Below are 57,671 nucleotides of genomic sequence, written 5' to 3' on the forward strand. Positions count from 1 at the left end.
GACGTGTCGGTCGACTTACTTAGCAAGCTAAGTTGCAAACTGTTGTTTGCGTCGTTGTCCGTGTCAGTGGGTGCGTATAATACATCGTAAAAATTCTAGCGCAAGGGCTTTTTTAAAGTTTCTTAGCTTTTTTTGAAAAGACGCTTTATCAGTGGAAATTGATCCCATCGAACAGCCAGCAAAGGAACCAAAAATACCGTGAACCAAAGCGCTGTTGATGCATCACTTTTTACTTGCCACCATAGATGAGCTATCACGGCTAGCGCAGCCAGATAAATAAAGCGATGTAGTTTTTTCCAATTACGCCCTAACCGACGCATCATTTTTTTAGTACTGGTAATAGCCAATAAGAAGAAGATCAAAAGCGCCAGCACACCAGCATAAATATAAGGTTTATCAATGAGATCTGAGCTAATCCAAGACCAACTTAGCCCCGCAAATAATACGAGATAAATAATTAGGTGTAGCAGCGTATAAAAGAAAGCAGTTAGCCCTACAAAACGACGATAACGAGATAATACCTTTAGCGCTTTGATTTTTACCAATGGCGTCAATGCTAATACTGAGACAACGCACACACCAGCCCAAGAACCGCTTAATGGCATCAGTAATTTTCCAGGATCAGGAAAGTATCGCCCCATCAGCAAGGAAACAAACATCCAAACAAACGGCAACGTAAATACCAAGGCAACAATCGGCTTTTCTTTTCGATCCCAAAAAGTAGTCACGCTAAAAGAACCTCTTCAAATCCATCCCAGAATATAAGCTGGCAACTTCATCTTCATAACCATTGAACATTTGTGTATCGATCACATTAGGAAACAGCAAGCCACCTGGCAAGCGACGCTCTTGACCTTGAGACCAGCGAGGATGATCTACATTCGGATTCACATTTGCATAGAACCCATACTCACTGGCCGCCAACGAACTCCACGTGGTTTGCGGCATAGTTTCAACAAAGCGTATTTTGACAATCGATTTGATACCTTTAAAACCGTATTTCCATGGTAGAACCAATCTTACGGGAGCACCATTTTGATTGGGCAAAACACTTCCGTACATACCTACAGCAAACATTGCTAAGGAGTTCATCGCCTCATCGATCCTTAACCCTTCCCGATAAGGCCAATCTAAACTGCCACCATTTTGTCCTGGCATTTGCGCAGGATCATAAAGAGTTTCGAAATATACATATTTGGCTTTTGAGGTTGGCTTAAAGCGCTTTAACACATCACCCAACGACACTCCAACCCAAGGAATAACCATCGACCATGCTTCAACGCAACGATGTCGATAAATTCGCTCTTCAAGTGCAGAGCTTTTAATGATGTCGTCTAAATCAAACGTTCCGGTATTTTCTGCTTCTCCCTCAACAGTAATTGTCCAAGGTCGAGTCTTAAAGTTACCCGCACGCTCAGCGGGGTCTCCTTTTCCGTAACCAAACTCGTAAAAATTATTATAAGTTGTTGCGACATCGTAAGGCGCTGGAGTTTCATTCTTACCATATGGAGTTTGGATAATTTGACTAAACGCTTCTTTCAGCGGCGCTGGAGGCACTAGAGAATTTCCACTCTGCAGCGCTGCAAATACATTACCAGCGCCTACTCCAAGCGCAACACCACCAGAGACTTTCATAAATTGGCGGCGGTTCAGGTAGATAGATTTAGGGGTGACATCTGATTCCGAACAATCAGATCGTTTCTTATTTTTAATCAACATCGCTAAGCTCCTCTAATAATGAAAAATAGACTTCCCTCTTGTGAACTAGTTCCTAAAAACGCAAAAAGGCCCAGTTTATTGCACAAACTGGACCTTTCGATACGCCGACTAGTAACTAACGGAATCGCTCAGACACAATCCCAAGCAACCCCCAAAGTCCATAAAGGCAAAAGACGCCCATCAGCACAATGGCTGGCTCTAGAGCAACGAAGACTAAAACTAACACAGCAATAAGTAACACAACAAAAGGTACCCGGCCTTTTACGTCTAAATCTTTAAAGCTGCGAAACTTAACATTACTCACCATCAACAAACCGGTGATAGGAACCAATAACGCCATCACAGTAGCAAGACTTGCTCCTGTTACACCACTGTCATTGGCCGCCCAAATAACACTCGCAACAATCGCTGCCGCTGCAGGGCTAGGTAACCCAGTAAAGTAACGCTTGTCTTCAATACCTATCATGGTATTAAAGCGAGCTAAACGTAATGCCGCACCAACGGCGTAAATGAAAGCAGCAATCCAGCCAACTTTACCTAATGGTGCCAAGGCCCAAGTAAAAGCAACTAAGGCAGGCGCGATACCGAAAGACACCATGTCTGCAAGCGAATCGTATTCCGCACCAAATGCACTTTGCGTTCGTGTTAAACGAGCCACTCGTCCATCTAATCCGTCAAACACCATCGAGATAAAAATCGCTACCGCAGCATGAGTAAAATCATCATTCATTGCAGCGATAATAGAATAGAAACCAGAAAATAAGGCTGCTGTCGTAAACAGGTTCGGCAACAAATATACGCCTCGATGTGGCTGTTTTTGCTCACCATCCACCGCGTCATCCATATCCTCGCCCATCCCTTCTATAGGGCTTTTTTCCGTCTCTTCTACGGGCATATCAAATACCTTTTCAATCTTTTTCTTCATTATAGTAACTTTGCGAATGAACGTTTCGCAGCCTCAATAGTAAAGTCGATATCATCTTCTGTATGCGCTTGAGAAACAAAGCCTGCTTCAAAAGCCGCAGGCGCAAAATACACCCCTTCTTTCAACATATGATGGAAAAAAGCACCAAAACGTTCAATATCACACTTTTGCACATCGGCGAAACACGTCACTTTCTCTGCATCCGTAAAGAAGAAACCGAACATCCCCCCTTCATTTACCACACAAAAAGGAACACCGACTTCATCTGCAGCGGCCTTTAAACCAGTCACTAAGCGATTGGCTTTTTCCCCTAGCGTTTTATGAAAGCCTGGCTCACTAATTTTATTCAATACCGCAAGACCGGCCACCATAGCTACCGGATTACCAGACAATGTTCCCGCTTGATACACAGGACCTAAAGGAGAAATATGCGACATAATCTCTCGCTTACCACCAAAGGCACCAACAGGCATGCCTGCACCAATAATTTTCCCTAATGTGGTTAAATCTGGTGTAATGGAAAAGCGTTCTTGAGCACCACCTAGCGCCACTCGAAAGCCTGTCATTACCTCATCAAAGATAAGCACAGCGCCGGATTCATCACAAACCTCTCGAAGTGCCTCCAAGAACCCTGCAACGGGTGGAACACAGTTCATATTGCCGGCAATTGGCTCGACAATAATACAAGCAATTTGATCGCCCAACTCTGCAAAGCACTGCTTCACTTCTTCGATATTATTGTATTGCAAGGTAAGCGTAAGTTTTGCTAAATCGGCTGGCACACCTGGTGAATTTGGCACACCCAAGGTCAATGCGCCTGAGCCAGCTTTTACCAACAAAGAGTCTGAATGACCATGATAACAACCTTCAAATTTGACGATTTTATCGCGACCGGTATAACCACGTGCCAAACGAATCGCACTCATGGTGGCTTCAGTACCTGAGTTCACCATACGAACCATGTCCATAGAAGGAACCAGTTCACAGACCTTTTCAGCCATGGTGATTTCAACTTCTGTTGGCGCACCAAAGCTTAAACCTAGCTCTAATTGCGCGCGCACGGCATCTAGAACATCTGGATGCGAGTGACCTAAAATCATAGGCCCCCATGATCCGACATAATCTATATAGCGCTTTTTATCTTCATCAAAAAGGTAAGCTCCTTCTCCTTTATGAAAAAAGACAGGAGTTCCACCGACACCATTAAATGCTCTTACTGGGGAGTTAACGCCACCAGGAATACGGTGCTGTGCTCTTGCGTATAAATCTTCTGAACGACTCATAATATATCTCGACTCTACAAATCAAAGTTAAAAAGGTTTAACAATCACTAAAATAACAATAGCGATGAGAATGATGACTGGGAATTCGTTAAACCAACGATAAAAAACATGCCCTCGTGTATTTTGATCTGCGGCGAACTTTTTCAACAAACGCCCACAGGCATGATGGTAACCTAATAAAATAATAACTAAGGTGATTTTAGCGTGAAACCATGCCGCTCCCATATAATAAGAGGGATTGTAAGTTACCAACCAAACACCGAAAACAATTGTCGCAACCGCTGCGGGGGTCATAATACCCCGATATAATTTGCGCTCCATGATTTTAAAACGCTCAATACTCGCTTGGTCTGTGCTGCTTGCATGATAAACAAACAACCTAGGAAGATAAAAAAGTGCTGCAAACCAACACACTAAAGAAATCACATGGAACGCTTTTATCCACAACATAATCAACTATCCTTTAATAAAAATTGATCTAACCGACGACGAGATACTAAACATATTTTACCTGCCCTCTTGAGATCCACCAACACATCCGAACTGCCCGATATTTGAAACCAAGCTAACATATCTTCTAATGAGGCAGGCTCAGAAATAAAAGGGGATTGCTCACAATCTAATGCTTTCAACAAATCCATTAATACCCGATCATCATCGACAACTAGCCATGGTGGAGGACCAAAATTAATAGATTGCAGTGCGTCTAACACAGATTCCCGACGCGCTAACAACCAACGATCCTCAGATTGAAAAGCCACGTATTCTACCATACTTGAACCAAGATCCTTTAGTCGCTCCATAGAAGCATGAGCAGGAACAATGGTCACAGGTTCCGCCACGGATTGTACCGTATGATGTCGCAAGTAACGCTGAAAAGGACTTGGTGACGAAGATAACCCAGAAAAACGCAAACGCTGAACAAACGCAGAATCTTGTTTGAATAACCTCATAATCAAACACGACAAAACAATAACTAACATCGCAGGAACAATAACTTCAGAAGTGTGCGTCATTTCAATAATGGCGATCAGAGCAGTCAGTGGCGCCTGAAAACAAACCGCCATCATCGCTGACATACCTAATAAGATAAACAGCGTCATTTCATGTTCATAGGTCAGAGAGCTATTGAAAAGGAAAGCCACCTGAGCGCCAGCCAAGCCACCTATAACAAAGGTAGGTCCAATCATGCCTCCGGGAATACCTAAACCAATAGACGCAGATGTTAGCAGCGTTTTTACAACGATGATTACAAGCAGTGAACTTACAAGCACCTGTCCTGATAAAAGTGAAACAATCGAGTCATAGCCACCACCCAACGCTTCCGGCACATAAATAGCGGCAATAGAAGTAGCCAGCGCAACCAAAGCAAAGCGCCACCATACGGAAAGACTTCCTAGGCTCCACAATACTTTTTGTACTTTCAGAAAAAGAAAAGCAAGCATTACAATGAAGAGAACTAAAGCGAGGCAGGCCAAGAAAAACTCTGGTGTAAATTGCGCCGTTGATAATTTGGCAATATCAAAAACTTCAATACGGCCCAACAAAAACTCACTCACCAGCATGCCAACAACAGAAGACATAACAACCGGCAGTACAATCCCCATACGGTATTCAATAAAAATCACTTCAAAAGCAAACAAAACCCCTGCCAAAGGCGTTTGAAATGCGGCGGCAATCGCACCAGAAACCCCACAGGCCAACAAAGTTTCAACACCGTACTGAGGTAAGCGGGCTTTTTGAGCAAGATAACTTCCGAAAGTAGCCCCAAGATGAACGGCAGGACCTTCTTTACCAATAGACAAACCGCCAACCAAGCTAATCGCAGCAGTAAAGAATTGTGTTACCGCATTTGCAAAAGGCAGCACGCCTTGGTGATAATTCAAACGCTCAACAACAAAAGGAATACCCACATTATTTATTTTAGCGGGCAATACAGTAAAAATGGTCGCAAGAATAAAGCAGGCGACCACAGGGATAGTGGCACGCTGCCACACTGCCAAACTTTCAAATGCTTCACCACCACCAGCCATAAAAAAATGACTTGATGTAACAATCAACCAATACAGCAAAGCCATTACCAAAGCAGCAAGCAAACCACATACAGCACCGAGTATGGCTAAGACAAACAAATCATCATTTGAGCGCCTTTGCTTCAACCATTTTTCCTTTAGATTTAATTCACTCAGAGCGGAACCTCACTTTCAAAACAATAAATTTTCAGGCTATTTAAGATGTTTTATCATCCATTAATAATTATCAAAAGCGCTCGAGTCGAGAGGATAAGCACATATGAGTGACAATCTTTTCTAGATTTGGCCATTGATCCATAGCACCACGAATTTCACTTAATCTAGACATACTAGGCGCATCAACCAGTAACAGTAGATCGACATCACCGCTAATTGAATGGGCAAGTTTTATCTCTGGAACAGCGTTGATATATGGTTGTATTAATTCACAAGATAACGGTCGAAAGGTAACTGCAAAATACGCACTTACTGCCTGCTCAGTGTTATGAGCAATATGGGCATGGTAACCCGTAATATAGCCTTTCTCTTCCATACGTTTTATTCTGTCCGTTACAGCAGATCTAGAAAGGTTCACCTTGCGTGCGATGTCAGAAACAGACTGCCGTGCATCTTCCACTAATAATGCGGCTATTTTTTTATCGTATTTATCCAGTTGCATATTGCCTTCTTAATTACATAAAAGCGCCACAGATTGCGCTTACAACAAGCACTTTGACAGCCTAAAACCTCATTGTGCTAGGTATGCACAACAACAGAATATCGTATTCTATCCAAAATTGGCCCACATTATCAGGATTAACTCAATGGAATACCAGCGTACATTAGGACCTATACAAGGCATAGCAATGACAGTCACTACCTTTGTCGGCACTGGGCTAATGTTACTGCCCGCTTTATCTGTTAGCCAATCCAGTAATTTTGCGATTTATGCCTGGCTCATTACCACCGCCATTATACTCCCAGTAGCGTTTGTCTTTGCACTTTTAGGTAGCCGCTTCCCTTCTGCGGGAGGTGCTTCTCATTACATTGGAAGAGCATTTGGGAAGAGCGCTGAAAAGGCCGTTGGCTGGCTCTTTCTTAGTATTTTATTGGTTGGCCCAGCTGTAGCGGTAAAAATAGCAGCCGCTTATCTTGCTGTTGCGCTTAACCTTTCGCAAAATTATGTTTTTATACTCAGCATAATCACAATTTTAGCGACCGCTTTTTACGCATTAGCTGGAATAAAAAATTCCTCGCACTTTCAATTTATTGTGGTCATTGGGCTAATCGTCGTCATTCTCCTTTTATCATGGAAGGGCAACATTGGTGGAGCAACCGAAAATATCGAAATGCCTACATCATGGACAGAATGGCAAACGACCTTCCTTGCCGTTGGTACTATTTTTTGGTGCTTCATCGGTATTGAAGTAATGGCTCATATGGGCGCTGAATTCAAAAACCCAGCCCGAGATTTCCCCATCGCATTATTGGGCGGCATAAGCATTGTAATTGCTCTGTATCTCGCACTCGTTCTGTTAATTACTCAACATCATACTTATGGTGATGAGATCACTAATAGCCAATCATTAGCTCTTTTAGTTGGAATCATTTTTGGCGAAAATTCAAAAAGACTATTTGCAGTGGGTGCTTTTATACTCGCTTTTGCCAACACTGGAATGTACCTACTCGGTTTTGCACGCATGGTGCAATCCATGTCTTCACACGGCGCATTACCTCAAACCTTTTCAAGACTATCAAAGCATGGAACTCCAGTGCGCGCTGTCTACCTAGTGACAAGTTTGACACTGAGCTCTATTTTACTCGGCCACTTCTCTGGCTGGTCATTACATTGGTTTATAGAAATGACTAACGGTGCTTTTTTACTCATCTATACACTCACCTGTTTCACTTCCCTAAAACTCCTTCCAAACCAACAGAAATGGTTAGGAGCTACCGCCTTTGCAACCTGCTTACTAATGACTATTTTCGTTGGCATGAGCATGCTTTTTGCTTTCTGTATTTTTACTATTGCCCTTTGCTTTGAGTGCTACAAGAATAAGAAAAACCTCATTCCGAAACATGAAATTCATGTACAATGAGCCGATTAATTCATATATAAAAGACGTTAACGCTTTTATAGTACAAGGAGACAACAGATGCCATTACTAGACAGTTTTCGAGTTGACCACACACGCATGGACGCACCAGCCGTTCGTGTTGCAAAATCCATGGCGACACCAAAAGGCGATACTATCACCGTATTTGACCTTCGTTTCTGCGTCCCTAACGAAGAGATCCTATCTGAAAAAGGCATTCATACTTTAGAGCATTTATTTGCCGGTTTTATGCGTAACCATTTGAACAGCGATACTGTCGAAGTTATCGACATTTCTCCAATGGGCTGTCGTACTGGCTTTTATATGAGTCTAGTTGGTCAACCTTCTGAAGAAGTGGTGGCAGCGTCCTGGAAAGCAGCAATGGAAGATGTGCTAACAGTAAAAGCAAAAGCCGACATTCCAGAACTAAACGAATACCAATGTGGCACTTATGAAATGCACTCTTTAGAAGAAGCGCAAGCGATTGCAAAAATGATTCTAGACCGTGATGTGAAAGTAAACTCTAACGAAGAGCTTTACCTGAGCGAAGAATTCTTAAAAGAACACAGCTAATGCCAGACTTGCTCAAGCAAGTGGATTATTAGCCTAATAAAAACGGAGCATCATGCTCCGTTTTTTTATTTCTATCTGCTATTAAATTCGAAATTCTGCTGCCAGAAAGGCGCTTAACACCACACACCTTGCCGCGATTTATATACACCCAAGCCTAGCAATGGAATCCCAAAACCTTAGAAACAGACCACTTATTACGCAATCGAATAAAGCAATGTAAAAACAAGATATTACTTTAAAATTCAAAGTAAAAAGGCAAAAAAACCATTCTTTCCTGCTGTTGATAAAAACGTAAGGTCCGTAAAATTCCTCCAGCAAACTAAGATACTAAAGGATAGTTATGTCTATTTCTCATCTGTTTTTATGGACCACTGCAGCAATTTGGGGATTCGCTTTTGTCGCTCAAAGCATCGGAATGCAGAACCTAGGCCCTTATAGCTTTAATGCTGCACGCTTTACTCTAGCCGCGCTGTCGATGCTACCACTGGTTTATATTTTTGACAGGCACAGAGCTTCGGATCTCAGACTCACATTAAAAGCAGGCGCAATGACAGGCTTAGTCTTATTTTGTGGGGCTACATTACAACAGATAGGCCTACTTTATACGACAACAGCCAACGCTGGATTCATCACTACTATGTATATGCTATTTGTCCCCATTATTGGTTTATTTTTAAAACACACCATTAGCCGTAAAACATGGATAGGCATATTATTATCCTTAGTGGGTTTATACACATTAACGGTGGGCCCTAATTTATCCATACAATATGGCGACTCTCTAGAGTTATTAGGCGCTATTTTCTGGGCGGGACACGTGCTTATTGTAGGTTTCTATTCACGAAAGGTTCCTATCGTTAGCTTTTCTGTCGTTCAATTGGTCGTGGTCGCTATATTATCTTGGATAATGTCATTAACGACCGAACAACCCTCCTGGCAAGCGATTGAAAACAGTTGGCTACCCTTGCTTTATGCTGGCATTGCTTCTTCTGCAATCGCTTACACTTTGCAAGCCATTGGTCAGAAAAATGTCGCCCCAAGTTCCGCTGCTCTTATTTTATCCACAGAGGCTGTGTTTGCTGCTCTCGGTGGATGGTTATTTATGGAGGAAACCTTGTCACAAAGAGAGTTAATGGGGTGTGCGCTTATCTTTTTCGGCATGATCATCAGCCAGTGGCCTCGCAAACCTTCAGTAAATAAAGCCACTCCTGTGGCGAGTTAATCCTGCTGGGCGATATTCAATGGCATGGTTCGGTCAACGGGCTGCGACATTATCATCATGGTATTGGTATCGCTCAAATCAATTAAACGCTCAAGTAAAGCATCGAGTTTAGACATAGACTTCACTCCGACTTTTAGCATAAAAGCGTATGGTCCTGTCACGTTATAGCACTCAATCACCTCATCCACTTCCATAATAAGCGCCTTAAACTCCCGCTCCTTGGTTCGATAAACCTGACAACCTATTAAAGCAGTAATTGGAATACCGGCTTTTTCTAAGTTTACCTGTACACCATACCCAGTTATCACCCCCAACTCTTCTAACTTTCGTACACGCTCCGCAACAGCGGGTGCTGAGAGATGCACTAATTTCGCCAGCTCGGCATAAGTCAAACGGCCGTTTTGCGAAAGCAATGTAAGTAATTTCCAATTAATTTTATCCAAACCCATCCCCTTGCCACCATATGTTAATCAGTCTTCCACAAAAAAGGCCACACCTAAGCGCAGCCTTTTTTTATCACTCTATGGCTAACATCACAAAGACAAGGTCTTCTCGCCTCGAGCAACACCAGAAACACCAGTACGAACAACCTCAAGAAGATGAGCACCACCTAACGCTTGAAGGAAGCCATCTAACTTATCGGATTCACCTACAATCTGCACTGTGTAGATAGAAGGCGTCATATCAATGATATTTCCACGGAAAATATCCACTGTACGCTTCACTTCTGCACGTTGAGCACCTGTTGCACGCACTTTAACAAGCATCAATTCACGTTCGATGTGCTGGCCTTCCGTTAAATCAACCAGCTTAATGACATCAATCAGCTTGTTAAGCTGTTTTGTAATTTGCTCTACCACCTGATCAGAACCAAACGTAGTCAAGGTCAAACGAGACAAAGTTGCATCATCGGTTGCCGCTACGTTTAATGACTCGATGTTAAAGTTTCGCTGTGAAAACAAACCTACAACACGTGACAAAGCACCAGGTTCGTTTTCCATTAATACAGAAATAATATGTCTCATGTTAGGTACGCTCCGTTTTACTCAAGAACATATCGCGCATAGAGCCACGAGGCACTTGCATCGGATAAACGTGCTCTTCTGGATCCACATGACAATTAATGAAGACCAATTGATCTTTCATTGCAAAAGCTTCTTCCATCTTGGCATCAAGCTCATCTTTACTGCGAATTTCAACATATTTGTGACGATATGCATCCATCAACAATTTAAAGTCAGGCAAAGATTCCATATAAGAACTAGAGTAACGACCTTCGTAGTTCATGTCTTGCCACTGACGAACCATGCCAAGATAACCGTTATTCAAACACAAGATCTTAACGGGCAAACCGTATTGCAAGCAGGTCGAAAGTTCTTGAATATTCATCTGAATACTACCTTCACCTGTGACACATACAACCGTCTCTTCAGGGAAGCTCAACTTAACACCCATCGCCGCTGGCAAACCAAATCCCATTGTGCCAAGACCACCGGAGTTAACCCAACGGTTAGGCTTATCAAATTTATAGTATTGCGCGGTAAACATTTGATGTTGACCAACATCGGAGGCGACATAAGCATCTCCTTTTGTTGCACGCCAGCACGCTTCAACAGCCGCTTGCGGTTTGATCTTCTCACTAGAAGTGTCGTAATGCCCTGCATGAACAAGACGCCACTCTTCTATTTGTTTCCACCAATTACCTACCGCCTCTACATTAGAACTTGCCCCTTCTATAAGCGACAGCATTTCTTCTAATACTTGATCAACAGGCCCAACAATTGGCACATCAGATCGAATCGTTTTTGAGATAGCGGCTGGATCAATGTCAATATGAACGATTTTTGCACTTGGACAAAATTTATCAGGATCATTCGTTACACGATCATCAAAACGCGCCCCTATCGCTAAAATCAAATCACTATGATGCATTGTCATGTTTGCTTCATAAGCACCGTGCATGCCTAACATACCGACAAATTGACGATCAGTACCAGGGTAAGAACCCAGCCCCATCAAGGTATTAGTCACTGGAAAATTAAGCGACTTAGCCAGTGTTGTCAGCAAATCGGACGCACCACCTAAGATAACACCACCGCCGGCGTATATAACGGGGCGTTTAGCTGCAAGCATTAAATCAACGGCTTTTTTAATTTGGCCGCTATGCCCTTTTGCTGGTGGCGTATAAGAACGTAAAGACACTGATTCAGGGTACTTATACTCAAATTTCTCACTCGGCATCGTCATATTTTTTGGAATATCAACGACGACAGGACCCGGACGACCCGTACTGGCAATGTAATAGGCCTTTTTGAGAACCATTGGAATTTCAGAAGGGTGCTTAATCGTAAAGCTGTGTTTCACAATCGGCCGAGAGACACCAATCATATCGGTTTCTTGGAACGCATCTTCACCAATCAGATAGCTCGGCACCTGACCGCAAATCACGACCATAGGAATAGAGTCCATATACGCCGTTGCAATACCCGTTACCGTGTTCGTCGCACCTGGACCAGAAGTCACAAGAACGGTACCTGCTTTACCTGTTGCACGTGCATAGCCATCGGCCATGTGTGTTGCAGCTTGCTCATGCCTAACCAAGATATGCTTTACATCAGATTGACGATGCAAGGCATCGTAAATATGAAGAACGGCACCACCTGGATAACCATAGATATACTCAACCCCCTCATCTTTGAGAAAGCGGGCGATCATTTCACCACCGGATAATAACTCCACCTTGTTACCCTCTATAGTATTTATCTGTCTGCTAGTTTTGTGCAGTCATTGTAACCGCATACGCTAAGCAGATAAAAGTTGATAGAACGAAGTTTGCAAAACTAATGAGGAAACCTGAAACAAAGGAAAACTCAAACGCAATAAATCGCAGTGTTAACACTGCCCGCGTTTTTTCGCGAGGAAAATACAATACAACGAAAATCTAGTCGTATTCTATCTGTGCTTATCAGAATTAAATCTGACTGGTGGGGCTGATGGCCCACATATAAGGACGTATTCGGCATGGGTAGCGCCGAAAATTACTGATCTAGCATTCTCGCAATCAGACCAAAAACTGTCAACCAAAACTCTCAATTTTGTAGGATAAAACTTGCTCTGATGCACACTTCGTGGTGTTATAACGAGATAATTTGATTAGGAGTTTTACCCATGGCGAATGAGCTCAACCAACAGCGTATTATTGATGAATTTCTACGCTGCTTTCGTAAAATGTTGATGGATCCAGAACTAGCAGGAGAGTTGGTTCGCATCGCAAAAGAAAATATCAGTGAACCCAATGCCTATCAACGCATTGCCGAAGAAGTGTCTAATCAGACTACACTTAAAATCCAAGAAGAGCATACAGAAGCAGATCGCATGTTTATCAAACTGCTAATGGACGTCGTAAAAGGCGATTCTCAACTGTACTGATTTATTCTTCAACTAGGTGCCTGTTACTACAGGTATCTAGTTAGACCATCACTCTGGTAATACTTTTGCTTCCTCCTTCTCTTTCAGATCCTCAGAGCCTAACAGCGCTGGTAAGCGACATAAAATCATGGGCGCTTGATTTTGGCTTTGCGGAAGCGCGCATCGTCGAGCCTGACCTTGAGCAATATCGCGACGACTTCAATAACTGGCTCGCAAAAGACTATCATGCGGGTATGGATTATCTTGCCAACCACGGTGACATCCGCTTTCAGCCTGAAAAACTTCACCCTGGCACCCGTCGAGTCATTTCTTTGCGCATGCATTATTTGCCGCAGTCAGTGGCCACAGTCGAGCGCCTTAAAACCAAAGACAAAGCGTACATCGCACGTTATGCACTGGGTCGTGACTATCACAAACTGATCCGTAAACGCTTAACCCAACTGGCAAAAAAGATAGAAGAACAGGTTGGCGAACATGGCTACCGTGCCTTTGTCGACAGCGCTCCTGTATTAGAACGCCAAGTAGCCGAACAAGCGGGCATGGGTTGGATTGGCAAAAACACCCTACTACTTACGCCAAAAGCCGGCAGCTGGTTTTTATTAGGTGAAATTTTCACCAACTTACCTCTTCCCGTTGATCCACCGACAACGACGCGTCATTGTGGCAGCTGTGATGCTTGCCTGACTCAGTGCCCAACCGATGCGTTTGTCAAGCCTTGGGTGTTAGACGCGGGTAAATGTATTTCGTATCTCACTATTGAACACAAGGGTGCCATTCCTGTTGAACTAAGATCTAAAATGGGGAACCGTATTTTTGGCTGTGATGATTGCCAGCTGGTTTGCCCATGGACAAAGTTTGCTAAACACACCACGGAACAAGACTTTCAACCAAGACATAATCTAGACTCGGAAGATCTCGTTAGTTTATTTTTGTGGGATGAAGCCACTTTTTTAAGCAATACCGAAGGCTCACCTATACGCCGTACAGGGTATGAAAATTGGCGCAGAAACATCGCCGTCGCTCTAGGCAATGCTCCTACAGAAGAGGCTATTATAAAGGCATTGGAAGGTTCTAAAAATTCAACTTCTGAGCTAGTAAACGAACATGTTCGCTGGGCATTAGAGCAACATAATCACTCTAACCCCCTCTAGGATTCGCCATAAACGCGCTAGCAGCACGAAGCGATGCGATTACATTTGAAACAATGTGACTACATTTTTTTGTTATAACGAAGCAATCCTTCTTGCGCAGTAGACGCCACCAGCTCACCAGACAAATTAAATATCTGCCCTCTCACAAAGCCCCGTGAATGGCTTGCTGATGGAGAATCAGCAACGTACAAAAGCCATTCATCTAACCGAAAAGCCCGATGAAACCAGATAGAGTGATCTAAGCTAGCAACATTTAAATAAGGGTTACCAATAGAAATACCATGTGGCATTAATGCCGTTTCTAAAAAACCATAATCTGTCGTATAAGCTAACATAGACTGATGGATCAAAGGTTCATCAGGCAGCACATCAACACTTCGGATCCACATATGTCGCTTCGCAATACCTGGACGAGGTCTGAATGGGTTTTGATTTTCAACAATTCGATATTCTATAGGGCGATCTGCAACGAATAGCTCTCTGACTTTTTGTGGAATCTCTCCAGCATGCTCTTGGTAAAGACTTAACTCTGATTTGAACGACTCAGGCCCCGGCACATTCGGCATCACTTCTTGATGATCAAAACCGCCCTCTTCTATTTGAAAAGAGATAGTCATCACAAGAATACTTTTTCCAAATTGTGAGGCTGTCACGCGACGCACACTAAAACTTCCACCATCACGAACCACCTCTACATCGTATTCAATAGGATGATTAGAATCCCCTGGACGAAGAAAGTAACAATGTAATGAATGTGGGTGTCTTGCCTCAACCGTTTGGGTCGCAGCACTCAAACTTTGACCAACAACTTGACCACCAAATACTTTAGGGAAGCCAATATCTTGACTTCGGCCTATAAATTTAGTGCTTGATAGACGCTCAAGTCTCAAGAGGTCGATTAGGTTGTGTACTACTTTCTTCATTTTTAGGCCTTCTTAAATGTTATATCGACAGTTATGTAAATGAACGATAGACGAATTTAGCTATAATTATGCAGTTATCTAGGAACCTAGTCACTCTATGACTTATAAACTCTCGTAACCCCGTTTAGATTTTGCCAAACGTCCGTTTTTTTGTTTTGATGGACACTCACTCAAAAAGGTAATTTTCTGAGCAATGTCATCTTTAATTGATCCATACGATCGTAAAATCGACTATCTTCGCATTTCTGTTACAGACAAGTGTGACTTTCGTTGCACCTATTGCATGGATGAAGACGTTACCTTTTTACCAAAAAATCAAATTCTGTCTTTAGAAGAAATCGTTCTGGTGGCCAAAACATTCATTTCAATGGGCACCAAGCGAATTAGAATCACTGGTGGTGAACCACTAGTCCGTAAAAATTTGCTATGGGCATTAGAGCAAATTGCAAACGAACCAGGGCTCGAAGAGCTGACTATTACCACGAATGGCTCTCAGCTCTACAAAATGGCAAACGACCTTCTAAACGTAGGTGTCTCTCGAATCAACATCAGCTTAGACACGCTAAAAGCTGACCGATTCTATGCGTTAACTCGACGAGACAAGTTCCAACAAGTCATGGATGGCATTGACAAAGCTGTCGCATTAAATTTTAAAAGACTGAAAATAAACAGTGTTATGCTCAAACATCACAACGATGATGAATTACATCACCTAGCTCAATTTGCACTAGATCGCGAGATGGACATTAGCTTTATTGAAGAAATGCCATTAGGCATAATAACAGACCATGATCGAGCCGCTGCTTATCTTTCAAGCGACGAAGTAATTGAACGCCTTTCATCTACGTTCCTCTTAACTGAAAGCCAACAAGTTACTAGCGGCCCAACTCGTTACTACGATGCACAAGGCTATAGAAATAAAATTGGGGTCATTTCACCTCACAGCCATAATTTTTGCGATACTTGCAATCGAGTGAGATTAACCGCTGAAGGCCGATTACTTCTTTGTCTAGGTAACGAACATTCAAAAGATCTTAAACCTTTTTTACGAGCGCCATTACAGCAGTCATTATCGCTAGAAGAAGGCATTATTGAAGCACTGGCTTTAAAACCTCTTAAGCACCACTTTAATCTTGAAGAAGCACCTCAAATACTTCGCTTCATGAGCGCGACTGGGGGCTAAATAAGGAACACTAATGAGCAAAATTCCAACACCCTTTAGACCCTTACAAATTAGCGTATTGACCGTATCAGATACTCGATCACTCGCAGAAGACACATCAGGTGACGCTCTAGTCACCAAATTAACCACCGCAGGCCATTTTCTTTATGAGCGAGAGTTGGTAAAAGATGATGTTTATGCCATGCGCGCAGTCGTGTCAAAATGGATAGCGGACAATGAAAATCATGTCGTCTTGATCACAGGAGGAACAGGTTTTTACTCTCGTGACAGTACTCCTGAAGCGATGATTCCACTTTTTGATAAGCAAATTGATGGTTTTGGTGAGCTATTTAGACAAATATCCTATGAAGAAATCGGCACCTCCACCATTCAATCTCGAGCGGTAGCTGGACTAGCGAATAACACGTTAATTTTTTGCCTTCCTGGCTCAACAGGTGCTTGCCGTACCGCTTGGAACGGCATATTAAAAGAGCAATTAGATGCCACTCATCGCCCTTGCAACTTCGTCGAACTACTTCTCGGCACGTATGAACCTAAGTTGCACGAGGTATAAAATATGTCTGAATTACTGCCCTTTGAAGACGCTCTAAAAGCCATTGATAATATTCAGGACATCCAAGTTGGCATAGAAGAAATTGCAGTGAACAATGCATTAGGCCGCATTGTCTCAGAAGACATTATTGCGCGCTCTTTTGTCCCTCCACATGACAACAGTGCAATGGATGGCTATGCTTTTTGCCTCGCTGATTGGAGTAAAGACAAAGTATTTCAGATCAGTCAGCGCATTCCTGCAGGCAGTTCACCCGCACCTTTGCAAAAAGGCACTTGTGCTCGCATTTTCACAGGTGCCAACATCCCAAATGACGCCGATACCGTGATTATGCAAGAGGAAGCAACGCTTCATGAAAAAGGCGTTTCTTTTCAAAAAGCCCCCACATTAAAAAGTAATATCCGCCCAAAAGGACAGGACATTACGAATGGGGACGTTATCATTAAAAAAGGCACAAAGATCACGCCAATGCACATTGGATTACTCTCAAGCTTAGGTAATACGCAAGTCAGCGTTTTCAAGCTTCTAAAAGTTGGAATCCTAACCACTGGCGATGAACTAATCCTCCCTGGGAACACATTAGAAGAAGGCCAAATATTCAATTCAAATGGGCCCATGCTTGAAGCTTTAGTTAACCAAGCAGGCTACCAAGTGTCGCAATGTCTTCATGCAAAAGATACTCCTGAAGAAACAGAATATGCTATTAACACCCTCTTAACATGCAGCGATGTTATCGTGTCTTCTGGTGGAGTTTCCGTAGGCGAAGAGGATCATGTAAAGGCTATATTGGAAAAACTTGGCAAAGTACATCTTTGGAAAATTGCGATTAAACCTGGAAAACCCTTAGTTCATGCATCACTTGGCAACACGCCATTCTTAGGACTTCCTGGAAACCCGAGCTCTACCTTGGTGACTTTTCACTGGTTTGCACGTCGCCTACTAGCTCGCTGTGCGGGCCAAGCTAGGTTATTAGATGTGTCTTATCTCGTTGATGCGGGGTTTAGCCGCACTAAAACAATCAAACGAGATGAGTTTTTGCGAGTATCTCTTGGAGCGGATGGTCTTGCATACGCTCATCCTCAGCAAAGCTCTGGGGCTCTTATGGCCGCCTGTGAAAGCCAAGGCTACCTTCGTATCAAAGCGCACAGCACAATTGAATACGGTTGCTCCTACCCTTTCTACCCTTTCACTGGCTTCTAACCATTAGTTTTGCAGAAACTCTTTTCATATAGTCTAGCTAGACACGCTTTTATTCACTTTCTTCCTCAATAAAAGCGTGTCTTAATAACCCTCGAAACCATTGATGCGCAGGGTCATGCTGAAACCTTTCATGCCAAATCATAGAATAATCAAAGGAACGACTAGAGAAAGGCAACTCATAAAGTGCCAGCCCTGAAGCGGTCGCCACCATGTCTTCAGCAAACAATCGTGGCACTGTCAGTAACAAATCACTGTCCATCACGACCCTTGCTGCTGGCACAAACGTCGGTAACTGAACAGTAACATGGCGTTTATGACCCAATTTATCTAGCTCTTTATCTACCGCAAAATAAGCTCGCCGGCCTAATACGACTTGCACATGATTTGATTGTAGATAATTTTCTAATGTAAGCTTACCTTGAATATTAGGGTGATCTTTTCGAGCTAAGCAAACCATATAATCACTTTTCAGGCGCATTGCCCGAATGCCACCCGGCGGTTCTTTAGACAACACCGCCACCGCTAAATCCACATCCATGTGATCTAATTCATTGGCAGTTTCTTCATCCCACGCTTTCACGTCCAGTATCGCGTTTGGCGCGGCTCGCTGAAAACAATCCAACATTTTTGGCAACACGGTTAAGGTGCCAAAATCCGTTGTAGAAAGGACAAAACGCCGCTTACTAGTAAGCGGTTTAAATTCGCTGGGCTGAATTAAACTTTCCAACCCCTTAAGCATATCTATTAATAGCGGCGTTAATGACTGTGTCTTTTTTGTCGGAGATAGACCATGTGACGTACGAACAAATAAAGGATCATCAAAAATATCCCTAAGCCTGGAAAGCGAACGACTGACAGCCGGCTGCGACACGTCAAGCCGGGCCGCGGCTTTTGTTACGTTTAATTCTTCAATAAGAACTCGAAATATATATAATAAGTTCAAGTCTATATCTGACAATCTTATCTCAGACAAATGCCCACTCCAGCTAGTGAATCTAACGACATTACGTCGTAATACAGATTACGCAACGATGTCACGAATTTGTACAGAAGAAAGTCCTAACAAATACAAAATACCATCCAATCCTAAATTATTCATTGGACATGGCGACTTCTCTCTTACTAGTGGCTTAGCATGCAAAGCCACGCCTAGTGCTGCTTTATTAAGCATCAGAAGGTCATTAGCACCATCGCCACAAGCAATTGTTTGCCCCCAACTTACTCCGGTATTAGTCACAATTTCAGACAACAAAAGCTGCTTACGCTCAGCATCCACAATTGGTCCAATATGCTTGCCTGTTAAATGTCCAGATTCAATTTCAAGTACGTTCGCATGCACTTCCGTGATTCCATATTGATCCTGTACACGATCTGCAAAATACGTAAAACCACCAGATAGTATAGCCGTATGCCAGCCAAAGTGATGTAAGACTTTCATCAAAGTTTCGATGCCATCCATGTGGACAATACGCTGGTAAACTCCATCCATTAAATCGCTACTTAGGCCGTCTAATAAAGAAAGTCGCTGAACAAAACTCTCAACAAAATCAATTTCTCCGCGCATTGCGCTTGCAGTTACCGCTGAAATTTGTTCACCAATGCCTGCTTCTACGGCTAATTCATCCATCACTTCAGCTTTAATAAGTGTTGAATCCATATCAAATACAGCGACTCCTTTTTGATACAGGTTTGGAGATGTAGACTGATAAATATGGTCGATTTTTGTTTCATCCGAAAGAACCAAAAGAGCTTTTTTCATCGGCTCTAATTGCTTATCAGAAAATGGTTGACTTAATGTCACCCGAACAACATCGTTAGCATCTAACTCATCTGTCAAAGTTTGAAAAACACCTTCTAAAGAATGGTCATTCAACCACGCCCTAAACTGACTAAGGTATGGCGCACTCAAAGAGCCAATTAAAGTAATGCTGGCAGACATAAAAACTCCTAATACATTGATCGCGCTACTATAGCAAATCACTTTGTAGAAACTAAGTATTGCTTGTACTTTAAAGAATTAAGAAAAACACCGATACGATGTGTATACTTTAGCGATTATTTTACGGGTGAGTCTGAAGGACGTAAATGGAGACGAACATTAAAACCAACAAACTAGCGCTTTTTCTAAAGAAAAAGCTCACGGCATCTATTATAACTATCACGGTTTTTATGACCTTGATGATACTTACTGTCAGCCTTATTTGGTTTACCATGACACAAGCCTTGGGCAACTATTTAAACCAACAAACAGATGTATTAGGCAGTAGCTTAGCCACTCAAGCCGCATTCAATGCGACGCAGTCTATTCTAACTAATGATTTATTAAGCCTTAATGTGCTACTTAACCGCCTTGTGGTTGATGATAATATTTTAAGTGCTCGTGTTTATAACAAGAAAGATGAATTACTCGCTGAAGCCGATAGCGGCAATTCTGATGTATCTAAAACGGTTGACTTAAGGCCCTCAGATAAGCATCGAGTATATAGTTCTAGCATTCGTTTTCGAGATGATGTTGTTGGCCACGTATTGATAACACTTGATCGAACACCGACACAATCAACACTTAAACATCTGAATAATCTATTAATTGGCGTCTCTATCTTTATTTGTGCAGTGACTCTATTGCTCGTTGTCCTTTTAACGCGCTGGCTCTTCTCCCCAATAAATCAAGCAACAGATGTTCTAAAAGACCTAGCCAAAGGACACCTAGACAGTCAGCTTCCAAGCCCTCTATTCAAAGAAGGAAGAAGCCTCTGCCAATCTATTCAAGAGCTTCAAGCGCTTGATTGGCCAAAAATAGAAAAACCACTAATAGAAGAGAAAACGAATCCAGAGATTACAACAAAAACTCAAATAGAAATTGATTTTGATAAGATTTTTGAAGAATCCAATAAGCGCAGCTGCTTATTGTATTTTGACATATTGAATCTAGAGAACTGGCACGACGAAATGACACCGCTGCAGGTTGCTAACTTACTAACACCAATTTATCGCGCTATTTTTCAATCTAGTGAAGCATTCATGGGGCAAGTTCATCAATATGATAACGACTCTGTGGTCATCTTTTTTAGTGCGCGAACCAGTCAAGACAACTTATATATCAATGCCATAAGCGCCGCTCAGCTATTTCTAGGACTTGTAGAGCAGTTATTAGACAATGAGCTTTATCATGACACCCCATCATTAAACTTCCACCTTGGACTGCATAAGGGAGGTCCTGAAATCACAGACATGATGCTCAACAACGAATTTGATATACAACGAATTCAAGCACTATTAGAGCAAGCTTCTCATCTTAGCCAATCACAAAGCCAAAATAAGTTAGTCATTAGTGATGCTATTTTCACATTGAATGATATACAAAACCGCGTCTTTACTAGCCTACCAGAGGTCATCGAAATAGAAGGTGAAGAAATACTTGCCTACGAAGTAAAAGGTATTGCGGATAAATATCAAGATAAAGTAAATCAAAAAATATTAGACATGAGTAAAGGCGACATTTAGTAGTTACTGAATTAGCAATAAGACAAAGACAAAAACAACAAAGCCAGCTGATTGCTGGCTTTGTTGTTTATTGGTCAAAAAAGAGCTAACTATCGAATCGAATCACATCATCTAAAGAAAGACCTTGTCTATCCATCATCATTCTTAACTTACGTAAAGCCTCTACCTGAATTTGCCTAACACGCTCACGAGTTAAACCAATTTCAGCACCAACGCCCTCTAATGTACTAGCTTCATGACCACGCAAACCAAAACGACGTATTATCACTTCACATTGTTTCTCATTGAGCTCACATAGCCAGCCTTCAATACTCTGAAGCACATCACCGTCTTGACGATCTTCTTCTGGACCTTGCTGATGAGTGTCTGCCAGTATTTCCACCAAACTTTTGTCACTATCAGCACCACCGATAGGTGAATCAATCGAGCGAACTCGTTCATTCAAACCCAGCATTTTTTGGACATCTGCTACAGGCCGATCAAGCATCTCTGCAATTTCTTCCGCATTGGGTTCATGATCAAGTTTCTTAGTGAGTTCGCGTGCCGCTCTAAGGTAGACGTTAAGTTCTTTAACGACGTGTATCGGTAAACGAATGGTTCGAGTCTGATTCATAATGGCTCGTTCAATAGTCTGACGAATCCACCATGTGGCGTAAGTTGAGAATCGAAAACCGCGCTCTGGATCAAACTTTTCTACCGCTCGAATTAATCCTAAGTTGCCCTCTTCAATAAGGTCTAACAAAGATAAGCCGCGATTCAAATATCGACGTGAAAACTTCACCACCAATCGTAGATTGCTTTCAATCATTCGTTTACGCGCTTTTTCATCGCCTTTTAATGCAAGCCTAGCAAAATGCACTTCTTCCTGGGCTGAGAGCAAAGGAGAAAAACCAATTTCACTCAAATACAACTGAGTAACATCTAAAACTTTTCCATTGTCTTCTGCGGCGTATCTCGCATGAACAGCAGACTCGAACTCTTCATTAATGGAGTCTTCAATTTCATTGTCATCAACTATATCCAAATCGTAATTTGACGCATCTGGAATTTGCTTTGCTGTATTATTCATATTAATTGCTTTCATATTCCCTCCTTGTCCCCAGCTATTTTTATTATTTTCGGGGGAGCACTTTGAGCGGATCAATTGGTTGGCCATCGCGACGTACTTCAAAATGAAGCAATGACTTCTCACTTCCCTTACCACCGATTACAGCCAATGCATCTCCTGCACGAACTTTTTGCTGCTCCTTAACCAAAATCCTTTGGTTATATGCGTAAGCGCTTAAATAAACATCGTTATGTTTCACTATTACCAAATTACCATAACCAATTAAACCACTACCGGCATAAACAACAGTTCCATCTGCGGCGGCTTTTACTAAATTGCCTTTTTGACCTTTAATGTCTATACCTTTACTACTAACCCCATCGTTTGAAAAGCCCTTCACCACGGGACCATCAATTGGCCAGTGCCAAGATGAGACTTTTTCAGAATTATTTGACGACGATTTCGAAGCAATAACTGGTGAATTTTTTTTCTTTTGAAGCTGTATATCAGAAGCCGTTTTTGAAACAACTTTTACTCTAGGCGTAGGTTTTGAAGCGACTGACCTGACTCTTTTTGTAACAGTTTCCCGCTTATTTTTTAACCAGATTTTTTGCTTCGGATAGATAGTATACGGTGAACTTATTCTATTTAATTTAGCCACTTCTCGATAATCAAGACCATAGCTAAATGCGATAGAAAACAATGTCTCACCTCTTTTAACTCGATGATAACCAGAAGAAGGAACTGAGGAAACACTGGCATTATTAGAGTTGTAGGACTGACCATTTTTGTCTGGAAAGTTAATGACCTGATAAGAACAGCCAGAAATAAAAAGGCACATCGACGCTACCAACATAAAAAGCCATGATGGAGATAGCGGAAATACCTTTTTAAATGCAAATTTATTGATAACCTACAACCTTAAAAGTCACCTGAAAAGTAAAAATCATTATTTGTATATTTTTCGTAAAGAAACGTAAGAAATAAGAAAAACACTAAAAAAACCTAGCAAGATAAACACCAATGGAAGCAATAAATCAGTACTGATTTGATAGCTCATCAACTGCCAAGGAAGAATCAAATGCTCTTCTACTGGTAGCTTTTTATCGCCAATAATGACCCAACTATCCGTCACTTTCCAAGGCCATACTTTGACTAAAGCACCTAGCATGATGCCTGTTAAAGCAGAAAGTGTAACCTGTTTAGCGTGTTTAAGCAGATAATTAAGTACTTTAGAAAAGCTCAACAACCCAATCAAGGCCCCGCAAGCAAAGATAGCTATAATCAAAAGATCAAAGCTTTTAACAGCCCCTAAAATAAAACCGTACATCCCCATCATCAGCAATAAAAAACTGCCTGAAATGCCTGGTAATATCATTGCGCAAATAGCAATCATCCCAGATACAAACACCATGGGATAAGAAGTGTTTAACTGTGTTGGCACAATTAAAGAAATCGCAGCGCCTACGGCTATTCCGACCACAAGACAAGCAAAATGACGAGATGAGAACGCGTGTATTTGGCTAATTAAAAAATACGCTGAGGCTAAAATCAAACCAAAGAAAAAACTCCACAAATACTCAGGATACGTTGCTAACAAATGGGTAATCAGCCCTGCAATTGCAAAAATACTGGTTAAAATGCCCAGTCCAAGTGGTAATAAAAAACGCCCATCAAAATGCCCCCAAAGCCCCTTAAAATCACCTTTTAAAAGCAATTTGATGCTGTCTTTGTTAACGCCACTTAACGCATTAATCAAACGGTCATACAAACCTAAGATAAAAGCAATAGTACCACCAGATACTCCAGGGACAACATCCGCAGCCCCCATCATTACGCCACCCAGATACACTTTTAGCCAATTAGGCATATTCTTTACCTTCTAATAATGGAACAAAGTTCGCAGACGTTGTTCCTAAACATTTCCAATGTTGACCTTTTTTTTGCCAACACCCTATACAAGAGCTAGGCCTATCGATTGGCATAATAAGAATGCCATTTTCTTTAAGACAATCCGTTAACACAACCGGGACTTTACTCGCCATGGCGGTAATGATAACGGCATCCATGTCGATTTTATGTGGCCAACCCATCTGACCATCACCAAAATAGAACTCGACGTTTTTGATATTCATTCTATTAAGTCGGTCTTTGGACAATTGATAGAGAGACTCTTGTCGCTCAATGGTATGAACTTTATTAAAAAAATGAGCAAGAATTGCCGTTTGATAACCAGACCCTGTTCCCACTTCCAATACCCGACCACGGCGCGCATAGTTCAATAGCCATTGCGTCATCCGCGCAACAGTCACTGGCTGACTTATAGTTTGATTTCGTCCGATAGGCAAAGGGGTAGCAGAATAAGCAAGGTGAGAAAAAGCAGGCTCAACAAATTCATGACGAGCAATACTTCCCATAAGAGCCAATAACTCTAGATGATCAATACCCTGCTCTTTAAGTTGAGCAACCATCTGTGCGGCTCTAGGCTCGGTATGTTTAACCAACCATTGCAGATCATATGGGCTCATAATGTCAAAGAAACAACCCAATCTTCCAAAGGTTTCTTGGCTTCATGACTGGTCATATCAGTATGAATTGGCGTAATAGATACATAACCTTCATCCACCGCATGAAAGTCTGTTCCAGGTGATGCATCGTAAGGCTTTGAAAGCGCCCCAATCCAAAAGCTAGGAAGCCCTTTGGGATGCTGCGCACTAATCGCTTCTTGAGCCCGATGCCGATAACCAAGACGCGTGACCTTAATGCCTTTTAACGACTCGTAAGGTACATCAGGTACATTAATGTTTAACAGCACTCCAGGGGCTATAACTAATGAAGGAGAGTCTTGGATTAGTTGCAATATAACCTTAGCTGCCGTTTCAAAATGAATACTTCCCACTAAAGACACTGCCAACGCAGGCCGGCCAAGATGACGAGCCTCCATAGCCGCCGCGACCGTACCAGAATAGATCACGTCATCCCCTAAATTAGCACCATGGTTAATGCCTGAAACCACCATATCAACGTGACCAGCTATCACGCCAGACAATGCCAGATTAACGCAATCGGTCGGAGTACCATCTACGCGATAATGATTATCTGAGATTTTAGTTGGTTGTAATGGTCTAGTTAACGTTAACGAATTACTCGCTCCACTACGATTTCGATCAGGTGCCACCACTAAAATGTCATATTTGGTCGCCAATTGAAGAGCGAGTATGTTAATTCCCTGAGCATCAATACCATCATCATTCGCGATCAATATTCTCATGATATTTCTCTGCTGATTTGTCAATAAAATCTATCATTTCACGCAATATACTGGTCGCAAAACACCCTTTAGAAAGTGAGAACTCTACTATAAGTTGAGCTTTCTCATTTGGTATTTGAAGCAATTCCCAGGCCATATCCATTGGCATTAGTCGCGCCAAGCGACTCTCTCGAGACAAACCAAAATTAACCAAAGCCTCAACAAGCTCATTACTTTGCGACAAACTATTTTTTATTGCTTGTTCTCGCTGCGGACCCGTTCCAGCCTCCCAACCCTCACAAACTAACGGTAACACTGGGTGTAACTTACCTCTCATCGCACCAAGATGCAGAGCCGCTGTCATGTCTTTCACTCGAAATTGGTTATCTTTACCCTGATGCTGAGCAATATCTGCGTCGCAAAGTCGAGCCCACATTCCTGTTTCTACTTGATCACTCAAAGCTTCATTGAAGCACCAAGAACGAATCGCCGATAACCAAAAAGATTCCGTCTTTGAAAGCTTGTTACGACTTTGCCTTCCTTTTAGTACAAGGTTCTTGCCGTTATGCAAATTATTGCCGTTAATCCCAAAGCGCTGAGGACCGTAGTAGTTGGGCACGCCCCCCATTTTAATCAACTCAAGGCGATCTTCTAGTTCACTTAAATCGCCTTCCAACTCCCTAATTCGCAATACAAAACGGTTTGCTACATGGCTACCGGTGCGCAGTTTTTTAGAGTGACGAGATTGTTGTATCACGCGAACACTTTCAGGCTCACGAAATGCTTCCTGAATAGTAGAAAAGTCAGGCGTTTGGTTAAGTACATGAAGGCAAAACCACTGTCTTGTACAAGCATGGCGATCTTTAACGCCACTATAAGTTACCTTGTTGGGTGCAACCCCTGCAATTTGAGCCAAACGCTTAGCAAGGAAATCTGTATTAATTCCTTGTTTTTCAATAAAAACAAAACAAAACTCACCTTGTTCATCTGGCTCAAAACCCAAAACTTCTTCAACATAAAAGTCCTGTACTGTGGTTTTTAAGTCTCCAGTAATCGTTGGTTTTGACCAGGCATAGCGCCAATCGGTGTTCATTCGTTACTCACTTTATAAATTAGTGCTACCGCTTCAACAGCGATACCCTCTTTTCGCCCAGTAAAACCTAACTTTTCTGTTGTCGTTGCTTTTACATTAACCGCATCAATATCGATTGATAAATCTTCAGCGATATTTTGACGCATCGAATCGATATAAGGCCGCATTGTCGGTGCTTGAGCAATAATAGTGATATCCACATTGCCAACCAAAAAACCCAAAATTCGAATTTCTTGATAAGCTCGCTTAAGAAGTTCTCGGCTGTCAGCACCTGAGAAAGCCGCATCGGTATCAGGGAAATGTTTGCCTATATCACCTAATGCTGCGGCGCCTAATAGGGCATCAGTTAATGCATGTAAAGCGACATCGCCATCAGAATGGGCAATTAAACCTTGGGAGTAAGGGATCTTTTCACCACCTAAAACAATATGGTCACCTTCACCGAATTTATGTACATCAAAACCATGACCGATACGAAACGGCATCATAAGAAGCCTCCCATTTTGTAATTAATTAAGTTGTGAAAATAATGCTTCTGCGATTAATAAGTCTTCCGGTAAGGTGACTTTTATATTGCTACTTTCGCCGACAACAAGATCAGGGTGCCAACCTATAAATTCCATAGCAGAACACTCATCTGTGATCTCAACACCGTGCAAGTGAGCTTTTTTCAGCGCTTCAAGTAAATCATGTGCGGGGAATTTTTGTGGCGTTTGCGCCAGCCAAATATCCTTGCGGTCTAACGTATTCTGAACATTACCTGATGGAGACTGACGTTTAATCGTATCGCGTGCGGGAATCGCTAAAATAGCGCCATGCTTACTAACGTTCGCAATAATACGGTCTAATGCATCTTGCGTTAGAAGAGGCCGAGCGGCGTCATGAACTAACACTGACTGTTGATCTATTCCATGACATTCATTGAGAAAGGCCAACCCTAACTGAACGGTTTCGCTGCGCGTTTCACCCCCGATATAAGTAGAGACTTGGGGATGATTTATCCATTTTGATTCTTGCCAGTAAGCATCATTTAAGCCTAAACCAACAAGAATACCGGCAACCATAGGATGGTTTACAAAAATGGAAATAGTACGATCTAGAATAGACTGTCCAGCCAAAGGGAGGTATTGCTTAGGAAAGCCCGCCTTCATACGCTGGCCAACCCCTGCAGCAGGAATAATAATCCAATGTGGTTCTGTCATTTTCCAACTATCCGATAAAATACTTCACCATCTTTAATATATTGAAGCTCGGTTCGAATATGCTCTTCAACAGCCTCTTCACCCTGCCGGAGATCATCAACCTGAGCCCTTAATGCTTGATTACGGTGTTTAAGTCGAAGGTTCACACTTTCTTGATATTCAATCTGTTTAGCTAATTCCTCTTGGCGCTTTATCCCTTGATCACCATAATATAGATGATATCCCTGATAACAAATGACACAAGCAAACAGAAAAAACATCGATCGCAGCATAACGCCCTCTATCTATTAACGACTCCCTATTATTAAAGGAAATCGACTAAAAAAGTATAAAAAAAGGGAGAACAATGTTCTCCCTTTTTAGATCAGGGCAAATTATGCCTGACCTTTGATCTCAGAAAGACCTTTGTATGGTGCTTTTCCACCTAATTGCTCTTCAATACGTAGCAATTGGTTGTACTTAGCTACACGGTCAGAACGACATAATGAACCAGTTTTAATTTGTCCAGCCGCTGTACCAACCGCAAGATCTGCAATTGTTGCGTCTTCTGTTTCGCCAGAGCGATGAGAAATAACAACGGTAAAACCAGCATCTTTAGCCATTTTAATGGCCGCTAATGTTTCAGTTAAAGAACCAATTTGGTTAAACTTGATTAAGATCGAGTTAGCGATACCGTTGTCGATACCACGCTTAAGAATCTTAGTATTGGTTACAAACAGATCATCACCAACTAATTGGATTTTATCACCCATCAATTTAGTTTGATGTGCAAAGCCATCCCAATCAGACTCATCAAGACCATCTTCAATCGAAACGATTGGATATTGCTTAGTAAGATCTTGTAGGAAAACGTTAAACTCTTCAGAAGTGAATTTTTTACCTTCACCTTTAAGGTCATAGATATTGGCTTCTTTATCATAAAACTCAGAGGCTGCACAATCCATTGCTAACGTAATATCTTTACCTAGATCATAGCCCGCCGCTGCAACAGCTTCTTTAATTACAGCCAATGCTTCAGCGTTAGACGAAAGGTTTGGCGCAAAACCACCTTCATCACCCACTGCTGTACTTAGACCACGATCACTCAATACTTTTTTCAGAGCATGGAAGATTTCAGCGCCGTAACGTAATGCTTCACGGAAATTTGGTGCACCAACTGGCTGAATCATAAACTCTTGGATATCAACGTTGTTATCAGCGTGCTCACCACCATTGATGATGTTCATCATAGGCACAGGCATAGAATAAACACCTGGTGTACCATTCAAATCAGCAATGTGTTGGTAAAGAGGTACCTTTTTAGAAATTGCCGCTGCTTTCGCCGCTGCCAAAGAAACCGCTAAAATGGCATTCGCCCCAAAAGTAGATTTATTCTCAGTACCATCTAAGTCGATCATCACCTGATCAAGCTCTTTTTGATCTAGTGCGCTTTTCCCTATCAAGGCATCACGAATTGGACCATTTACCGCTGCAACTGCTTTTAGAACACCCTTACCTAAATAACGACTTTTATCGCCATCACGTAATTCTAAAGCTTCTCGAGAACCGGTAGAGGCACCAGAAGGTGCACACGCTGAACCCACTGCACCATCAGCCAAAATAACATCAGCTTCAACAGTAGGATTACCACGAGAATCTAAAACTTCTCTGGCTTTAATATCAACGATCTGACTCATAAAAAACCTCTTAAAATAAATAAAAAATTACAAACAATCTGTTTGCTAACCGTTATTTTTCTTTGCCAGCATATTTCAATGCCGCATGGACAAAGGCACTAAATAGCCCATGTCCATATCTAGGCGTAGAAGTAAATTCAGGATGGAACTGACAAGCAACAAACCAAGGATGATCCGCAATTTCAACCATCTCAACCAAGGAGTTATCTGCCGAGCGACCTGAAATGGTCAAACCCGCTTTTTCAAGCGCTGACACATAGAAATTATTTACTTCGTAACGATGACGATGGCGCTCTTCAATGACGTCTTTCCCGTAGGCCTCAAATGCTTTTGTGCCTTGCGTTAAATTACAGTCTTGGGCGCCTAAACGCATTGTTCCACCTAGATCGGATTCCTCTGACCGGATTTCTTTGGAACCCTCTGCATTAGTCCATTCAGTAATCAGACCAACGACTGGGTTCTCTGCTTTAAGATTAAATTCTGTACTGTGTGCACCAGATAAGTTTGCTACATTTCGAGCAAATTCAATAACTGCTACTTGCATACCTAAACAGATACCCAAGTATGGCACCTTGTTTTCACGAGCATATTGAGCAGTGGTAATTTTGCCCTCTACACCACGTTCACCAAAACCACCAGGAACAAGAATAGCATCCATTCCTTTAAGCTGGTCTGTTCCGTTCTCTTCAATACTCTCAGAGTCAATATAATGCAATTTCACTTTTGTTCGAGCATGAATACCCGCATGATCCATGGCTTCGATGAGTGATTTATAAGCATCCAATAATTCCATGTACTTACCGACCATGGCAATATTAACTTGCTTCTCAGGGTTAAGTTTTGCCTGAGTTACTTTGTTCCAAATACTCAAATCTGGGATATCACAATCAAGACCAAAACGCTCTACAATCAAGTTATCCAGACCCTGATCATTTAACATTTGAGGAATACGGTAAATAGTGTCTGCATCTGGAAGAGAAATAACTGCGCGTTCTTCCACGTTAGTAAACAAAGAAATTTTCTTACGTTCAGGCGCTTCAATAGGAACTTCAGAGCGACAAACAAGAATATCTGGCTGAATGCCAATGGAACGCAATTCTTTGACTGAATGCTGTGTCGGTTTGGTTTTTGTTTCACCCGCTGTACGGATGTAAGGGACCAAGGTCAAATGCATAAACAAAGCGCGATGAGAACCAACTTCAACTTTCATCTGACGAACGGCTTCTAGGAAAGGCTGTGACTCAATATCACCAACGGTACCGCCAATTTCTACTAAAGCGATATCGGCACCTTGTGCACCGGCAATAACACGTCGTTTGATTTCATCTGTGATGTGGGGAATAACTTGAACAGTACCACCAAGGTACTCGCCACGGCGCTCTTTCTTCAAAACGTGTTGATAAACACGCCCTGTCGTAAAGTTATTACGCTTGCCCATTTTAGTGGAGATAAAACGTTCATAGTGACCTAGATCTAGATCCGTTTCCGCACCATCTTCGGTAACGTAAACTTCACCGTGCTGGAAAGGACTCATGGTACCAGGATCCACATTGATGTATGGATCCAATTTTAGCATGGTGACTTTTAGCCCACGTGATTCGAGTATCGCGGCTAAAGAAGCAGCAGTCAGACCTTTACCAAGTGATGAAACTACGCCGCCTGTGACGAAAATATATCGTGTCGCCATGAGTGTTTAACCCGCCTTAAAAAATGAGAAAATTAGATTTGATGGTGCAGATAAATACACCTTCAGGACGGGAGAAAATAATAACATTGGAAGACGTTTCACTCAATGTAAAACACCCTGTTTTGCATCAAAGTAAGTAAAAGGCCGCTCTAATAATTGAAAAGACATAGCAAAAAAAAGAATGTAGGGATCTCTTCTTACAGTCGATGTTTTATACAACACCAGTAACCTCGGGATAACGCTCTTCGTTTCTCGTCTAAAAAAGGTGCCAATCAAAGGTCTAATAATCATTTCATCCAATAGAGACGCATACCCTCTACTTAAAACGACTGGAAAAATTGATTCTGTGTGCAATCAAATAAGAGATGGCTAACTGCTTGAGCTATGACAATGTCATTTTCTTGCTTTCTTGTTAAAAATTACCTACGCAATGAAGACGAACATAAAACGTCGTTCAGTCTACACTTAAGGTAGCGATATACAGCGACCTTAAGAAAGAGCAATGATATTTTATAGGAGCACAACATGATCCCAGATAAACTACATAACTTATATGCGTACTCTAGCGATGTAGAGCAAGCAATAAAAAAAATGGAAAGCATGTTAGTTAAACCTAATCGCTCAATAATTGGTTTAAGTGGCGGACCAGGATCAGGAAAAAGCACTCTTGCTAGATACCTCTACACAAGAATGAAAGAACTATATCCCAACCAAGTAGCTTGCCTTTCCATGGATGGCTTTCACCTAACCAAACAAGCCCTTGCGGAACTACCTAATGCAGAGGAGGCTTTTTCAAGGCGTGGTGCACCATGGACGTTTGATACCGAGAGGTTCATTCAAAAAACAAGAAGCTTAAAAGACATCTATCTTCAACAAGACGTACTTTGGCCAAGCTTTGATCATCGTTTAGGTGACCCAATTGAGAATGATATTATCATCTCGAAAGACACTAAAATAATACTAATTGAAGGGCTTTATCTTCTTCACAAAGACGATGGCTGGCAAGAATCTGCCGGTTTGATGGATCAACATTGGTTTCTTGATACGCCATTAGAGCTTGCTTTCGAACGACTTGCTCAAAGACATATGCAGGCATTTGGCTGCACTCGAGATCAAGCCATGAGCAGAATCCAAAACAGCGACTGCATCAACGCCAAAACTGTTTTTGCCTGCAAATCTAACGCTGATTGGCATTTGACTATATAACCAATGAATTTAGGGAAGAGAATTAAAGCAGACAAGCCAAAATCAGTTTGGCTCTTCTGCCATTACTTCCGCACTTCGCTGTAAAGACAAGTTCACTCTTTGAAACATCCCCTGAATCATATCAGTTTGAGAGGTTTTACCTACTTTTCTAATCAGTTCATGATTCAATATTACACAGGCATTGTTAAAGCCTTCATCAAATTGACCTTTTGTTGCCATCATAAAAGCCTTTGCTAGTGCGCTTTGCCACTCGTCAACAGCCCTTAAATCAGCCCCCACAATGCTTTCACAAAGTGAATGCAAGCGAATAGAAACATGCCCCAAATTTAGCCCAGTCAAACCTAAATCGGTTACTACTCGAGTCTTTGAGCGCTGATCGTAATTAATCAAACGCAGTAAGCGGTCTTCCATTCTTCGGTTAAACCAAGCTTCTGCGTTCTCTCTATTTTTAAGTCCAGCTAAGTCTTCTGTTGTCGCTTTAAAAAGGCGACGAATCAGCAACTGATTACTCGGCCCTTCTATAAGCTGAAACAACCAATACAAAATAATCACACCAACAAAAATCGCCATGGCTGCACTTAATGTGTAATCCACAGAAAAAGCCAGAGACATATCCATGCTAGGCCGAACTAGAATCGTAAAGGGAATACAAAAACCTAATCCGTAAGGAAGTGTTTCTCGTTTTGATAAGGCTAGCAAACCTATAAAATAAGGACCCGCAAGCACCAATAACAATAACACTAGCTGTCCCGAACTTTGTGCTAGCAAATTAAGTGCGTAAAAAATAGCCACAGGAACAGCAACCAACACACCAATTAGCATACGACGCAGTACAACGCTCAAAATCATCAGAGGCAAACGAGCCAGCATAATTGAAAAGATAACAGGTAAAATCATAATCATTAAAGCGGCAGGTGAACCAGTATTAAGCCATAAAAAGGCCCCTATTAAAAAATACAAACTGGTTCTAAGGCCCGTTACCAAACCCACAAGCGGATCACGATGTGAGTGCATACTCGGTGCTTTTAACAAAGTACTATCACGCTCTTCAAGCGCACGAAATGCGCGCAACAGAATCGCCAAATCCGCCGTTAACTCTAAGCCTGTTTTTAGCATTCTTATTTCGAAGGGATGATTGCTACCTTCAGGTGGTCGCACCTCTGAAATATTTTTTCTCAGAATCCTTACTTGCTCATAGCTGTCATTAAAATCATCTGCTTCTGCAATTTTCGAAAAAGCCTTTCTGAATTGATCTAAAAGCTCCGTAATCGCAGGCGTCATCATTTCTGTATGACGCCGTTGCAGACGACCAAAAATCTGAATCACAGCCAAAAGAGACAATACTTTATGACATATTTGATTGGCAGCACGAGATCGCCCAGGCCCTTCTGGCCCTTCGTATGCCACTGCACTTGAGTCATCGCTAACCAAACTGAGTGTTTGCATAATAGCATCTATGTGCTGATGACGATTTTCATGAGAGCCTGATGGGTCTAATTCGGCAACAAGGTAATTCAACGTTTGATTGATAACTGAGCGAGATTGAATTTGTAGTCCATCTTTAACCTTCACTGGCCAAAAAAGATGGCTGACAATACCGGCACAAATGGCGCCAATAATCATTTCACTTACCCTAGCTTGCGCCACTGCAAACACGGCTTGGCTGTCTGCCGTCGAAGGGGATACCATGACAAGTAAAACAATAATTTCAGCGGTCACACCCGCCATAGCAAAGCCATAGATAAAGTTTGTTTGTCTCACCATCGCTGACAAAGCAGAATTTAAACCAAGCCACAAAGTCACAATACCAACGGCCAAATAAGGGTAATAGATAAATTGACTTAATATCAAAATACCCACTAAACCACCCACGAGCGTACCAGTAATTTGAAAAATAGCTTTTTCAATAACCAAACCGCTTTCAGGGCGCATTTGTAAAAATACAGCAGAAATCAACGCCCAATAAGGCCGATCAAGGTTTAAGAACATAGATAAGGTTAATGCCATGGACATAGCAATAACGCCTTTTAGCGCAAAAATGACAGAGCGCCGTTCAGGCATAAGCAGGGTTTGAAAAACAATACCCACGCCTCTCTCCTATCGTTCAGTAAGATGAATAGAAGCGGTCATACCGGCGCTAAGTCGAACACCACTAGGGAGTGGATCGAGTTTTATATCAACTGGAATGCGTTGTGCCAAACGAACCCAGTTAAAGGTCTGTTGAACTTGAGGAAGCAACTGATTATTACTTTGCGTATTGGTATTAGCAATGGCGCGCCCAATACTCACCACATGCCCTGTAATGGCCTTACCACCACTCATTAGAGTGATCTTCGCTTTCTGCCCAAGGTGAATCAAGGGTATTTTGGTTTCTTCGAAATACCCTGTCACATAAAATGAGTCCGCTTTCACTATCGCCAACACGGAAGAACCTCGGCTAACATAATTGCCTTGGCGTAAATTCAAATTAATAATATCGCCCGCCTCTGGCGCATAGACTTCAGTTCTCTGTAAATTGATTTTGGCTGTCTCAAGTTCAGCTTGAGCCAACTTATAATTTGCCTCTGCAACTTTGGTATTGATTCGAGCGGTTTCTAAGTCTTCTTGGCTAATGGCGTTATTCTCGGTTAATTGTCGACGTCGTTCGTATTTATGCTTTGCAAGCTCCCACATATACTTTTCATTCTCAGCGCTGGCCTCACTTTCAGCTAAAGCAGCTTGATAACGCTTTTGATCGACTCTAAATAGCAACTGACCTTTTTTGACCGGTTGATCATTATTAACATTAAGCTCCGTTGCCCAACCAGATACATCTGGCGCAATGGTAATAACATCAGCACGAACACGTCCATCTTGAGTCCATGGCGAATTCATATAATCATTCCACACCCAAGTCCCTGCCAATACAGCCGCAAGCACAAACAACAAAGTCACAAGAATACGTAAAAACTTCACCATAAGATTTATCTTCCACCAAATAAATAGACAGTTGCTGCTAGATAACAAAAAAATAATGACACTTCAAACCATGCCACTTTCCATATTCGCTCACGCAAATGAAGCTTATGCAAAACAAAACGAGTACCCGCCACCATCAAAAAGGCGATTGGAAACAAAATAACAAGCGGGCTAAACTCTAACCCACCAAAAGAGACGGCTTGAAGCATAATAATTCTAGTCTTATGTTGCCTAATGGGATTGTGCGATAAAACGTGATATCAATATTAGAGCGTTAATGACCATTAAACCAAATGATTGTGCAGCTAAGTGCTAAACAAAAAAGAGAAATTAATACAACACCAAGTTGGCGTTGTTTACCCAGCGAATGCGATCAAGTTCTCAAAAGCAACTCGACAGTAAAGCTCATAACTATTTTTCTCAACATAGCCGATATGAGGTGTTGCCAAAACATTAGGTAATAAAAGCAAAGGGTCTGACTCAGTAACAATTGGCTCTTGCTCAAAAACATCAATTGCAGCAAAACCAGGATGCCCAGAGCGCAAAGCACTTACCAGAGCATTCTGCTCCACCAGCTCTGCCCGACTAATATTAACCAGCAGAGCATCACTTTTCATTCTGCTAAGGTCTTCTCGTGTAACAGCCCCTTTGGTACTGTCATTTAGTCTTAAATGCAAAGATAGAACATCACTCTGTGAGAAAAATACTGCCTTAGATTCTGCCGCCATATAGCCCGCTTCTAACGCTTTTTGACGAGATGAGACGCTACCCCACACTAAAACCTTCATCCCAAAAGCGGTTGCGTATTTAGCCACTCGCTGGCCTATCTTACCAAAGCCCCAAACACCGAAGACCAATCCATCCAATGTACGCCCTAATCCTAGCGAATCGGATGATTGCCATTGGCCCGATTTCAGATGGCTGGCATAAGGAACAATATGACGAGAAGCTGCCATAATTAATGCCCAGCAAAGCTCAGAAGGCGCCACTGGGGAGCCAATGCCTTCAAGCACAGTAACACCATGACGCTGACAAGCTTTGGCATCAAGGTGATTGCTTATCTTTCCCGTTTGGCTAATCACTTTCAATTGTGGCAAGGCGCTTAGAAACGCTTCATCTACTGTCGTTCTTTCACGAATAAGAACCACAGCATCCATATTCTGTAATGCATTACACTTTTCTTCTGGCGTTAATATGTCACTAATAATCGTGACGTCATGTGCCTTCAATAAAGACATGCACTCAAGATTTTTTATGACATTTTGATAATCATCTAATATCGCAATTTTCATATTTATCTCACCGCTAGACTTATTAATCACATAAGGGGAAAGGCAATGTTTCATTTAAAAACCAGCTAAATTTGATGCTTTGATAGTTAGGATGGCGCCATAATGAGCCTATCGCAACTAATTCGTCCTCCAAATAAAGATACGGTAAATGCTCTCGCCACCAGCTAGGTACTTTCTGGTCATTGAACCACTTCTTCAGCTTACGAGTGTGTCCATTTTGCATCAAAATAGACACACCTTGAGGCCGCTCTCGCAAAGAGAAATGGCCGTCACTTTCAACCAACACCTGATCAAAATCACGCTCAAAAATTTGCCCTAAAGCTAGTAACCCCAATGTCACTTCTTTATCTTTTGGCAGCACATAAATAGCGCCTTGATGGCGCATAATACGTCCAGAAGAAAATTTAAATTCAGGTTGCTTATCTAGGTCACTAAACACCATGAAATCCAAACTTTCCAATTGAGCATGGGATAACGAGACACCTCTTTCTTGTAAGAAATGGCGGAGCCAGAACAAGCGTTTATCCGAGGAAAGAGTACGAAAATTCGACAAAATTAAGCCACCGGCTGGACTACACCAATCCAATAATTGCTTAGCCGCAAAATCAGCTAGCATAGAGTAATCTGTGGCAAGACGTTGCGCCGTAGAAGCAATACTATGTTCCATCTGAGGGAACCGCGTTTCCAACGTAGGTATTATCCGATGACGCAAAAAGTTTCGAGTGAACTTTTCATTTCCATTAGACTCATCTTCTATCCAATGAAGTCCATGCTTTTTTGCATACGCGGTAATAGCATCTTTGGATGTATCTAACAAAGGGCGGATAAGTAGAGCCGACCCTAAATCACGCTCTTGAGGAATACCCGCCAATCCTTTTCCGCCAGTGCCCCGTAATAAACGAAATAAAACCGTTTCGGCTTGATCACCAGAATGATGAGCCATAAGCAAAACATCTTGCGGAGCTAATACCTCTTCAAAAGCACGATAGCGAGCCTTGCGCGCCGCATCTTCAATCGAGGCTTGAGATGCTAATAAGACTCTGCGAGCGACAAAGCGAACACCTAAATCCTGACAAACAGAGTCACAATGGGTTAGCCAATCGTCTGCATTCATGCTCAATCCATGATGAACATGAATGGCTGCCAATCTACTTTTTTGTTCAGGAGATAAAACACGCGTCAAGGCGTGGAGTAAAACATGAGAGTCAACCCCTCCGCTAAAACCAATCCAAACGACACCAGCACGACTAAACAGTCGTTCAATCCACTCTGGATTAAAGCTCAGCGAGTTACTGGATACTAAAGGAGATACAGAAAAATAAAGGCTCATGATTAAAGTTAAAAGCTACTCTCGTCAATATATAAGCTAATAATATACAGCACTAACTCTCTCTATAAACGAAAAAAGCCCCCTAATATTAGGAGGCTTTCAGAAACGCTAGTGAAACTACAAACCGTAAGACATCAGACGATTATAACGACGAGCCAAAAGCTCTTCTTCGGTTAAATCATCCATACGACTCAATGCAGCCAGTAAATTTTCTTTTAGACTGTGTGCAATTTGTTCATGAGCAATATGCGCACCACCCATTGGCTCTTCAATAATGGTATCAACAAGACCAAGTTCTTTAAGTCGTTGAGCAGTAATCCCCATTGCTTTAGCGGCATCTGACGCGCGCTCAGCACTCTTCCATAGTATAGAAGCACAGCCTTCTGGAGAAATAACAGAATAAGTTCCATATTGAAGCATCATTAATTCATCGCATACACCAATGGCTAACGCACCACCAGAACCACCTTCACCAATAACGGTAGAGATGATTGGCGTTTTAAGACGAGACATAGCGGCAAGGTTAAAGGCAATTGCTTCACTCTGTCCACGCTCTTCTGCGCCAATGCCTGGATAAGCCCCAGGTGTGTCGATTAGAGTAATAATTGGTAATTTAAAACGCTCAGCGGTTTCCATCAGGCGTAATGCCTTACGGTAACCCTCTGGACGCGGCATACCAAAATTACGAAGTACTTTTTCTTTTACTTCACGGCCTTTTTGATGACCAATAATCATCACTGGACGACCTTCTAATCGAGCTATCCCGCCAACAATGGCGCGATCATCTGAATAATGACGGTCACCGTGCATCTCTTCGAAATCTGTAAAGGCGTGCTTGATATAATCAAGGGTATATGGACGTTTTGGGTGGCGTGCTAATTGTGACACCTCCCAAGCACCTAGATTACTAAAAAGACTTTTTATAAGCGCTAATTTCTTGTCTTCTAGACGACTGATCTCATCGCTAATGTTGAGTTCATTGTCGTTGCCTACTAGACGCAATTCTTCTATTTTTTGTTCGAGTACAGCAATCGGCTGTTCGAATGGTAGATAATCTAAATTCATGTTTAATTACACTGCTATTTGGTTGCCATCAAATACAAGGCAAAATACATTTTGCCATCTGCTCTGTCGACGCCGCTTCTCGCAACGCTATTTTGTACAAACTATAAAATGAGGCTAAGTATACACTAGCTGAACATTTTGTTTACCGTATTGTTTCTGAAGTTCATGAATTAATTCGTCATTAGGTAAAATTTTCCAATTTGACCCTAGTCGAATATCACCATGAGCTTGGTCTGTATCAAACCCAATAACTACATCACATCCGTTCCCTCGAAATGGTTCCATGTATTTTGCCAATTGCTGGATGGCCTTGGCAGTCACCGTTTCTTCACTCCATGTTATACGCAATGCTTCAACATATCGAACTCGTGCTTGTGGTATATCGAAAATATTCCGAGCGATGACTTTTTGGCCACCTCGGAACTCATCAATATTTATCTCCCCTTCAACCACCACGACTTCATCTTTTACAATGACGCCTTTTAAGGCTTCGTAGCTATCGGGAAACACAGTCACTTCTATTCGTGCCGAACGATCATCCAACGTCACAAAGGCGATATTGCCACCTTTTTTACTTTTGGTAATTCGTAAATCCACGATCAACCCTGCCATCACCTGAGTGTCACCACGTTTTGGCTGCAAATCAACGATACGAGAACGCGCGAAACGACGAATTTCTTTTTCATATTCATCGATCGGATGACCCGTAACATAAAGACCTAATGTGTCTTTTTCACCATCCAGACGCTGACGCCCAGACCACTCATGTTGAATACCAATTTCATCGTAAGCATTCTCTGTTGGTTCATCAACCGCGATACCAAACAAATCCATCATACCCGCATCTTTACTTTTTGCGGATTGATCTGCCCTTTTCAAGGCCCCATCAATCGATGCAAACAAGGTTGCTCGATTTGGTCCTATGGTATCAAATGCTCCGGAACGCACTAGCGCCTCCATTACACGCTTATTAACTTTGCGCCCCACTCGCTGACAGAAGTCAAAAATATGCTCAAACGGTCCCTCTTTTCGCGCTTCAACAATCGCTTCAATTGGACCTTCGCCAACGCCTTTTATAGCGCCTAGACCGTAAACAATTTCACCGGCAGGTGTCACGGTAAACTTATAAACAGACATATTTACGTTAGGCAATTCTAACGGTAGTTTCATCGAGCGACATTCTTCGATAAAAATAACGATCTTATCGGTATTCTGCATATCCGCCGATAATACAGCCGCCATAAATGGGGCTGGATAATGTCTTTTTAACCAAGCTGTTTGATAAGACACCAAGGCATACGCTGCCGAGTGAGATTTGTTAAATCCATAGCCGGCAAATTTTTCCATCAAGTCAAAGATGTTACCGGATAATTCTTTGCTAACATTGTTTTTGAACGCGCCTTCCATAAAGATTAAGCGCTGCTCAGCCATAACTTCGGCTTTCTTCTTACCCATCGCTCGACGCAATAAATCGGCGCCACCTAACGAGAATTTCGCCAGCACCTGAGCAATTTGCATAACCTGCTCTTGGTACAAAATAATACCGTACGTTGGTTCCAGAACAGGAATCAGATCTTCATGTTGGTAATCAGGATGCGGGAAAGCCAATTCGGCTCGACCATGCTTACGGTTAATGAAATCGTCCACCATGCCAGAACCCAAAGGCCCCGGACGGAACAAGGCCACTAAGGCGATAATATCCTCAAAACGTGAGGGCAATAACTTCTTGATCAACTCTTTCATACCACGGGATTCCAGCTGGAATACCGCTGTCGTTTCCGCTCGCTGCAACATGTCGTAAACGGATTTTTCTTCCAAATCGATCAAGGCAATATCAAGTGGCGGCTTGCCTGCCAACTCATGGATCTGGTTAATGTTCTTAACCGCCCAATCCACTACCGTCAGCGTTTTCAACCCTAAAAAGTCGAACTTAACCAAGCCCGCTTCTTCTACATCGTTTTTATCGTATTGAGTCACCAAACCTGAGCCATCTTCTTCACAATACAAGGGTGAAAAATCGGTTAGTTTAGTTGGCGCGATTACTACACCACCAGCGTGCTTACCAAAGTTACGCACGACGCCTTCAAGAGAAAACGCCATTTCCATAATTTCGGCAGCATCCTCGTCTGCGGCTAAAAATTCAGGTAAAGCAGGTTCTTCCTCTAACGCTTTTTTAAGCGTCATGCCAATTTCAAAAGGAATCAGTTTAGAGAGTTTATCACCTAAACTATAAGGCTTACCTTGCACCCGTGCGACATCACGCACCACCGCTTTGGCCGCCATCGCACCAAACGTAATAATCTGAGAAACTGCATCACGCCCATAGGTTCGAGACACATAATCGATTACCTTATCTCGGTTTTCCATACAAAAGTCGATATCGAAATCCGGCATAGAAACACGTTCAGGGTTCAAGAAACGTTCAAATAGTAAGTCGTATTCAAGAGGGTCCAAATCGGTAATTTTAAGCGCATAAGCGACTAAGGAACCCGCACCGGAACCTCGTCCTGGGCCGACTGGAATATCGTTATCTTTCGCCCATTGGATAAAGTCCATTACGATCAAAAAGTAACCGGGAAATCCCATTTGATTAATGATGTTCAGCTCAAAATCAAGTCGATCCCAGTATTCTTGTCGGCGTTTTTCAATACGCTCACCGTACTTATTAACCAAAAAGTTAAAGCGATCTTTAAGCCCGTCATAGGAGAGATTTTTGAAGAACTCATCCATCGTTAGACCATCAGGAACAGGAAAGTCCGGTAAGAAGTACTTACCAAGCAATACATCGACACTGCAACGTTTGGCAATTTCTACGGTATTCTCTAGCGCCTCTGGAATGTCCTCAAACAAGGCTTCCATTTCTTCTGCGGTTTTAAAATATTGCTCTTCAGAATACCGACGCTTACGACGCGGGTCATCTAAGGTAACGCCATCATGAATACAGACTCGCGCTTCATGAGCTTCAAAGTCCCCACGCTTTAGAAAACGCACATCATTGGTCGCTACAACAGGACACCCTAGTTCGGAAGCAATTGGAATAACGCCATGAATAAAACGTTCTTCCCCTGGTCGGCTTGTTCTCTGAAGTTCAACATAAAAACGATTAGGAAAAACCGACATCCAATAAGCTAATTGCTGTTTCGCTTCATCTGGATGGCCTTTTTCTAGCAAGAGGCCGACATCACCTTGCCGAGCACCTGAAAGCGCAATAACATCTTCACTGTGTTCTTCAACCCATTGACGCTTAATAATTGGACGACCATCAACTTGCCCCAGTTGATAACCTTTAGAAATCACCTTAATGATATTTTTATAGCCTTCATTTGACATAGCCAACAAAGTCAAACGAGAACGTTCTTCAACAACCTCGTTTGCTTCTAGCATCACATCAGCGCCACAAATAGGCTTAATCCCTTTATCCATTGCGCCTTTATAAAAACGCACAAAACCACACAAATTATTTTCGTCGGTCATGGCTACAGCAGGCATCGAGAGGCTTTCGGTTGTATTTAATAAGCCTTTAACTTTCACTAATCCATCGACTAAAGAAAATTCTGTATGAACCCGTAAATGGATAAACGATGTAGACAAAATATTATCCTTCTAAAATTTTCTTCACAGGGCCGAAACTGCGCCTGTGGATAGGGGTAACGCCAAGCTCTTTTAGCGCGGCAAGATGCTGCACCGTAGGATAGCCTTTATGCTTTTCAAGGCCATAACCTGGATAGATTGCAGCCATTTTTACAATTTCATGATCTCTCGTCACTTTTGCCAAAATAGACGCGGCTGAGATCGCGGCATGACGAGCATCGCCTTTTACAACCGCTTCAGCAGGACAAATCAAATCTTTAGGCACGCGATTTCCATCAATCAATGCATGCTCAGCCGGTACTGACAATTGATTCACGGCGCGACTCATCGCCAACATACTGGCATGGAGAATATTTAACTGCTCAATTTCTTCTACGCTGGCACTGGCGATGGCGTAAGCAAGGGCTTTTTCTTTAATTTCAATAAATAGTGCTTCACGCTTCTTTTCCGATAATTTTTTAGAATCTGCCAAGCCTTTAATAGGCTGCTTAGGATCTAAAATAACCGCAGCAGCAACCACACTGCCAGCTAACGGGCCTCGTCCTGCTTCATCTGCCCCAGCAATAAGATCACCAAAGTAGAGAGTACTTACAAAGGGTTCCATCAATTCAATTTCCCTTCGACAAGATCTACCACTGCTTGAGCGGCCGTTTCACCCGCATTTTTACGCAGCATCAGATGCAGCTCTTTATAGTGCTTTTGAATATTCTGGTCGCCGAGGAATGACTGCCAAGTTTGCAGTAAACGACGACTTAAATTATCGGGGGTGGCTTGATCCTGAATAAGCTCTGGCACTAACGCATCATTGGCTAACAAATTGGGCAGTGATACATAGGGAACTTTTAGCATTCTTGACATAATGGCGTAAGTTAACGCACTAAATCGATAAGCCACTACCATCGGGCGCTTAACCAGCATCGCCTCTAGAGCGGCGGTTCCAGACGCCAATAAAATAGCATCACTTGCCGCCATGACGATACGTGACTGACCATCAACCACAACAGCCTCGGTATTGGCTTCATGAAGCAAGGTCTCAATCTGCTGCCTACGCTCTTGATTCGCCGCCGGTATTAAAAAAGTAGCATTAGGCTGTTGTTGCTTTATGAGTTTCATTGTTTCAATAAATAATGGGGCTAACTTACCCACTTCACCAGCCCTTGAGCCTGGCAATATAGCAAACACTGGCCCATTCAATTCAGGAAGATGTAACTGAACTCTCGCTTCTTGAGCGTTGCTTTCAAGGGGGATGTCATCAGCCAAGGTATGACCGACACACACAACTGGAATCTTATGTTCATGATAAATTGGCAGTTCAAATGGGAACAGCGCCAACATCAGATCTACAGATTTTTTAATTTTGAAAATACGTTTTTGACGCCAAGCCCAAACAGAAGGACTAACGTAATGAACTGTTTTGATTCCTGACTCTTTTAGTTTTTTTTCTAGAGGGATATTAAAATCTGGAGAGTCTATTCCGATAAATGCTGTTGGTGGATTTTTAAGGCAAGCCTGATACAGTTGTTTACGTATTCCTAAAAGCTCACGCAGCCGCCCCAACACCTCAACCAATCCCATCACAGAAAGTCGATCCATAGGCACAATACTTTTCAAGCCTTGAGCTTGCATCAATGGCCCACCAATACCTTCAAAGGTCGCTTCTGGTTGCAAAATTTTAAGATGCGCAATCAGACTAGCACCAAGAATGTCGCCTGATGCCTCTCCCGCTACTATTACATACCGTGTCAACGCCATTCAATTTCTTCCATATAAATAATAAAAACCCCGAATGAATCCGGGGTTTTCTTTCACAATATCTAGCAAGCAATGTTTAACGAACAATGCCGCGCTTAGAGCGCCGGATAGACAAAACAAAGTCAATTACTTCTGGAATGTCATAGATAGCATCATTTTCAAGCTCCTTTAACGCATATTCTAAAGTCATTCCCTTTAGATATACCGTTTTGTATGCCTTACGAAGCGCTTTAATAACAGCTAAGGGAACGCCTCTACGACGCATTCCTTCGAAATTCATTCCATGCGCTTTAGCTGGACTACCAGAGACCATCATAAACTGTGGAACATCTTTCGCCACCATCGAACCCATACCACACATACTGTATGAGTTTACTTGGCAGAACTGGTGAATTCCGGTGTAACCACCCAATATAACAAAATCTCCCACTGTTACATGACCCGCTAAGGCAGCGTAATTTGCGAAGATATTGTTATTGCCAACGACACAGTCGTGACCGGTATGGGTACTTGCCATAAACAAGTTATGATCACCAATCTGAGTTATACCATTATCTTGTATCGTGCCACGATGAATCGTCGCATTCTCACGGATAATATTATAATCCCCTATGATGAGCTTTGTTGGTTCACCTTTATACTTTTTGTCTTGATTTGCCTCACCAACTGAAGCAAATTGATAAATTTCATTATGGCTACCAATGGTCGTATGACCATTAATAACCACATGAGATTTAATAACGCTACCCGCGCCAATCTTTACATTCGGCCCAATAACAGAAAAAGGTCCCACTTCAACGCTGGAATCCAGTTCTGCTTTTGGGTCAACTAAAGCTGTAGGGTGTATCGTCACTATACCTTCCTGTCTGCACACATGATTGTTGCTGAACATGCAAGCTCGCCATCAACGCTTGCTCTACACTCGAATTTCCAGATACCACGTTTCTCGGTGATAATCTTAGCTTCTAATTGTAGTCTATCACCAGGCACAACGGGACGTTTAAATCGCGCTTTATCGGCACCAACAAAGTAATAAATAGAACCATCTTCTGGGGTTTTACCCATGGTTTTAAAACCTAGCACACCTGCAGCCTGTGCCATTGCTTCAATAATCAGAACACCTGGCATAACTGGATAGTTAGGAAAATGTCCGGTGAAGAAGGGTTCATTCACTGTTACGTTTTTATAAGCGACAATAGAATCATTTAGATTAATCTCAATAACTCGATCTACTAGTAAAAATGGGTACCTATGGGGTAAGTATTTACGGATTTCATTTACGTCCATAATCATTTAGCATCAACCTTCTGTTAAAAGCTTATTAACTTGCTGTTCCAGTTTTGAGATTTGTTTTGCCATATCATCGATTCTTCTTAGTCTTGCCGCCGAACGTCGCCATTTATCCGTTGGCTCTAATCCTGTTCCAGAGGAATACGATCCCTCCTTAAGAATTGACTTACTTACCAAACTCATTGCTGTTATATGTACACAGTCTGCTATTTTTAAATGGCCAACTATGCCAACGCCTCCTGCAATAGTACAGAAAGAGCCTATTTTAGTGCTGCCAGCAATCGCCGCACAGCCTGCAATTGCGGTATTATCCCCAATTACAACGTTATGAGCAATTTGAACCTGGTTATCGATTTTAACACCATCACCGATTTTTGTATTCTCAATAGCACCACGGTCAATGGTGGTGTTTGCACCAATTTCTACTCGATTGCCGATTTCCACAGAACCAAGTTGATTGATTTTTTCCCATCCCTTTTTCGTCGGCGCAAAGCCAAAGCCATCAGCGCCAATTACTACACCACTATGAATAATACAATCCGCACCAATTGAAACATCATGATAGAGGGTTACATTAGGATAGATATGGCATTTGCTTCCAATTCGAACACCACGGCCAATAACGCATCCTGCTCCAATCACACAGCCATCTTCAATCACAGCATCAGCATCGATCACCACATTGGGTGCAATAATAACATTTTCTGCAATAGTAGCGTCTTTAGAGATCACACAACTTACATTTACCCCTTCCCACTGTTGAAAAGTAGGAACGAATAAATGAGATAACGCGGCAAAAGCTAAATAAGGATTTTTTACGATAATGGCATTTTCTACTGCCAATGAAAGCTCATCGTCCTTAACAAGCACAGCGCCTAGTGTCGTAGAAGCCAGTTGACTCTGATATTTTGGATTCGCCAAGAAACCTATTTGGTTTGGCGTCCCGCTTTCAAGCGTCCCTAGCCCTTCAACTCTTAAGTCGGGGTCTCCTTTTACTCTACCCTCAACCTTCTTTGCTAACTGGGCTAGAGTATAATCCATGTTTTACTTACCTTTATTAATACGATCGATCAATTCTTTTGTAATGTCTGTATCGGCCTTGGCATAAACAACGGTCTCTCTATTTAAAACCAAGTCTAACTTACGCTCTTTAATGATTTCTTTTAACGCCACTTCCCCTTTTGGGGTTAGCGAGTTAATTAATTTTTGCTCTAATTGTTTTGCTTGGCGCTGCATACCAGCCGCCATATTTCGCACTTGCCCCTCACGCTGAGCAAAAGCAATACGACGCTTTTTTAAATCTTCTGGGCTTAATGTAAGTTCGTCACGCTTCAGGTCATTAGCCATCTGCTTCAACTCACCTTGCTCTTTCTTTAGCCTAGCATCCATCGCTGCAACTTGTTTCTTGGGCTCTACTGCTGCTTTTTGACCGACGTTGCTTTGCATTAAAGCGGCGCGAAAATCGACAACAGCGACTTCACTTGCGTGCACGCTGCCGATTAACAATAGCCCTACAAGAGCGCCTAATAAGTTTTTCATGTATGTTCTCCTTGTTATGCGTTCTTAAACCAGCTTAAAAAGTGGTTCCTAGCTGGAATTGGAAGAAATCAGTATCATCGCCATCTTTAGCATTCAACGCTTTAGCTATATTAAATGATAACGGCGCGATTGGCGTAATCCAGGTCCAACTAAAACCAACACTATAGCGTAACTCATTAAGATCAACGCCCTCTGTACACTCTGTATTTCCTGAAAGACAGGAATCAGTAAATACATTACCACCATCTAAGAAGATAGAAGTTCGAATTGATTTATGATCTTCAACCATCGGCATCGGGAAAATAATCTCAGCCGTTCCCGTTAATAACGCATTTCCCCCCATAGCCGAACTGCTAGAGCTCGAAGTACTTGGATATGAGTTTTTTGGTCCTAACGAAGAGGAACTGTAACCTCGTACCGAACCTGTACCGCCAGCGTAATAGTTCTCATAGAAAGGTAACTCTGATGTATCACCATAGCCGTTCGCATACCCTACTCTACCTTTTACATGAAAGAGCCAAAGGTTAGAGTTCTGAATATTCCAGTATTTCTGAGAGCTCAACCCTACTTTGTAATACTGCTGATCACTAACCGGAGTAGATACCTGTAAACTAGCACTGGTTGAATAACCGTTTGTTGGCAGCACACCACCGATCAAATCACTATCACTCCACGATATTGAAGCAAGTAAATCATCAAAAGAGTCGCCATTGGTAGAGACAAAGCCACTTGTTTCCTGTGATGGGTCATCACTCAAATTAATATTGGTTTCCTGCGCAGTCACACCAAAAGTAATTCGCTGTGTGTCAGAAATTGGGTAACCATAAGTGAGCCCAGCACCAATTTTATCAAGTTGATAATCCTCTATATCAGAATCATCATAATTACTACTTTGATAATAAAGTTTAGCACCACGGCTAACACCATCTACCGTAAAGTACGGGTTAGTATAACTAATTGTATAATCTGAATAGCTACTGGCGCGAGTGGCGTTAAATGCTAACTTATTCCCCGTCCCTAAGAAGTTTGACTTAGAGATACCAAAACCTAGAATCAAACCATCTGAATCAGAAAAACCAATGCTTGCTTGAATACTGCCAGACGCTTGCTCTTCTACCGTCACATCCAAATCCACTTGATCGGTTGTGCCAGGAACACGACGTGTTTTTATATCGACTTTACTAAAGAAGCCAAGACGTTCAATACGACGTTTGGATGCTTGGATTTTAGAATGCGTCGCTAACGTCCCTTCAAACTGAGTCATCTCACGACGCAACACTTCATCGTGGGTTTCGCTATTACCACTAAAAGTAATACGACGAACATAAACCTTTGGTCCTGGGGTAATTTGATACGTCAAATTAACGGTATGATTATCAAGTTTCTCTGGAAGCAAGTTAACATTTGCAAACAGATAACCGTGATCACCAAGCTCCGCTGAAATGTTATCGATAATAGTCGTCACTTGACTACGAGAGAAAACATCTCCTTTTTTCTGATCGATTTTCTTCCAAACTAAATCTTCGGAAATTGGAAGACTACCGTTTAGTGATACATTGTTAATAGTGTAAGGTTTGCCTTCGTCCACATTAATGACAACATAGACGTCTTTCTTATCAGGAGACAGACTTACCTGGCTTGACTCCACTTTAAAATCTAAATAACCGCGGTCTAGATAAAAACTTTTTAGAGTGTCTAAATCGCCCTGTAATTTCGCCTTACTGTATTCATCAGCAGAGCTAAAGGGGTTCCAAGAGGCACCTTTTTCACCTGACTGAAAGTCTTTTGTTAGCGTTTCATCAGTGAAGGCTTTATTACCAACAATGTTAATGTGGACAATTTTTGCCGTCTTACCTTCGTCGATTTTGATCGATACACGAATCCTGTTACGCGGCATTTTTTTAGTAGTAACATCTACTTTTGCACCGTATCGACCCAACGCATAGTACTGACGCTGTAATTCTTGTTGAATTTTATTCAAGGTTTCGGGTTTATAGATTTCACCCACCTCTAGGCCAGATAGCTTCAAGCCTCGTTTAAGGTCTTCGGTTTTAATTAGATCATTACCTTCGATCGTTAAATCACCGATAGAAGGCCTTTCATCTACTTTAAACGTTAAGACATCTTTGTCTTCATAGACATCAATGTTACTAAAATAGCCCGTTCCAAAAAGCGAATTAATGGCCTGATAGACTTTATCAGAATTATAAGACTGCCCTTGTTCAAAACCAATAATGTCAAATGCTCTTGATGACGGCATTTGAACTAAGCCATCAATACGGACATCTTCTATATTTTTAGCGACACTTTGCATGCTTATCAAAGCCAACAATACTGCTGAAACGACCTTCACATATACCTCACTACAAACGGGCAATATCGTTAAAAATGGCTATCGCCATCAACGTAAACAATAAAAAAGCACCAACACGATAAGCCATGCTCTGTATTTTTTCAGAGACAGGTTTTCGACGAATAGCTTCGATGCCAAAAAACATTAAATGCCCACCATCTAACATAGGAATGGGCAATAGATTCAACACACCCAAACTCACACTTAGATAGGCCATAAACTTCAGAAACGATTGCAAGCCAGAGTCAGCTGATGCACTAGCAACCTTGGCAATCGTAATAGGGCCTGACAAATTATCAATAGAAATTAAACCCTGAAACATTTTCCCAATAGATGACACTGTTAGCGCTGTCATTTTCCAAGTTTGCTGCGCGCCATAAGTCAGCGACTCAATCGGGCCAAAATGACGAGTATTCCATAAGCCCGCCTCCATCACTGGTGGCACAACGGCTAATCCGGCATAACCTACAAGGTCGCCATTTCGCTCTATCGACCCAGGAAGTAACATTAAAACAACATTCTTACTTGAACGCATAACATCAACAGAAACAAGACTTCCAGGATGATTCTGGATAAGAGTAACAAACTGCCCCCAATCATCAATAGGTTTACCGTTACCCTCTATTATTTTATCGCCGACCTGAAAACCTGCCTTTTCTGCCGCTCCGTTTTTTACCACTTGGGCGATAACAGGAACGACCTTAGGCTGCCAAGGAGTTAACCCAAACTCACCAATTAAATTGTTAGAATCTTTGCCTGCCATCCAACGATTTAATGTCAACGTATCCGTTTCTTTTTCTTTACTTAATAAATCTTGATAGCGCACGGTAATGGTTCCGCTAGCACCAATCAAGTCTGCTAACACTAAATTTACATCTTCCCATGAACTTACTACTGAATTGTTGATGGATAAAAGCTCATCTCCAGGCTGAATATTCGTTTGAGCAATGGGTGATTGAGGCTGAATATGCCCTACTTTTGGCGTTAAAGATTGAATCCCCATAAGAGCCACAATGGCATAAATAACAATGGCAAGAATAAAATTAGCAATAGGACCTGCTGCCACAATGGCGAAACGCTGCCATACAGATTTGTTATTGAATGCCTCTGACTTTAAATGCGCAGGTACATTACCTTCACGCTCATCTAGCATGCGAACATACCCGCCCAAAGGAATCATCGCGAGGGTAAATTCAGTCCCTGTCTTAGCAACAAAGCGGTAAATAGGCTTTCCAAAACCAATCGAGAAACGCAGGACTTTAACGCCGCATTTTCGAGCAATAAAATAATGCCCAAACTCGTGAAAAGTAATCAACACACCTAGTGAAATAACGATCGATAAGATATTTTGAATCATATCCAAACTCGTGCCTCGATAATGTTTTTTGCTACTCGACGAGCATTTTCATCCGCTTCAAAAACGACCTCAAGTGACGCGACAGGATGACTCTCAAGTTGATTCAGTACTTCGCCATTAATCGTCGCGATATCAAGAAAACCTATTTTTCTTTGAAGAAAGGCCGCAACAGCGACTTCATTTGCAGCATTCAAGGCTGCCATCGCAGTACCGCCACAATACCAAGCATCTGACGCCAATTTTAGGTTTGGAAAACGCTCAAGATCAGGTGATTCAAAATTCAATTGACCAATACCAACCAAATCCAAAGAAGGCACCGACGTTTCAATTCTATCGGGCCATGTCATTCCATAGGCAATCGGTATTCTCATATCAGGGTTGCCCATCTGAGCAATCACAGAGCCATCCAAATAAGACACCATGGAGTGAATAATACTTTCTGGATGCACTACAACGTCAATATCTGCAGGAGTAACTCCAAATAACCAGCAAGCCTCAATAAGCTCTAAACCTTTATTCATCAAAGAGGCAGAGTCGATAGAAATTTTTTGCCCCATTGACCAATTAGGGTGCTTGCAAGCCTGCTCAGGAGAAACGTGACGCATATCGTCTAAAGTCCAAGAACGAAATGGTCCACCTGATGCGGTTAGAAGGATTTTTTTGACATCCTTTTTCGTTGCGCCTAAGGCACTTTGGGGCAAGCTTTGAAAAATGGCATTATGTTCGCTATCAATGGGTAACAGCATCACGTCATGCTGCGCGACCTCATCCATAAATAACTTGCCTGCGGTAACAAGAGATTCTTTATTTGCTAAAAGGATACGTTTTTTTGCGCGAATACCTGCCAATGTTGGTTTAAGGCCTGCAAAACCCATTATCGCTGCCATCACCTGATCAACTTGAGGGTCAGCAGCAATACTATCAAGCGCATCACTCCCCCACTCAAAGGAAATAGGTAACCCATGGCATTTTGCTGCTAATTCATCACGCGCCTTCTCAGAGCCCATCACAACTCTTGCAGGACGAAAACGTCGGCAAATATCCGCCATCTTATCAACACTAGAATGGGCCGAAGCGCAGACTAGCTGAAATTTCTCTGGGTGTTGTTTGATAATATCAAGCGTGCTTTGTCCGATAGACCCCGTAGCACCTAGCAAACAAATACCTTGCATCACAACCACCCAAAAACGCTAAGCAAAAGAACAAATACCGGGGCAGCCGCGGTCAAACTATCGACGCGATCCATAACCCCACCATGACCTGGAATCAAGCGGCTAGAATCTTTCAGTGATTCATGACGCTTAAACAAACTTTCCGTAAGGTCGCCCAATACTGAAACAAATACGGTCACCAAACCAATACTCGCCAACACACTCCACTGAACAAGCGAAAACTGGACGATATAAGAAAAAAGGCCTATTCCAATTTGAGTAAATATTAAACCACCAACAACACCTTCCCAAGATTTTCCGGGACTAACATGCGGTGCTAATTTATTTTTGCCAAAAGCCTTGCCTGAAAAGTAAGCACCTGAATCTGCGCCCCAAATCAACCCCATCAATAGCAAGACCCAAACAACAAAGTTAGTAGATTGCTTTAGAACAACCAAAGAAGACCAAGTAGTTATGAGAATAAGTAAGCCAAATAACAAACGGCTGGACTGATAACGCCACCCTTTCAGAGACGGATAACTCATCACCCAATAAAGAGCCAGCAACCACAGAACAGGAGCGATATACAGAATCGTTTTTTGAAAATTTTGTTGGTAAGTGACGTAGCACAACACCCCAACGACTAACGCAAAAACAATTCGTAAAACGAATGATTTAACGCCTGACAATCTAGCCCATTCCCAGCCAGCCAGTAGCACAACACCACCCATGGCCAACATAAAGCCCGTTTCTTCTAAAACAAAAACGGCACAAATAAACAGAACGACCATAACAATGGCACTAAGAATACGAGGGAGTAACATGAATTATCGACCACCATAGCGACGTTGGCGTTTTTGATAAATATTAATAGCTTCATCAAAATGCAATTGATCAAAATCCGGCCATAATACCGAAAGAAAGACAAACTCAGAATAAGCGGTTTGCCACAATAAAAAGTTACTAATTCGTTCTTCTCCAGAAGTGCGAATCAATAAATCAGGTGCAGGAAGATCAGCGAGCTGCATGTGTTGAGCAACCATTTCCTCATCTATATCGTCTGCAGAAATATTTCCCATTGCTACTTCATTGGCTAACTTTTTAGTTGCCTGAGTGATGTCCCAACGCCCACCGTAATTTGCGGCTATGACAAGAACCATCCCTGTATTTTTAGCCGTCAGCCGTTCTGTCTCTTTTATTTGTCCCTGAAGTTTATTACCGAATCCCGTCAGGTCACCAATAATTCGCAGACAGACTTGATGCTCATTGAGACGTTTCACCTCTTTTTTAAGAGAGCGCATAAACAACCCCATTAATGCATCAACTTCGAGCTGTGGTCGCTTCCAATTCTCACTCGAAAAAGCAAATAACGTAAGCACTTTAACACCTGCTTTGGCTGCAATTTCGACGGTTCGACGAACAGCAGAAGCCCCTGCAGTATGCCCAGCAATACTAGGAAGGAATCTTTTTTTTGCCCATCGATTATTACCATCCATAATAATGGCAATGTGGCGAGGAATAATATCAGGATTATTCTCTGATTCTGTCAATGCTGACATATTTCTACCTTAGAGAACAAAAAAGGCGAGCTACTGCGCTCGCCCCTTTTATTTAGATTGCCATCAAGTCTTTTTCTTTTGCAGCAAGACGTTCTTCAACTAGAGCAACGTGCTTATCTGTAATTTTTTGCACTTGATCTTGTCCACGACGTTCGTCGTCTTCAGATATTTCTTTTTCTTTTACTAAGTCTTTTAAATTACCATTGGCATCACGACGGATATTACGAATCGATATACGACCATTTTCAGCTTCGCTTTTAGCTTGCTTGAAATAGTTACGACGCGTTTCTTCCGTTAACATTGGCATTGGAATTCGAATCAAACTTCCGTTGGTCGCTGGATTCAGACCTAGGTCAGACTTCATTATTGCTTTTTCAATTTCAGGAACCAAATTACTTTCCCAAGGAGAAACCCCCAAAGTGCGCGCATCTTCAACTGTGATGTTCGCAATCTGGCTCAATGGTGTTTCAGAACCGTAATAATTCACTTTAACTGAATCTAAAATACTCGGATGGGCACGCCCAGTACGAATTTTTTTAAACGCAGTTTCTACAGAAGATACTGCTTTACCCATGCGGTCTTCAGCATCTTTAAGAATTTCGTTGATCATAGCTTCCTCACTTAATCAGTGTGCCTTCATCGCCACCAACCATGATGTTAATCAGGGCTCCTGACTTATTCATATTAAATACGCGAACAGGCATTGAATGATCACGGGCTAGACAAATTGCCGTTAAGTCCATGACTCCTAGCTGCTTTTCTAATACTTCATCGTAACCCAATGTATCATATTTGATCGCATCAGGGTCTTTCATTGGGTCAGCAGAATAGACTCCGTCTACTTTTGTCGCCTTCAATACAACATCAGCATCAATTTCAATACCACGTAAACAAGCGGCAGAGTCAGTTGTAAAGAACGGATTACCGGTACCCGCTGAGAATATCATCACATCGCCTTCTTTAAGCAAACGCATCGCTCGGCGACGATCATAGGGCTCAACAATCCCCGTCATTGTAATGGCAGACATGACTCGTGTCCGAATGTTTGCGCGCTCTAGAGCATCGCGCATAGCCAATGCATTCATTACCGTCGCCAACATACCCATATGATCACCCGTAACGCGATCCATACCGGCTTGACTTAATGCTTGCCCACGAAAGAGATTACCACCACCGATAACAATCCCAACTTCTACACCAATGCCTCGTAATTGACCAATCTCAAGCGCAATTCTATTTAACACTTTTGGGTCGATTCCAAATGACTCATCACCCATTAGGGCTTCACCACTTAGCTTAAGCAAAATTCTTTTGTAGTTTGGACTCTTTTCTTTTGGCATCTCAATCTCCGACTAGGGTTGTGCCTGAGGCAACAGATAAGTTCTACTTGAATAACCTTCTTATAATACAGCTTTCATAAAAAGGGGCAGTAAAACTGCCCCTTTTTATGAAAAGACATCACAGCAAAGGTTAACCTTTAAGCTGAGCTGCTACTTCTGCTGCAAAATCTACTTCCGCAACTTCAATACCTTCACCTACTTCTAGACGAATGAATGAAGATACTTTTGCGCCAGCGTCTTTTACAAGTTGACCCACTTTGATTTCTGGGTTCTTAACAAAAGGCTGTTCAAGAAGGCTATTTTCAGCCAAGAATTTCTTCATGCGACCTACAATCATTTTATCAACGATTTCAGCAGGTTTGCCGGCCATATCAGGCTGAGCACGAACAATCTCTTCTTCTTTTGCCAATACATCAGCTGGCATGTCATCACCTTGCACAACGCGAGGAGAAACAGCAGCAACATGCATTGAAACGTCTTTAGCCAATTCAGCGTCGCCGCCTTCAAGCTGAGTCAATACAGCGATTTGACCATTACCATGTAGATAACCGCCAACCAAGCCGCCTTCAACAATAACAGCGCGACGAGGCGTGATATTTTCACCAATTTTTTGAACTAGTGCTTCACGTGCTAGGCCAATTTCGCCAGCAAGCAAGACAGCCATGTCTGTTTCTTTCGTTGCAAAAACAACATCAGCTACTTTATTAGCGAAAGAGATAAACCCTTCGTCACGTGATGCGAAATCAGTTTCAGAGTTGATTTCAACTAACACACCGTAAGAAGAATCATCAGCAACACGCATAATGATTGTGCCTTCAGCAGCAGTACGACCCGCTTTTTTAGCCGCTTTCATGCCGCTAGACTTACGTAGTTCTTCAATTGCTACTTCGATATCAGCATTTGCTGCTGCAAGTGCTTTCTTACATTCCATCATACCCAAGCCAGTGCGCTCGCGTAATTCTTTAACCAATGCTACAGGTACTGCGGCCATTTCAAAATCCTCTCAATACAATTCAAATTTAAAAAAGGGGGCGAGAAGCCCCCCTTTTGAAACCGGAACAAACTAAACAGTTAGCTTACGCTTCTGTAGCCGCTTCGTTTACTTCAACAAACTCATCAGCAGTACCAGCAGTCTCAGAACGACCTTCTAGAACAGCATCAGCGAATGCAGAAACGTACAATTGAACAGCACGAATCGCATCGTCGTTTGCAGGAATAACGTAATCAATACCATCAGGGTTACTGTTTGTATCAACAATACCGATAACTGGAATACCAAGTTTGTTTGCTTCTTTGATCGCAATACGTTCATGATCAACATCAACAACAAACAAGACGTCAGGAAGACCGCCCATGTCTTTAATACCACCCATAGAAAGCTCAAGTTTTTCAAGCTCACGAGTACGCATCAAGGCTTCTTTCTTAGTTAGTTTTTCGAAAGTACCATCAGACATTTGGCTTTCAAGTTCACGAAGGCGCTTGATAGAAGCACGGATCGTTTTGTAGTTTGTCAACATACCACCTAACCAACGGTGATTTACGTATGGCATACTAGAACGAGTAGCTTGTTCTTTAATTGTTTTAGATGCAGCACGCTTAGTACCCACAAACAAAACCTTGTTTTTGTTCTCAGCCATTTTCTTAACAAGCTCTAGAGCTTCGTTAAGAGCTGGAACAGTATGCTCAAGGTTAATGATATGGATTTTGTTACGAGCGCCAAAAATGAAAGGCTTCATTTTTGGGTTCCAGTAACGAGTTTGGTGACCAAAGTGTGAACCGACCTGTAGAAGGTCTCGCATAGAAACTGTAGGCATTTTACTATCCTTTAATTTGGGTTATTTAAGCTTACCAACCAAGCGCGTCAGCCAGACAAGGTTTAAAGCAACCATTGGCACCCCAGACACACTCACTCAACGTGATAAGTTCGTTAGTTTAATATTGGTTTTGCTTTCATTTGAGCCTAAGCCCAACAAGCCGGCGATTTATACCATATTCTAGTATAAACCAAAAGACCTAGGTGATGTTTTTAAGGATAAAGCCTCCTGGTTTTTTTCATCTTCAAAGGGGCGATTCTCCATAACAAGTCATGTAGAATAAGAGCAAATTTACTACACCAAATATTGAAAGACACTTTATTATGAGCAACGATATTTTAAAAAGAG

General features: G+C 42.2%; 57 protein-coding genes (1 of these 57 running past the window's edge). 11 read left to right on the plus strand and 46 right to left on the minus strand.

The features are described from left to right. Positions 1 to 122: 122 nt before the first annotated feature. From E0D70_RS08630 to E0D70_RS08660, 7 genes are all read right to left on the minus strand, one after another. The gene (locus E0D70_RS08630) at positions 123 to 728 is read right to left on the minus strand and encodes a protein-methionine-sulfoxide reductase heme-binding subunit MsrQ (RefSeq protein WP_240537045.1); all 606 of its coding nucleotides are present in this window, start codon (positions 726 to 728) and stop codon (positions 123 to 125) included. Position 729: 1 nt separating this feature from the next. Beyond that, a complete protein-coding gene (gene msrP, locus E0D70_RS08635; RefSeq protein ID WP_133011876.1) occupies positions 730 to 1,719 on the minus strand; it encodes a protein-methionine-sulfoxide reductase catalytic subunit MsrP in 990 nt (329 codons plus the stop codon). Between the two features lie 115 nt (positions 1,720 to 1,834). Continuing rightward, positions 1,835 to 2,575, minus strand: coding sequence for a CDP-diacylglycerol--serine O-phosphatidyltransferase (gene pssA, locus E0D70_RS08640; RefSeq protein ID WP_420813333.1), 741 nt, complete (start codon positions 2,573 to 2,575; stop codon positions 1,835 to 1,837). A gap of 68 nt (positions 2,576 to 2,643) precedes the next feature. Continuing rightward, positions 2,644 to 3,927, minus strand: a complete 1,284-nt coding sequence (hemL, locus tag E0D70_RS08645; protein ID WP_133011877.1) for a glutamate-1-semialdehyde 2,1-aminomutase — start codon at positions 3,925 to 3,927, stop codon at positions 2,644 to 2,646. Positions 3,928 to 3,954: 27 nt separating this feature from the next. Beyond that, positions 3,955 to 4,377, minus strand: coding sequence for a protoporphyrinogen oxidase HemJ (gene hemJ, locus E0D70_RS08650; RefSeq protein ID WP_240537047.1), 423 nt, complete (start codon positions 4,375 to 4,377; stop codon positions 3,955 to 3,957). Positions 4,378 to 4,379: 2 nt separating this feature from the next. Continuing rightward, positions 4,380 to 6,086 (minus strand): chloride channel protein, encoded by a 1,707-nt coding sequence (locus E0D70_RS08655; protein ID WP_240537049.1) that lies wholly within the window; start codon positions 6,084 to 6,086, stop codon positions 4,380 to 4,382. 100 nt (positions 6,087 to 6,186) lie between these two features. After that, on the minus strand, positions 6,187 to 6,618 hold the full coding sequence (locus E0D70_RS08660; RefSeq protein ID WP_133011880.1) for an Lrp/AsnC family transcriptional regulator: 432 nt from the start codon (positions 6,616 to 6,618) through the stop codon (positions 6,187 to 6,189). 145 nt (positions 6,619 to 6,763) lie between these two features. Between E0D70_RS08660 and yjeH the strand changes: the two genes are divergently transcribed. The 3 genes from yjeH (at position 6,764) to E0D70_RS08675 (ending at position 9,830) form a co-directional block, all read left to right on the plus strand. After that, a complete protein-coding gene (gene yjeH, locus E0D70_RS08665; RefSeq protein ID WP_133011881.1) occupies positions 6,764 to 8,038 on the plus strand; it encodes an L-methionine/branched-chain amino acid transporter in 1,275 nt (424 codons plus the stop codon). 57 nt (positions 8,039 to 8,095) lie between these two features. After that, entirely contained in the window at positions 8,096 to 8,608 is a 513-nt protein-coding gene (gene luxS / locus E0D70_RS08670) for an S-ribosylhomocysteine lyase (RefSeq protein ID WP_133011882.1), read from the plus strand. Between the two features lie 340 nt (positions 8,609 to 8,948). Beyond that, complete coding sequence (locus E0D70_RS08675) at positions 8,949 to 9,830, plus strand: DMT family transporter (protein WP_133011883.1); 882 nt, start codon at positions 8,949 to 8,951, stop codon at positions 9,828 to 9,830. Here E0D70_RS08675 and E0D70_RS08680 read toward each other — a convergent pair. From E0D70_RS08680 to E0D70_RS08690, 3 genes are all read right to left on the minus strand, one after another. After that, the gene (locus E0D70_RS08680; protein WP_133011884.1) at positions 9,827 to 10,273 is read right to left on the minus strand and encodes an Lrp/AsnC family transcriptional regulator; all 447 of its coding nucleotides are present in this window, start codon (positions 10,271 to 10,273) and stop codon (positions 9,827 to 9,829) included. The genes E0D70_RS08675 and E0D70_RS08680 overlap by 4 nt on opposite strands. Before the next feature lie 90 nt (positions 10,274 to 10,363). Next, positions 10,364 to 10,855 carry an acetolactate synthase small subunit gene (gene ilvN / locus E0D70_RS08685; RefSeq protein WP_133011885.1) on the minus strand — a complete coding sequence of 164 codons (492 nt, stop codon included), beginning with the start codon at positions 10,853 to 10,855 and terminating at the stop codon, positions 10,364 to 10,366. A gap of 1 nt (position 10,856) precedes the next feature. Further along, positions 10,857 to 12,569: an acetolactate synthase 3 large subunit gene (locus E0D70_RS08690; protein ID WP_133011886.1), complete on the minus strand. Its 1,713-nt coding sequence runs from the start codon at positions 12,567 to 12,569 to the stop codon at positions 10,857 to 10,859. A gap of 429 nt (positions 12,570 to 12,998) precedes the next feature. Between E0D70_RS08690 and E0D70_RS08695 the strand changes: the two genes are divergently transcribed. Continuing rightward, on the plus strand, positions 12,999 to 13,259 hold the full coding sequence (locus tag E0D70_RS08695) for a hypothetical protein (protein WP_133011887.1): 261 nt from the start codon (positions 12,999 to 13,001) through the stop codon (positions 13,257 to 13,259). A gap of 65 nt (positions 13,260 to 13,324) precedes the next feature. After that, positions 13,325 to 14,410 (plus strand): tRNA epoxyqueuosine(34) reductase QueG, encoded by a 1,086-nt coding sequence (gene queG / locus E0D70_RS08700; RefSeq protein ID WP_133011888.1) that lies wholly within the window; start codon positions 13,325 to 13,327, stop codon positions 14,408 to 14,410. A gap of 59 nt (positions 14,411 to 14,469) precedes the next feature. Here queG and E0D70_RS08705 read toward each other — a convergent pair whose 3' ends face one another. Beyond that, positions 14,470 to 15,333 carry an acyl-CoA thioesterase gene (locus E0D70_RS08705; RefSeq protein ID WP_133011889.1) on the minus strand — a complete coding sequence of 288 codons (864 nt, stop codon included), beginning with the start codon at positions 15,331 to 15,333 and terminating at the stop codon, positions 14,470 to 14,472. A gap of 193 nt (positions 15,334 to 15,526) precedes the next feature. Between E0D70_RS08705 and moaA the strand changes: the two genes are divergently transcribed. The 3 genes from moaA to E0D70_RS08720 are packed head-to-tail and all read left to right on the plus strand — an operon-like array spanning position 15,527 to position 18,266. Further along, complete coding sequence (moaA, locus tag E0D70_RS08710; RefSeq protein WP_133011890.1) at positions 15,527 to 16,516, plus strand: GTP 3',8-cyclase MoaA; 990 nt, start codon at positions 15,527 to 15,529, stop codon at positions 16,514 to 16,516. Between the two features lie 13 nt (positions 16,517 to 16,529). Then, the gene (gene moaB, locus E0D70_RS08715) at positions 16,530 to 17,069 is read left to right on the plus strand and encodes a molybdenum cofactor biosynthesis protein B (protein ID WP_133011891.1); all 540 of its coding nucleotides are present in this window, start codon (positions 16,530 to 16,532) and stop codon (positions 17,067 to 17,069) included. Positions 17,070 to 17,072: 3 nt separating this feature from the next. Next, positions 17,073 to 18,266: a molybdopterin molybdotransferase MoeA gene (locus E0D70_RS08720; protein ID WP_133011892.1), complete on the plus strand. Its 1,194-nt coding sequence runs from the start codon at positions 17,073 to 17,075 to the stop codon at positions 18,264 to 18,266. Positions 18,267 to 18,315: 49 nt separating this feature from the next. Here the strand turns inward: E0D70_RS08720 and E0D70_RS08725 are convergent, their stop codons facing one another. Both E0D70_RS08725 and serB read right to left on the minus strand, forming a co-directional pair. After that, positions 18,316 to 19,239, minus strand: coding sequence for a LysR family transcriptional regulator (locus E0D70_RS08725; RefSeq protein ID WP_133011893.1), 924 nt, complete (start codon positions 19,237 to 19,239; stop codon positions 18,316 to 18,318). A gap of 48 nt (positions 19,240 to 19,287) precedes the next feature. Further along, entirely contained in the window at positions 19,288 to 20,205 is a 918-nt protein-coding gene (gene serB, locus E0D70_RS08730) for a phosphoserine phosphatase SerB (protein ID WP_133011894.1), read from the minus strand. A 146-nt stretch (positions 20,206 to 20,351) separates the two neighbouring features. Between serB and E0D70_RS08735 the strand changes: the two genes are divergently transcribed. After that, positions 20,352 to 21,770: an AhpA/YtjB family protein gene (locus tag E0D70_RS08735; protein ID WP_133011895.1), complete on the plus strand. Its 1,419-nt coding sequence runs from the start codon at positions 20,352 to 20,354 to the stop codon at positions 21,768 to 21,770. 85 nt (positions 21,771 to 21,855) lie between these two features. On the opposite strand, the gene rpoS is transcribed toward E0D70_RS08735, so the two are convergent. The 11 genes from rpoS to E0D70_RS08790 form a co-directional block, all read right to left on the minus strand. After that, positions 21,856 to 22,854: an RNA polymerase sigma factor RpoS gene (gene rpoS / locus E0D70_RS08740; protein WP_133011896.1), complete on the minus strand. Its 999-nt coding sequence runs from the start codon at positions 22,852 to 22,854 to the stop codon at positions 21,856 to 21,858. Positions 22,855 to 22,882: 28 nt separating this feature from the next. Continuing rightward, positions 22,883 to 23,674: a peptidoglycan DD-metalloendopeptidase family protein gene (locus tag E0D70_RS08745; RefSeq protein ID WP_133011897.1), complete on the minus strand. Its 792-nt coding sequence runs from the start codon at positions 23,672 to 23,674 to the stop codon at positions 22,883 to 22,885. Positions 23,675 to 23,767: 93 nt separating this feature from the next. Next, positions 23,768 to 24,688: a DUF368 domain-containing protein gene (locus tag E0D70_RS08750; RefSeq protein ID WP_133011898.1), complete on the minus strand. Its 921-nt coding sequence runs from the start codon at positions 24,686 to 24,688 to the stop codon at positions 23,768 to 23,770. Beyond that, complete coding sequence (locus E0D70_RS08755; protein ID WP_133011899.1) at positions 24,681 to 25,346, minus strand: protein-L-isoaspartate(D-aspartate) O-methyltransferase; 666 nt, start codon at positions 25,344 to 25,346, stop codon at positions 24,681 to 24,683. Before E0D70_RS08755 ends, E0D70_RS08750 begins: the two co-directional genes overlap by 8 nt. Continuing rightward, the gene (gene surE, locus E0D70_RS08760; protein WP_133011900.1) at positions 25,343 to 26,089 is read right to left on the minus strand and encodes a 5'/3'-nucleotidase SurE; all 747 of its coding nucleotides are present in this window, start codon (positions 26,087 to 26,089) and stop codon (positions 25,343 to 25,345) included. Before surE ends, E0D70_RS08755 begins: the two co-directional genes overlap by 4 nt. Then, on the minus strand, positions 26,067 to 27,161 hold the full coding sequence (gene truD / locus E0D70_RS08765; RefSeq protein ID WP_133011901.1) for a tRNA pseudouridine(13) synthase TruD: 1,095 nt from the start codon (positions 27,159 to 27,161) through the stop codon (positions 26,067 to 26,069). Before truD ends, surE begins: the two co-directional genes overlap by 23 nt. Then, the gene (gene ispF / locus E0D70_RS08770) at positions 27,158 to 27,649 is read right to left on the minus strand and encodes a 2-C-methyl-D-erythritol 2,4-cyclodiphosphate synthase (RefSeq protein WP_133011902.1); all 492 of its coding nucleotides are present in this window, start codon (positions 27,647 to 27,649) and stop codon (positions 27,158 to 27,160) included. The genes truD and ispF overlap by 4 nt, the downstream gene beginning before the upstream one ends. A gap of 21 nt (positions 27,650 to 27,670) precedes the next feature. Beyond that, positions 27,671 to 28,363 carry a 2-C-methyl-D-erythritol 4-phosphate cytidylyltransferase gene (ispD, locus tag E0D70_RS08775; protein WP_133011903.1) on the minus strand — a complete coding sequence of 231 codons (693 nt, stop codon included), beginning with the start codon at positions 28,361 to 28,363 and terminating at the stop codon, positions 27,671 to 27,673. After that, the gene (locus tag E0D70_RS08780) at positions 28,360 to 28,635 is read right to left on the minus strand and encodes a septum formation initiator family protein (RefSeq protein WP_133011904.1); all 276 of its coding nucleotides are present in this window, start codon (positions 28,633 to 28,635) and stop codon (positions 28,360 to 28,362) included. Before E0D70_RS08780 ends, ispD begins: the two co-directional genes overlap by 4 nt. A 102-nt stretch (positions 28,636 to 28,737) precedes the next feature. Continuing rightward, positions 28,738 to 30,039: a phosphopyruvate hydratase gene (gene eno / locus E0D70_RS08785; RefSeq protein ID WP_133011905.1), complete on the minus strand. Its 1,302-nt coding sequence runs from the start codon at positions 30,037 to 30,039 to the stop codon at positions 28,738 to 28,740. A gap of 52 nt (positions 30,040 to 30,091) precedes the next feature. Continuing rightward, positions 30,092 to 31,726 carry a CTP synthase gene (locus E0D70_RS08790; RefSeq protein ID WP_133011906.1) on the minus strand — a complete coding sequence of 545 codons (1,635 nt, stop codon included), beginning with the start codon at positions 31,724 to 31,726 and terminating at the stop codon, positions 30,092 to 30,094. 525 nt (positions 31,727 to 32,251) lie between these two features. Here E0D70_RS08790 and E0D70_RS08795 point away from each other — a divergent pair. Beyond that, positions 32,252 to 32,932, plus strand: a complete 681-nt coding sequence (locus tag E0D70_RS08795) for a nucleoside/nucleotide kinase family protein (RefSeq protein ID WP_133011907.1) — start codon at positions 32,252 to 32,254, stop codon at positions 32,930 to 32,932. A gap of 42 nt (positions 32,933 to 32,974) precedes the next feature. Here the strand turns inward: E0D70_RS08795 and E0D70_RS08800 are convergent, their stop codons facing one another. From E0D70_RS08800 to rpsB, 22 genes are all read right to left on the minus strand, one after another. After that, positions 32,975 to 35,020: an FUSC family protein gene (locus E0D70_RS08800; RefSeq protein ID WP_133011908.1), complete on the minus strand. Its 2,046-nt coding sequence runs from the start codon at positions 35,018 to 35,020 to the stop codon at positions 32,975 to 32,977. A 9-nt stretch (positions 35,021 to 35,029) separates the two neighbouring features. Next, the gene (locus E0D70_RS08805) at positions 35,030 to 35,890 is read right to left on the minus strand and encodes an efflux RND transporter periplasmic adaptor subunit (RefSeq protein WP_133011909.1); all 861 of its coding nucleotides are present in this window, start codon (positions 35,888 to 35,890) and stop codon (positions 35,030 to 35,032) included. A 5-nt stretch (positions 35,891 to 35,895) separates the two neighbouring features. Further along, positions 35,896 to 36,099, minus strand: coding sequence for a DUF1656 domain-containing protein (locus tag E0D70_RS08810; protein WP_133011910.1), 204 nt, complete (start codon positions 36,097 to 36,099; stop codon positions 35,896 to 35,898). A 147-nt stretch (positions 36,100 to 36,246) separates the two neighbouring features. Beyond that, complete coding sequence (locus E0D70_RS08815; RefSeq protein WP_133011911.1) at positions 36,247 to 37,182, minus strand: D-2-hydroxyacid dehydrogenase family protein; 936 nt, start codon at positions 37,180 to 37,182, stop codon at positions 36,247 to 36,249. Positions 37,183 to 37,204: 22 nt separating this feature from the next. Continuing rightward, positions 37,205 to 38,512 carry a tRNA lysidine(34) synthetase TilS gene (tilS, locus tag E0D70_RS08820; RefSeq protein ID WP_133011912.1) on the minus strand — a complete coding sequence of 436 codons (1,308 nt, stop codon included), beginning with the start codon at positions 38,510 to 38,512 and terminating at the stop codon, positions 37,205 to 37,207. Positions 38,513 to 38,629: 117 nt separating this feature from the next. Beyond that, entirely contained in the window at positions 38,630 to 39,577 is a 948-nt protein-coding gene (gene accA, locus E0D70_RS08825; RefSeq protein WP_133011913.1) for an acetyl-CoA carboxylase carboxyl transferase subunit alpha, read from the minus strand. A 114-nt stretch (positions 39,578 to 39,691) separates the two neighbouring features. Then, positions 39,692 to 43,168 (minus strand): DNA polymerase III subunit alpha, encoded by a 3,477-nt coding sequence (dnaE, locus tag E0D70_RS08830; protein ID WP_133011914.1) that lies wholly within the window; start codon positions 43,166 to 43,168, stop codon positions 39,692 to 39,694. 4 nt (positions 43,169 to 43,172) lie between these two features. Continuing rightward, the gene (gene rnhB / locus E0D70_RS08835; RefSeq protein ID WP_133011915.1) at positions 43,173 to 43,772 is read right to left on the minus strand and encodes a ribonuclease HII; all 600 of its coding nucleotides are present in this window, start codon (positions 43,770 to 43,772) and stop codon (positions 43,173 to 43,175) included. Next, positions 43,772 to 44,920: a lipid-A-disaccharide synthase gene (gene lpxB, locus E0D70_RS08840; RefSeq protein ID WP_133011916.1), complete on the minus strand. Its 1,149-nt coding sequence runs from the start codon at positions 44,918 to 44,920 to the stop codon at positions 43,772 to 43,774. The genes rnhB and lpxB overlap by 1 nt, the downstream gene beginning before the upstream one ends. Before the next feature lie 76 nt (positions 44,921 to 44,996). After that, positions 44,997 to 45,773 (minus strand): acyl-ACP--UDP-N-acetylglucosamine O-acyltransferase, encoded by a 777-nt coding sequence (gene lpxA / locus E0D70_RS08845; RefSeq protein WP_207923236.1) that lies wholly within the window; start codon positions 45,771 to 45,773, stop codon positions 44,997 to 44,999. Continuing rightward, positions 45,773 to 46,213, minus strand: a complete 441-nt coding sequence (gene fabZ, locus E0D70_RS08850; RefSeq protein ID WP_133011918.1) for a 3-hydroxyacyl-ACP dehydratase FabZ — start codon at positions 46,211 to 46,213, stop codon at positions 45,773 to 45,775. Before fabZ ends, lpxA begins: the two co-directional genes overlap by 1 nt. 6 nt (positions 46,214 to 46,219) lie before the next feature. Beyond that, positions 46,220 to 47,251 carry a UDP-3-O-(3-hydroxymyristoyl)glucosamine N-acyltransferase gene (lpxD, locus tag E0D70_RS08855; protein WP_133011919.1) on the minus strand — a complete coding sequence of 344 codons (1,032 nt, stop codon included), beginning with the start codon at positions 47,249 to 47,251 and terminating at the stop codon, positions 46,220 to 46,222. Positions 47,252 to 47,254: 3 nt separating this feature from the next. Further along, positions 47,255 to 47,749, minus strand: a complete 495-nt coding sequence (locus E0D70_RS08860) for an OmpH/Skp family outer membrane protein (RefSeq protein WP_133011920.1) — start codon at positions 47,747 to 47,749, stop codon at positions 47,255 to 47,257. A gap of 34 nt (positions 47,750 to 47,783) precedes the next feature. After that, positions 47,784 to 50,102: an outer membrane protein assembly factor BamA gene (bamA, locus tag E0D70_RS08865; RefSeq protein WP_133011921.1), complete on the minus strand. Its 2,319-nt coding sequence runs from the start codon at positions 50,100 to 50,102 to the stop codon at positions 47,784 to 47,786. A 10-nt stretch (positions 50,103 to 50,112) separates the two neighbouring features. Then, entirely contained in the window at positions 50,113 to 51,459 is a 1,347-nt protein-coding gene (gene rseP / locus E0D70_RS08870; protein ID WP_133011922.1) for an RIP metalloprotease RseP, read from the minus strand. Beyond that, a complete protein-coding gene (gene ispC, locus E0D70_RS08875; protein WP_133011923.1) occupies positions 51,456 to 52,631 on the minus strand; it encodes a 1-deoxy-D-xylulose-5-phosphate reductoisomerase in 1,176 nt (391 codons plus the stop codon). The genes rseP and ispC overlap by 4 nt, the downstream gene beginning before the upstream one ends. Further along, positions 52,631 to 53,434 (minus strand): phosphatidate cytidylyltransferase, encoded by an 804-nt coding sequence (locus E0D70_RS08880; protein ID WP_133011924.1) that lies wholly within the window; start codon positions 53,432 to 53,434, stop codon positions 52,631 to 52,633. Before E0D70_RS08880 ends, ispC begins: the two co-directional genes overlap by 1 nt. A gap of 3 nt (positions 53,435 to 53,437) precedes the next feature. After that, positions 53,438 to 54,169 (minus strand): isoprenyl transferase, encoded by a 732-nt coding sequence (locus E0D70_RS08885; RefSeq protein ID WP_133011925.1) that lies wholly within the window; start codon positions 54,167 to 54,169, stop codon positions 53,438 to 53,440. Between the two features lie 52 nt (positions 54,170 to 54,221). Next, positions 54,222 to 54,779: a ribosome recycling factor gene (gene frr / locus E0D70_RS08890; protein ID WP_133011926.1), complete on the minus strand. Its 558-nt coding sequence runs from the start codon at positions 54,777 to 54,779 to the stop codon at positions 54,222 to 54,224. A 7-nt stretch (positions 54,780 to 54,786) separates the two neighbouring features. After that, a complete protein-coding gene (gene pyrH, locus E0D70_RS08895; RefSeq protein WP_133011927.1) occupies positions 54,787 to 55,509 on the minus strand; it encodes a UMP kinase in 723 nt (240 codons plus the stop codon). 130 nt (positions 55,510 to 55,639) lie between these two features. Then, positions 55,640 to 56,500, minus strand: a complete 861-nt coding sequence (gene tsf / locus E0D70_RS08900; RefSeq protein ID WP_133011928.1) for a translation elongation factor Ts — start codon at positions 56,498 to 56,500, stop codon at positions 55,640 to 55,642. An 85-nt stretch (positions 56,501 to 56,585) separates the two neighbouring features. Beyond that, a complete protein-coding gene (rpsB, locus tag E0D70_RS08905) occupies positions 56,586 to 57,323 on the minus strand; it encodes a 30S ribosomal protein S2 (protein WP_133011929.1) in 738 nt (245 codons plus the stop codon). A gap of 323 nt (positions 57,324 to 57,646) precedes the next feature. On the opposite strand from rpsB, the gene map reads away from it, so the two are divergent. After that, on the plus strand, positions 57,647 to 57,671 hold the 5' portion of the coding sequence (gene map, locus E0D70_RS08910) for a type I methionyl aminopeptidase (RefSeq protein ID WP_133011930.1). Its footprint extends 833 nt past the window's final position; only the first 25 of its 858 coding nucleotides appear in the window; its start codon is at positions 57,647 to 57,649; its stop codon lies off the right edge, out of view.

This window comes from Marinomonas flavescens (genome assembly GCF_004352835.1).
GTDB lineage: Bacteria > Pseudomonadota > Gammaproteobacteria > Pseudomonadales > Marinomonadaceae > Marinomonas > Marinomonas flavescens.

Bases quoted from the DNA above. Each gene is read 5' to 3' on its own strand.
- msrP (WP_133011876.1), bottom strand. From the start codon at position 1,719: ATGTTGATTAAAAATAAGAAACGATCTGATTGTTCGGAATCAGATGTC.
- pssA (WP_420813333.1), bottom strand. From the start codon at position 2,575: ATGGGCGAGGATATGGATGACGCGGTGGATGGTGAGCAAAAACAGCCA.
- hemL (WP_133011877.1), bottom strand. From the start codon at position 3,927: ATGAGTCGTTCAGAAGATTTATACGCAAGAGCACAGCACCGTATTCCT.
- hemJ (WP_240537047.1), bottom strand. From the start codon at position 4,377: ATGTTGTGGATAAAAGCGTTCCATGTGATTTCTTTAGTGTGTTGGTTT.
- E0D70_RS08660 (WP_133011880.1), bottom strand. From the start codon at position 6,618: ATGCAACTGGATAAATACGATAAAAAAATAGCCGCATTATTAGTGGAA.
- yjeH (WP_133011881.1), top strand. From the start codon at position 6,764: ATGGAATACCAGCGTACATTAGGACCTATACAAGGCATAGCAATGACA.
- luxS (WP_133011882.1), top strand. From the start codon at position 8,096: ATGCCATTACTAGACAGTTTTCGAGTTGACCACACACGCATGGACGCA.
- E0D70_RS08675 (WP_133011883.1), top strand. From the start codon at position 8,949: ATGTCTATTTCTCATCTGTTTTTATGGACCACTGCAGCAATTTGGGGA.
- ilvN (WP_133011885.1), bottom strand. From the start codon at position 10,855: ATGAGACATATTATTTCTGTATTAATGGAAAACGAACCTGGTGCTTTG.
- E0D70_RS08695 (WP_133011887.1), top strand. From the start codon at position 12,999: ATGGCGAATGAGCTCAACCAACAGCGTATTATTGATGAATTTCTACGC.
- E0D70_RS08705 (WP_133011889.1), bottom strand. From the start codon at position 15,333: ATGAAGAAAGTAGTACACAACCTAATCGACCTCTTGAGACTTGAGCGT.
- moaA (WP_133011890.1), top strand. From the start codon at position 15,527: ATGTCATCTTTAATTGATCCATACGATCGTAAAATCGACTATCTTCGC.
- moaB (WP_133011891.1), top strand. From the start codon at position 16,530: ATGAGCAAAATTCCAACACCCTTTAGACCCTTACAAATTAGCGTATTG.
- E0D70_RS08720 (WP_133011892.1), top strand. From the start codon at position 17,073: ATGTCTGAATTACTGCCCTTTGAAGACGCTCTAAAAGCCATTGATAAT.
- serB (WP_133011894.1), bottom strand. From the start codon at position 20,205: ATGTCTGCCAGCATTACTTTAATTGGCTCTTTGAGTGCGCCATACCTT.
- E0D70_RS08735 (WP_133011895.1), top strand. From the start codon at position 20,352: ATGGAGACGAACATTAAAACCAACAAACTAGCGCTTTTTCTAAAGAAA.
- rpoS (WP_133011896.1), bottom strand. From the start codon at position 22,854: ATGAAAGCAATTAATATGAATAATACAGCAAAGCAAATTCCAGATGCG.
- E0D70_RS08745 (WP_133011897.1), bottom strand. From the start codon at position 23,674: ATGTTGGTAGCGTCGATGTGCCTTTTTATTTCTGGCTGTTCTTATCAG.
- E0D70_RS08750 (WP_133011898.1), bottom strand. From the start codon at position 24,688: ATGCCTAATTGGCTAAAAGTGTATCTGGGTGGCGTAATGATGGGGGCT.
- E0D70_RS08755 (WP_133011899.1), bottom strand. From the start codon at position 25,346: ATGAGCCCATATGATCTGCAATGGTTGGTTAAACATACCGAGCCTAGA.
- surE (WP_133011900.1), bottom strand. From the start codon at position 26,089: ATGAGAATATTGATCGCGAATGATGATGGTATTGATGCTCAGGGAATT.
- truD (WP_133011901.1), bottom strand. From the start codon at position 27,161: ATGAACACCGATTGGCGCTATGCCTGGTCAAAACCAACGATTACTGGA.
- ispF (WP_133011902.1), bottom strand. From the start codon at position 27,649: ATGATGCCGTTTCGTATCGGTCATGGTTTTGATGTACATAAATTCGGT.
- ispD (WP_133011903.1), bottom strand. From the start codon at position 28,363: ATGACAGAACCACATTGGATTATTATTCCTGCTGCAGGGGTTGGCCAG.
- E0D70_RS08780 (WP_133011904.1), bottom strand. From the start codon at position 28,635: ATGCTGCGATCGATGTTTTTTCTGTTTGCTTGTGTCATTTGTTATCAG.
- eno (WP_133011905.1), bottom strand. From the start codon at position 30,039: ATGAGTCAGATCGTTGATATTAAAGCCAGAGAAGTTTTAGATTCTCGT.
- E0D70_RS08790 (WP_133011906.1), bottom strand. From the start codon at position 31,726: ATGGCGACACGATATATTTTCGTCACAGGCGGCGTAGTTTCATCACTT.
- E0D70_RS08795 (WP_133011907.1), top strand. From the start codon at position 32,252: ATGATCCCAGATAAACTACATAACTTATATGCGTACTCTAGCGATGTA.
- E0D70_RS08805 (WP_133011909.1), bottom strand. From the start codon at position 35,890: ATGGTGAAGTTTTTACGTATTCTTGTGACTTTGTTGTTTGTGCTTGCG.
- E0D70_RS08810 (WP_133011910.1), bottom strand. From the start codon at position 36,099: ATGCTTCAAGCCGTCTCTTTTGGTGGGTTAGAGTTTAGCCCGCTTGTT.
- E0D70_RS08815 (WP_133011911.1), bottom strand. From the start codon at position 37,182: ATGAAAATTGCGATATTAGATGATTATCAAAATGTCATAAAAAATCTT.
- tilS (WP_133011912.1), bottom strand. From the start codon at position 38,512: ATGAGCCTTTATTTTTCTGTATCTCCTTTAGTATCCAGTAACTCGCTG.
- accA (WP_133011913.1), bottom strand. From the start codon at position 39,577: ATGAATTTAGATTATCTACCATTCGAACAGCCGATTGCTGTACTCGAA.
- rnhB (WP_133011915.1), bottom strand. From the start codon at position 43,772: ATGGAACCCTTTGTAAGTACTCTCTACTTTGGTGATCTTATTGCTGGG.
- lpxB (WP_133011916.1), bottom strand. From the start codon at position 44,920: ATGGCGTTGACACGGTATGTAATAGTAGCGGGAGAGGCATCAGGCGAC.
- fabZ (WP_133011918.1), bottom strand. From the start codon at position 46,213: ATGATTATGGACGTAAATGAAATCCGTAAATACTTACCCCATAGGTAC.
- lpxD (WP_133011919.1), bottom strand. From the start codon at position 47,251: ATGGATTATACTCTAGCCCAGTTAGCAAAGAAGGTTGAGGGTAGAGTA.
- E0D70_RS08860 (WP_133011920.1), bottom strand. From the start codon at position 47,749: ATGAAAAACTTATTAGGCGCTCTTGTAGGGCTATTGTTAATCGGCAGC.
- rseP (WP_133011922.1), bottom strand. From the start codon at position 51,459: ATGATTCAAAATATCTTATCGATCGTTATTTCACTAGGTGTGTTGATT.
- ispC (WP_133011923.1), bottom strand. From the start codon at position 52,631: ATGCAAGGTATTTGTTTGCTAGGTGCTACGGGGTCTATCGGACAAAGC.
- E0D70_RS08880 (WP_133011924.1), bottom strand. From the start codon at position 53,434: ATGTTACTCCCTCGTATTCTTAGTGCCATTGTTATGGTCGTTCTGTTT.
- E0D70_RS08885 (WP_133011925.1), bottom strand. From the start codon at position 54,169: ATGTCAGCATTGACAGAATCAGAGAATAATCCTGATATTATTCCTCGC.
- frr (WP_133011926.1), bottom strand. From the start codon at position 54,779: ATGATCAACGAAATTCTTAAAGATGCTGAAGACCGCATGGGTAAAGCA.
- pyrH (WP_133011927.1), bottom strand. From the start codon at position 55,509: ATGCCAAAAGAAAAGAGTCCAAACTACAAAAGAATTTTGCTTAAGCTA.
- tsf (WP_133011928.1), bottom strand. From the start codon at position 56,500: ATGGCCGCAGTACCTGTAGCATTGGTTAAAGAATTACGCGAGCGCACT.
- rpsB (WP_133011929.1), bottom strand. From the start codon at position 57,323: ATGCCTACAGTTTCTATGCGAGACCTTCTACAGGTCGGTTCACACTTT.